Source organism: Actinomadura barringtoniae (assembly GCF_017573505.1).
Classification (GTDB): domain Bacteria; phylum Actinomycetota; class Actinomycetes; order Streptosporangiales; family Streptosporangiaceae; genus Spirillospora; species Spirillospora barringtoniae.
Genome location: NZ_JAGEOJ010000015.1, coordinates 56,414 through 113,345, shown reverse-complemented (window position 1 = coordinate 113,345; position 56,932 = coordinate 56,414). Strand labels below are relative to the sequence as shown.

Annotated in this window: 53 protein-coding genes (2 of these 53 cut by a window edge); 33 read left to right on the top strand and 20 right to left on the bottom strand. The window is 71.5% G+C overall.

Features of this window, described 5'->3' with window-relative positions; all coding sequences use genetic code 11:
- Together J4573_RS33685 and J4573_RS33680 are read left to right on the top strand one after the other, a co-directional pair.
- Positions 1-989 carry the 3' portion of an adenosine deaminase gene (locus tag J4573_RS33685; protein ID WP_208259978.1) on the top strand. It extends 82 nt beyond the left edge of the window, so the window shows 989 of its 1,071 coding nt (coding positions 83-1,071); the start codon falls outside the window, past its left edge; the stop codon is at positions 987-989.
- 30 nt (positions 990-1,019) lie between these two features.
- Positions 1,020-1,679: a PH domain-containing protein gene (locus J4573_RS33680; protein ID WP_208259977.1), complete on the top strand. Its 660-nt coding sequence runs from the start codon at positions 1,020-1,022 to the stop codon at positions 1,677-1,679.
- A gap of 81 nt (positions 1,680-1,760) precedes the next feature.
- Here J4573_RS33680 and J4573_RS33675 read toward each other — a convergent pair whose 3' ends face one another.
- From J4573_RS33675 to J4573_RS33665, 3 genes are read right to left on the bottom strand one after another with little or no spacing between them, the layout of a single operon-like run.
- Positions 1,761-3,446, bottom strand: coding sequence for a phospho-sugar mutase (locus J4573_RS33675; protein ID WP_208259976.1), 1,686 nt, complete (start codon positions 3,444-3,446; stop codon positions 1,761-1,763).
- Positions 3,443-4,243, bottom strand: coding sequence for a purine-nucleoside phosphorylase (locus tag J4573_RS33670; protein WP_208259975.1), 801 nt, complete (start codon positions 4,241-4,243; stop codon positions 3,443-3,445). Before J4573_RS33670 ends, J4573_RS33675 begins: the two co-directional genes overlap by 4 nt.
- A gap of 22 nt (positions 4,244-4,265) precedes the next feature.
- Complete coding sequence (locus tag J4573_RS33665; protein ID WP_208259974.1) at positions 4,266-4,718, bottom strand: gamma-glutamylcyclotransferase family protein; 453 nt, start codon at positions 4,716-4,718, stop codon at positions 4,266-4,268.
- Between the two features lie 60 nt (positions 4,719-4,778).
- Here J4573_RS33665 and J4573_RS33660 point away from each other — a divergent pair, with 60 nt between their 5' ends.
- Positions 4,779-6,167 (top strand): NAD(P)H-quinone dehydrogenase, encoded by a 1,389-nt coding sequence (locus tag J4573_RS33660; RefSeq protein ID WP_307797103.1) that lies wholly within the window; start codon positions 4,779-4,781, stop codon positions 6,165-6,167.
- Positions 6,168-6,224: 57 nt separating this feature from the next.
- Here the strand turns inward: J4573_RS33660 and J4573_RS33655 are convergent, their stop codons facing one another.
- From J4573_RS33655 to J4573_RS33645, 3 genes are all read right to left on the bottom strand, one after another.
- The gene (locus tag J4573_RS33655) at positions 6,225-6,554 is read right to left on the bottom strand and encodes a DUF5313 family protein (RefSeq protein WP_208259973.1); all 330 of its coding nucleotides are present in this window, start codon (positions 6,552-6,554) and stop codon (positions 6,225-6,227) included.
- A 96-nt stretch (positions 6,555-6,650) separates the two neighbouring features.
- A complete protein-coding gene (locus J4573_RS33650; RefSeq protein WP_243773985.1) occupies positions 6,651-7,979 on the bottom strand; it encodes a hypothetical protein in 1,329 nt (442 codons plus the stop codon).
- A gap of 155 nt (positions 7,980-8,134) precedes the next feature.
- Positions 8,135-9,907, bottom strand: coding sequence for an acetyl/propionyl/methylcrotonyl-CoA carboxylase subunit alpha (locus J4573_RS33645; protein WP_208259972.1), 1,773 nt, complete (start codon positions 9,905-9,907; stop codon positions 8,135-8,137).
- A 229-nt stretch (positions 9,908-10,136) separates the two neighbouring features.
- Here J4573_RS33645 and J4573_RS33640 point away from each other — a divergent pair, with 229 nt between their 5' ends.
- Positions 10,137-11,117: an SPFH domain-containing protein gene (locus tag J4573_RS33640; protein ID WP_208259971.1), complete on the top strand. Its 981-nt coding sequence runs from the start codon at positions 10,137-10,139 to the stop codon at positions 11,115-11,117.
- A gap of 12 nt (positions 11,118-11,129) precedes the next feature.
- The gene (locus J4573_RS33635) at positions 11,130-11,441 is read left to right on the top strand and encodes a hypothetical protein (protein WP_208259970.1); all 312 of its coding nucleotides are present in this window, start codon (positions 11,130-11,132) and stop codon (positions 11,439-11,441) included.
- Positions 11,442-11,518: 77 nt separating this feature from the next.
- Here the strand turns inward: J4573_RS33635 and J4573_RS33630 are convergent, their stop codons facing one another.
- Positions 11,519-12,193: a response regulator gene (locus tag J4573_RS33630; RefSeq protein WP_208259969.1), complete on the bottom strand. Its 675-nt coding sequence runs from the start codon at positions 12,191-12,193 to the stop codon at positions 11,519-11,521.
- Entirely contained in the window at positions 12,190-13,395 is a 1,206-nt protein-coding gene (locus tag J4573_RS55565; protein ID WP_208259968.1) for a sensor histidine kinase, read from the bottom strand. Before J4573_RS55565 ends, J4573_RS33630 begins: the two co-directional genes overlap by 4 nt.
- A gap of 147 nt (positions 13,396-13,542) precedes the next feature.
- Between J4573_RS55565 and J4573_RS33620 the strand changes: the two genes are divergently transcribed.
- On the top strand, positions 13,543-14,487 hold the full coding sequence (locus J4573_RS33620; protein WP_208259967.1) for an ATP-binding cassette domain-containing protein: 945 nt from the start codon (positions 13,543-13,545) through the stop codon (positions 14,485-14,487).
- Complete coding sequence (locus J4573_RS33615; protein ID WP_208259966.1) at positions 14,484-15,302, top strand: ABC-2 transporter permease; 819 nt, start codon at positions 14,484-14,486, stop codon at positions 15,300-15,302. Before J4573_RS33620 ends, J4573_RS33615 begins: the two co-directional genes overlap by 4 nt.
- A gap of 110 nt (positions 15,303-15,412) precedes the next feature.
- Here J4573_RS33615 and J4573_RS33610 read toward each other — a convergent pair whose 3' ends face one another.
- Positions 15,413-15,664: a type B 50S ribosomal protein L31 gene (locus tag J4573_RS33610; protein ID WP_208259965.1), complete on the bottom strand. Its 252-nt coding sequence runs from the start codon at positions 15,662-15,664 to the stop codon at positions 15,413-15,415.
- 113 nt (positions 15,665-15,777) lie between these two features.
- Between J4573_RS33610 and J4573_RS33605 the strand changes: the two genes are divergently transcribed.
- From J4573_RS33605 to J4573_RS33585, 5 genes are all read left to right on the top strand, one after another.
- Positions 15,778-16,329 carry a hypothetical protein gene (locus tag J4573_RS33605; RefSeq protein WP_307797137.1) on the top strand — a complete coding sequence of 184 codons (552 nt, stop codon included), beginning with the start codon at positions 15,778-15,780 and terminating at the stop codon, positions 16,327-16,329.
- A gap of 261 nt (positions 16,330-16,590) precedes the next feature.
- Positions 16,591-16,863, top strand: coding sequence for a WXG100 family type VII secretion target (locus tag J4573_RS33600; RefSeq protein WP_208259963.1), 273 nt, complete (start codon positions 16,591-16,593; stop codon positions 16,861-16,863).
- A gap of 133 nt (positions 16,864-16,996) precedes the next feature.
- Positions 16,997-17,812, top strand: coding sequence for an MOSC domain-containing protein (locus tag J4573_RS56335; protein ID WP_208259962.1), 816 nt, complete (start codon positions 16,997-16,999; stop codon positions 17,810-17,812).
- Positions 17,813-17,848: 36 nt separating this feature from the next.
- Entirely contained in the window at positions 17,849-18,655 is an 807-nt protein-coding gene (locus tag J4573_RS33590) for a MerR family transcriptional regulator (protein WP_208259961.1), read from the top strand.
- Positions 18,652-19,938, top strand: coding sequence for an amidase family protein (locus tag J4573_RS33585; protein ID WP_208259960.1), 1,287 nt, complete (start codon positions 18,652-18,654; stop codon positions 19,936-19,938). The genes J4573_RS33590 and J4573_RS33585 overlap by 4 nt, the downstream gene beginning before the upstream one ends.
- Here J4573_RS33585 and J4573_RS33580 read toward each other — a convergent pair whose 3' ends face one another.
- Both J4573_RS33580 and J4573_RS33575 read right to left on the bottom strand, forming a co-directional pair.
- Positions 19,939-24,507 carry a type VII secretion EssC family protein gene (locus J4573_RS33580; protein WP_208259959.1) on the bottom strand — a complete coding sequence of 1,523 codons (4,569 nt, stop codon included), beginning with the start codon at positions 24,505-24,507 and terminating at the stop codon, positions 19,939-19,941.
- A 114-nt stretch (positions 24,508-24,621) separates the two neighbouring features.
- Positions 24,622-25,539 (bottom strand): NAD-dependent epimerase/dehydratase family protein, encoded by a 918-nt coding sequence (locus J4573_RS33575; protein WP_208259958.1) that lies wholly within the window; start codon positions 25,537-25,539, stop codon positions 24,622-24,624.
- Positions 25,540-25,667: 128 nt separating this feature from the next.
- Between J4573_RS33575 and J4573_RS33570 the strand changes: the two genes are divergently transcribed.
- The 10 genes from J4573_RS33570 to J4573_RS33525 all read left to right on the top strand — a co-directional run bounded on the left by J4573_RS33570 (position 25,668) and on the right by J4573_RS33525 (position 33,089).
- Entirely contained in the window at positions 25,668-26,369 is a 702-nt protein-coding gene (locus J4573_RS33570) for a TetR/AcrR family transcriptional regulator (RefSeq protein ID WP_208259957.1), read from the top strand.
- 252 nt (positions 26,370-26,621) lie between these two features.
- Positions 26,622-27,506, top strand: a complete 885-nt coding sequence (locus tag J4573_RS33565) for a hypothetical protein (RefSeq protein WP_208259956.1) — start codon at positions 26,622-26,624, stop codon at positions 27,504-27,506.
- Positions 27,507-27,508: 2 nt separating this feature from the next.
- On the top strand, positions 27,509-28,375 hold the full coding sequence (locus J4573_RS33560) for a hypothetical protein (RefSeq protein WP_208259955.1): 867 nt from the start codon (positions 27,509-27,511) through the stop codon (positions 28,373-28,375).
- Positions 28,376-29,677 carry a TadA family conjugal transfer-associated ATPase gene (locus tag J4573_RS33555; RefSeq protein ID WP_208259954.1) on the top strand — a complete coding sequence of 434 codons (1,302 nt, stop codon included), beginning with the start codon at positions 28,376-28,378 and terminating at the stop codon, positions 29,675-29,677.
- Entirely contained in the window at positions 29,674-30,666 is a 993-nt protein-coding gene (locus J4573_RS33550) for a type II secretion system F family protein (RefSeq protein WP_307797101.1), read from the top strand. The genes J4573_RS33555 and J4573_RS33550 overlap by 4 nt, the downstream gene beginning before the upstream one ends.
- Entirely contained in the window at positions 30,663-31,577 is a 915-nt protein-coding gene (locus J4573_RS33545; protein WP_208259953.1) for a type II secretion system F family protein, read from the top strand. Before J4573_RS33550 ends, J4573_RS33545 begins: the two co-directional genes overlap by 4 nt.
- A 36-nt stretch (positions 31,578-31,613) precedes the next feature.
- Positions 31,614-31,826 carry a Flp family type IVb pilin gene (locus tag J4573_RS33540; protein WP_208259952.1) on the top strand — a complete coding sequence of 71 codons (213 nt, stop codon included), beginning with the start codon at positions 31,614-31,616 and terminating at the stop codon, positions 31,824-31,826.
- A 29-nt stretch (positions 31,827-31,855) separates the two neighbouring features.
- Entirely contained in the window at positions 31,856-32,239 is a 384-nt protein-coding gene (locus J4573_RS33535) for a TadE/TadG family type IV pilus assembly protein (RefSeq protein ID WP_243773984.1), read from the top strand.
- 29 nt (positions 32,240-32,268) lie between these two features.
- Entirely contained in the window at positions 32,269-32,667 is a 399-nt protein-coding gene (locus J4573_RS33530; protein WP_208259950.1) for a TadE/TadG family type IV pilus assembly protein, read from the top strand.
- Positions 32,664-33,089, top strand: a complete 426-nt coding sequence (locus tag J4573_RS33525; protein WP_243773983.1) for a TadE/TadG family type IV pilus assembly protein — start codon at positions 32,664-32,666, stop codon at positions 33,087-33,089. The genes J4573_RS33530 and J4573_RS33525 overlap by 4 nt, the downstream gene beginning before the upstream one ends.
- Before the next feature lie 14 nt (positions 33,090-33,103).
- On the opposite strand, the gene J4573_RS33520 is transcribed toward J4573_RS33525, so the two are convergent.
- Positions 33,104-33,748, bottom strand: a complete 645-nt coding sequence (locus J4573_RS33520) for a hypothetical protein (protein WP_208259949.1) — start codon at positions 33,746-33,748, stop codon at positions 33,104-33,106.
- Positions 33,749-34,230: 482 nt separating this feature from the next.
- Between J4573_RS33520 and J4573_RS33515 the strand changes: the two genes are divergently transcribed.
- The 4 genes from J4573_RS33515 to J4573_RS33500 all read left to right on the top strand — a co-directional run bounded on the left by J4573_RS33515 (position 34,231) and on the right by J4573_RS33500 (position 39,657).
- Positions 34,231-37,098 (top strand): AfsR/SARP family transcriptional regulator, encoded by a 2,868-nt coding sequence (locus J4573_RS33515; RefSeq protein WP_307797099.1) that lies wholly within the window; start codon positions 34,231-34,233, stop codon positions 37,096-37,098.
- A 64-nt stretch (positions 37,099-37,162) separates the two neighbouring features.
- Positions 37,163-37,648, top strand: a complete 486-nt coding sequence (locus tag J4573_RS33510) for an RrF2 family transcriptional regulator (RefSeq protein ID WP_208259947.1) — start codon at positions 37,163-37,165, stop codon at positions 37,646-37,648.
- Between the two features lie 90 nt (positions 37,649-37,738).
- Positions 37,739-38,194 (top strand): carboxymuconolactone decarboxylase family protein, encoded by a 456-nt coding sequence (locus tag J4573_RS33505; RefSeq protein ID WP_243773982.1) that lies wholly within the window; start codon positions 37,739-37,741, stop codon positions 38,192-38,194.
- 8 nt (positions 38,195-38,202) lie between these two features.
- Complete coding sequence (locus tag J4573_RS33500; protein ID WP_208259946.1) at positions 38,203-39,657, top strand: MFS transporter; 1,455 nt, start codon at positions 38,203-38,205, stop codon at positions 39,655-39,657.
- A gap of 61 nt (positions 39,658-39,718) precedes the next feature.
- Here J4573_RS33500 and J4573_RS33495 read toward each other — a convergent pair whose 3' ends face one another.
- The 5 genes from J4573_RS33495 to J4573_RS33475 all read right to left on the bottom strand — a co-directional run bounded on the left by J4573_RS33495 (position 39,719) and on the right by J4573_RS33475 (position 44,924).
- Positions 39,719-40,426 carry a DUF899 domain-containing protein gene (locus J4573_RS33495; RefSeq protein ID WP_307797097.1) on the bottom strand — a complete coding sequence of 236 codons (708 nt, stop codon included), beginning with the start codon at positions 40,424-40,426 and terminating at the stop codon, positions 39,719-39,721.
- A gap of 58 nt (positions 40,427-40,484) precedes the next feature.
- Positions 40,485-41,708, bottom strand: coding sequence for a YncE family protein (locus tag J4573_RS33490; protein ID WP_372442946.1), 1,224 nt, complete (start codon positions 41,706-41,708; stop codon positions 40,485-40,487).
- 116 nt (positions 41,709-41,824) lie between these two features.
- A complete protein-coding gene (locus J4573_RS33485; RefSeq protein WP_208259944.1) occupies positions 41,825-42,874 on the bottom strand; it encodes an NYN domain-containing protein in 1,050 nt (349 codons plus the stop codon).
- Positions 42,875-43,050: 176 nt separating this feature from the next.
- Positions 43,051-43,335: an acyl-CoA carboxylase subunit epsilon gene (locus J4573_RS33480; RefSeq protein ID WP_208259943.1), complete on the bottom strand. Its 285-nt coding sequence runs from the start codon at positions 43,333-43,335 to the stop codon at positions 43,051-43,053.
- Complete coding sequence (locus J4573_RS33475; protein ID WP_208259942.1) at positions 43,332-44,924, bottom strand: acyl-CoA carboxylase subunit beta; 1,593 nt, start codon at positions 44,922-44,924, stop codon at positions 43,332-43,334. The genes J4573_RS33480 and J4573_RS33475 overlap by 4 nt, the downstream gene beginning before the upstream one ends.
- A 133-nt stretch (positions 44,925-45,057) precedes the next feature.
- Between J4573_RS33475 and J4573_RS33470 the strand changes: the two genes are divergently transcribed.
- Positions 45,058-47,646, top strand: coding sequence for a phosphoenolpyruvate carboxylase (locus J4573_RS33470; protein ID WP_208260189.1), 2,589 nt, complete (start codon positions 45,058-45,060; stop codon positions 47,644-47,646).
- Positions 47,647-47,648: 2 nt separating this feature from the next.
- Complete coding sequence (locus tag J4573_RS33465) at positions 47,649-48,116, top strand: GNAT family N-acetyltransferase (protein ID WP_243773981.1); 468 nt, start codon at positions 47,649-47,651, stop codon at positions 48,114-48,116.
- Here J4573_RS33465 and J4573_RS33460 read toward each other — a convergent pair.
- Positions 48,113-48,895 carry an enoyl-CoA hydratase/isomerase family protein gene (locus tag J4573_RS33460; RefSeq protein ID WP_307797094.1) on the bottom strand — a complete coding sequence of 261 codons (783 nt, stop codon included), beginning with the start codon at positions 48,893-48,895 and terminating at the stop codon, positions 48,113-48,115. The two genes, J4573_RS33465 and J4573_RS33460, sit on opposite strands and share 4 nt — an antisense overlap.
- A 73-nt stretch (positions 48,896-48,968) precedes the next feature.
- Here J4573_RS33460 and J4573_RS33455 point away from each other — a divergent pair, with 73 nt between their 5' ends.
- Both J4573_RS33455 and J4573_RS33450 read left to right on the top strand, forming a co-directional pair.
- Positions 48,969-49,814, top strand: a complete 846-nt coding sequence (locus J4573_RS33455; protein WP_208259941.1) for a biotin--[acetyl-CoA-carboxylase] ligase — start codon at positions 48,969-48,971, stop codon at positions 49,812-49,814.
- Positions 49,815-49,974: 160 nt separating this feature from the next.
- On the top strand, positions 49,975-50,967 hold the full coding sequence (locus tag J4573_RS33450) for an adenylate/guanylate cyclase domain-containing protein (protein ID WP_208259940.1): 993 nt from the start codon (positions 49,975-49,977) through the stop codon (positions 50,965-50,967).
- Between the two features lie 46 nt (positions 50,968-51,013).
- Here the strand turns inward: J4573_RS33450 and bfr are convergent, their stop codons facing one another.
- Together bfr and J4573_RS33440 are read right to left on the bottom strand one after the other, a co-directional pair.
- On the bottom strand, positions 51,014-51,523 hold the full coding sequence (bfr, locus tag J4573_RS33445; protein WP_208259939.1) for a bacterioferritin: 510 nt from the start codon (positions 51,521-51,523) through the stop codon (positions 51,014-51,016).
- A gap of 141 nt (positions 51,524-51,664) precedes the next feature.
- Entirely contained in the window at positions 51,665-52,042 is a 378-nt protein-coding gene (locus tag J4573_RS33440; RefSeq protein WP_208259938.1) for a (2Fe-2S)-binding protein, read from the bottom strand.
- A gap of 153 nt (positions 52,043-52,195) precedes the next feature.
- Here J4573_RS33440 and glgX point away from each other — a divergent pair, with 153 nt between their 5' ends.
- The 3 genes in view from glgX to treZ are tightly spaced (at most 13 nt apart) and all read left to right on the top strand, a layout consistent with a single transcriptional unit that may run on beyond the window.
- Entirely contained in the window at positions 52,196-54,319 is a 2,124-nt protein-coding gene (glgX, locus tag J4573_RS33435) for a glycogen debranching protein GlgX (protein ID WP_208259937.1), read from the top strand.
- A gap of 13 nt (positions 54,320-54,332) precedes the next feature.
- Positions 54,333-56,585 (top strand): malto-oligosyltrehalose synthase, encoded by a 2,253-nt coding sequence (treY, locus tag J4573_RS33430; RefSeq protein ID WP_208259936.1) that lies wholly within the window; start codon positions 54,333-54,335, stop codon positions 56,583-56,585.
- 5 nt (positions 56,586-56,590) lie between these two features.
- Positions 56,591-56,932 carry the 5' portion of a malto-oligosyltrehalose trehalohydrolase gene (treZ, locus tag J4573_RS33425; RefSeq protein WP_208259935.1) on the top strand. It continues 1,458 nt past the right edge of the window, so 342 of the gene's 1,800 nt are visible here — the first part of the coding sequence; the start codon lies at positions 56,591-56,593; its stop codon lies off the right edge, out of view.

Sequence of the window (56,932 nt, the reverse complement as noted above, 5' to 3'; positions counted from 1 at the left end):
CCGCGACCATCGTCGACCTCGCCCGCGAGGGCGGCTACACCGAGCTCCCGAGCACCGACGCGGACGAGCTCGGTGCCTGGTTCGCGGAGGCGTCCAACTCCGGCTCGCTCGAACGCTACCTGGAGACGTTCTCCCACACCGTCGGCGTGATGCAGTCGGCCGACGCGCTCACCCGCGTCGCCTACGAGTGCGCCGAGGACCTGGCCAAGGACGGCGTGGTGTACGCCGAGGTCCGCTACGCGCCCGAGCTGCACACCCAGACCGGGATGCCGCTGGAGCAGGTCGTCGAGGCCGTTCTGGCGGGCTTCGCGGCGGGCGGCCGCGACCACGGCATCCGCGTCGGCACGCTGGTCACGGCGATGCGCCACCAGGCCCGCAGCATGGAGATCGCCGAGCTCGCCGTCCGCTACCGCGACCAGGGCGTCGTGGGCTTCGACATCGCGGGAGCCGAGGCGGGCTACCCGCCCACCCGCCACCTGGACGCGTTCGAATACCTGCAGCGCGAGAACGCCCACTTCACCATCCACGCGGGCGAGGGCTTCGGGCTCCCGTCGATCTGGCAGGCGATCCAGTGGTGCGGCGCCGACCGGCTCGGCCACGGCGTCCGCATCATCGACGACATCACCGGCGCCGACGCGCCCGAGCCCGAACTCGGCCGCCTGGCCGCGTACGTGCGCGACAAGCGGATCCCGCTGGAGATGTGCCCGACGTCCAACATCCAGACCGGCGCGGCCAAGTCGATCGCCGAGCACCCGATCGGCCTGCTGCGCCGCCTGAGCTTCCGCGTCACCGTCAACACCGACAACCGCCTGATGAGCGGCACGACCCTCTCCGAGGAGTTCGCCAAGCTCGTGGACGCGTTCGGCTACGACTGGTCGGACCTGCGCTGGTTCACGGTGAACGCGATGAAGTCGGCCTTCATCGGCTTCGACGAACGCCTCGAATTCATCAACAAGGTGATCAAACCCGGCTATGGCGACCTGGTCTGACCTCGGCCCCGGCACTGGCATGATCGGGTCATGCTGAAGTTCCGTTCCACCGCCGCGCGGGTGGGGGCCTGGACGTGGATGGTGTTCGCCGCGCTCAACCTCGTCGACATCGTCGTGCGCGGGCGCGACACCACCGCGCTGGTGATGGCCGCGCTCCTGATCTTCGGCTGCGGCCTGGCGTTCGTGCTGGGGCTGCGCCCGATCATCCTCGGCGACGACTCCGGCGTGACCCTGCGCAACCCGCTGCGGGACGTGCGGGTGCCCTGGGCCGCCGTGCGCAAGATCGAGGACAAGGACGCGATCGTCGTGCGCTACCGCGGGACGGACGGCGCCGAACGTGCCTCGCGCGCCTGGGTGCTGCAGACCTCGCCCCGCGCACGGGCCAAGGCCGAGGCCCGCGCTCGCGCCGACGCCAAGAAGGTCCCCGGCTCCGCCGCCGACCACCTGGCGGGCCGTACCCCCACGCAGTACGCGGCCCAGCAGCTCACCGAGATGGGCGACCGCCAGCGCCCCACCAAGGGCAAGCCCGGCAACCCCGCCGCGGCCGCCGAGAAGGACGCCCAGAAGACCGCCGAAGCCCAGCTGGGCAAGACCTCCGGCACCGTCGCCTGGTCCCCGGCCGCAGTCCTGGCCCTGGGCATCCCCGGCGCCTTCCTCCTGGCCACCGTCATCATCGCCCTGACGGCCTGACTGCGCCGATCTTGCTCTGAGCGCCCCTTCCGCGGTGGGTGAGGGGCGCTCAGAGCAAGATCGGCGTATTGGTGGGGCCGATTAGGGGAGGGCGAGGGTGACGGCGATGTCGGCGCGGAGAGCGTCGAGGTCCGCCTCGGCCTGATCGCGGATGGAGGACAGGTCACCGGTGGCGGCCGGGAGGACGACCTGGAGGTAGCACTTGAGCTTGGGCTCGGTGCCCGACGGGCGGACGACGACACGGGCCGAGCCGCCTGAGGGGCCCGCGGCCAGCGTGAAGCGGAGGCCGTCGGTGGGCGGCAGGCCGTCGGCGCCGTCGGCCAGGTCGTCGAGGCGTTCGACGGCCCGGCCGCCCAGGTGGGTGGGGGGTGCGGCGCGGAGGCGGGCCATCGCGTCGGTGATCAGCGACAGGTCGTCGACGCGGTAGGACAGCTGGGACGTGGTGTGCAGGCCGTAGGCGCGGGCCTGGTCGTCGAGGAGGTCCTGAACGGTTCGGCCGTCGCGCTTGGCCTCGGCGGCGAGGGCGGCGACCGTGAGGGCCGCGCCGATGCCGTCCTTGTCGCGGACCACCAGGCCGTCGTCGCCGCCGACGCTATAGCCGATCGCCTCCTCGTAGCCGAAGACCTGGCGGTCGCCGGGCCTGCCGGCCTTCATGATCCACTTGAAGCCGGTCAGGGACTCGGCGAAGCGGACGCCGTGGGCGCGGGCGATCTCGCCGAGGAGGGACGAGGAGACGATCGTGGTGACCACGAGGCGGTCAGGGCCCTTGGTGTGGCGCAGGACGTGCTCGGCGAGGAGGGCGCCCACCTCGTCGCCGGTGAGCATCCGCCAGCCGCCCGGGGCGGGGATGGCCACGGCGCAGCGGTCGGCGTCCGGGTCGTTGGCGATCACGATGTCGACGCCGGACGAGGCCGCCAGGGCGAGCGCGAGGTCCATCGCGCCGGGCTCTTCGGGGTTGGGGAACGAGACCGTCGGGAAGTCCGGGTCGGGGTCTTCCTGCTCGGGTACGGGGATCGGGGCGGGGAAGCCGTTCCACTCGAAGGCGCGCAGCAGGACGTCGCGGCCGACGCCGTGCAGGGGCGTGTAGGCGATCGAGATGTCGCGGGCCGTGCCGAGCGGCAGGTGGGAGAGGGCGCGCAGGTAGTCCTGGACGATCTCGTCGCCGAGGGTCTCCCACGAGTCGCCGAGCGGGAGCTCGTTCACGGGGCCCACGGCGTCGATGGCCGTGGAGATCTCCGTGTCGAGCGGCGGGACGATCTGGGCTCCGTCGTCCCAGTAGACCTTGTAGCCGTTGTCGCGGGGCGGGTTGTGGCTCGCGGTGACCATGACCCCGGCGGAGGCGCCGAGCTGGCCCACGGCGTACGCGAGGACGGGCGTGGGGAGGGGGCCGGGCATCAGCCAGGCGCGCAGACCGGCGCCGGTGACCACGGCGGCGGTGTCGCGGGCGAACCGCGCCGAGCCGTAGCGGGCGTCGTAGCCGATCACCACGCCGCCGCCCGAGGGCAGGCGGGCGGCCAGGCCGGCGGCGGCCCGCATGACCGTGACCCGGTTCATGCGGTTGGGGCCCGCGCCCAGTTCGCCGCGCAGGCCCGCCGTGCCGAACTCCAGCTTGGCGCTGAACCGGTCGGCGAGCGCCTCGGAGTCGCCTGAGTCGAGGACCGCCTGCAGTTCGGCCCGCGTCTCGGGATCCGGGTCCTGCGCCAGCCAGGCGCGCGCGGCATCCTGGAGCGCGGCGTCCTGAGGCGCGGCGTCCTGGAGGCCGCTCATAGCTTCGAGATGACCGTGTGGAGGAGAGTGCCCATGCGGGTGGCGGCGGCGCGGCCCGCGGCCAGGACCTCCTCGTGGTCCAGCGGCGCGTCCGACAGGCCCGCGGCGATGTTGGTGACCAGGGAGATCCCGAGGACCTCACAACCCGCCTCGCGGGCCGCGATCGTCTCCAGGACGGTCGACATCCCGATCATGTCGGCGCCCATGGTGCGCAGCATGCGGATCTCGGCCGGGGTCTCGTACGTCGGGCCCCTGAACGCGGCGTAGACGCCCTCGGCCAGCGTCGGGTCGATCTCGTGCGCCAGGCGGCGCAGGCGGGCCGAGTAGGCCTCGGTGAGGTCGAGGAACGTGGCGCCGGTGAGCGGGTTCCCGCCGGTCAGGTTGAGGTGGTCGGAGATCAGCACCGGGTCGCCGACCCGCTGGTGCTCGGGCCGCAGCCCGCCGGCGGCGTTGGTGAGCACGACCGTGCGGACGCCCGCCGCCGCGGCGGTACGGATGCCATGGACGACCGGGTCGACGCCGAGGCCCTCGTACAGGTGCGTACGGCCGAGGAACACCAGCGCACGGCGGCCGCCGACCTCCACGACCCGGATCCGGCCCGCGTGGCCCTCGACGGCGGGCGGGGCGAACCCCGGCAGGTCGGTCACGGGCAGCTCGGCGATCGGGTGGCCCAGCGCGTCGGCGGCCGGGACCCAGCCGGAGCCCATCACCAGGGCGACGTCGAAGGACTCGAAGGACGTGCGGGCGCGCAGCCGCGCCGCGGCCTCCTGGGCCAGCACAAAAGCATCATTGCTCACCTGGCCGACACTACAGGCGCGATCAGTCGCCCAGGGACTTGCAGGGGCGGCTGCGCAGGTCCTTGACGTAGTCGTCGGGGGCCCCGGCGGCCTCGGCCGCGTCGGCCAGAATGCCCAGGTAGCGGGCCGAGGGCAGCCCGCCCTCGTAGTCGTCCAGGACGTACAGCCAGCAGAGCGCGTCGCCGTCCAGCGTCTGCACCCGGACGCGGATCTTGCGGTAGACGCCCAGCGCGGCGCCCTCCCAGCCGTCCAGCTGCTTCTCGTCGAAGTCGGGGACGTCGTACAGAACGACGAAGACCTGCTCGCCGGACTCCTCGACCACGGTCGCCAGAGCGCCGTCCCAGCCGACGTCCTGGCCGCCGAAGGTGAGCCGCCACCCCGACAGCCAGCCGGTGCCGCGCAGGGGCGAGTGCGGGGCCCGCGAGCTCATCTGCTCGGGGTCCATGTTGGAGGCGTACGCCGCGTACAGTGCCACGATGGTCCAGGGTACGGCACCCCGTTCGGGTCACTCCCTCGAGTAGGAAACAATGGAAGTGTGACTACCCGCATCGTGATCATCGGAGGAGGCCCCGGCGGCTACGAGGCCGCTCTCGTCGCGGCGCAGCTCGGCGCCGACGTGACCGTGGTGGAACGCGACGGCCCCGGCGGGGCGTGCGTGCTGACCGACTGCGTGCCCTCCAAGACCTTGATCGCCACCTCCACCCGGATGGCGGTCCTGTCGGAGTCGGCCGCGCTGGGGGTCCGCTTCAGCGGCGGCCCGGACGGCATCGTCGGCGGTCTCGAGGCCGACATGCCCACCGTGAACAAGCGCGTGAAGGACCTGGCGCGAGCGCAGTCCTTCGACGTCGCCGAACGGCTGGCCTACGAGGAAGTCAAGATCGTCCGGGGTGAGGCGCGGCTGGTCGAGCCGCACGTCGTCGCGGTGGGCTCCCGGCAGCTGCGGGCCGACATCATCCTGATCGCGACCGGCGCCACCCCGCGCGTGCTCCCCGGCGCCGAGCCGGACGGCGAGCGCATCCTCAACTGGCGCCAGCTGTACGACCTGGAAGAGCTCCCCGAGCACCTGATCGTGGTCGGGTCAGGTGTGACCGGCGTGGAGCTCGCCGGCGCCTACCTGTCCCTCGGTGCCAAGGTCACCCTGGTCTCCTCGCGCGACCGCATCCTGCCGACCGAGGACGCCGACGCCGCCGCCGTGCTGCAGGACGTGTTCATGCGCCGCGGGATGAACGTCATGTCCCGGTCCAGGGCGGGCGCCGTGGAGCGGTCCGGCGAGGGCGTGATCGTCACGCTGGAGGACGGCACCAAGGTCGAGGGCTCGCACTGCCTGATGACCGTCGGCATGGTCCCCAACACCCGCGGGATCGGCCTGGAGAAGGCCGGCGTCAAGCTGAACTCGAACGGCTTCGTCGAGGTCGACAAGGTCTCCCGCAGCAGCGTCCCGCACATCTACGCGGCGGGCGACTGCACCGGCATCCTGATGCTGGCCTCGGTCGCCGGGATGCAGGGCCGGATCGCCATGTGGCACGCCCTGGGCGAGGCCGTCCAGCCGCTCAAGCTGGGCTGGGTCTCCTCCAACATCTTCACCGACCCCGAGGTCGCCTCGGTCGGCGTCTCCCAGAAGATGGTCGACGCGGGCGAGGTCAACGCCCGTACGGTCATGCTCCCCCTGTTCAGCAACGCGCGGGCCAAGATGCAGGGCTTCGAGGACGGCTTCGTGAAGCTGTTCTGCCGCCCCTCGACCGGCATCGTCCTCGGCGGCGTGGTCGTCGCCCCCCGCGCCAGCGAGCTGATCCTCGGCCTGTCGATCGCCGTTCAGCAGCACCTCACGGTCGACCAGGTGGCGCACACCTTCGCCGTCTACCCCTCCTTGTCCGGCAGCATCACCGAAGCCGCCCGCCGCCTCATGACCGAGCACGCGTACTGAAGGCTTCAGCGGCCTCGGGCCCCTCGCGTGGTGGCTGAAGCAGTCCGGAGCCGCGGGCTAGGCGCCGGGGCGGCGGTTGGGGATGGGCAGGCCGTGGCGGCGCAGGCGTGAGCGGCGCAGGTCGTCGGAGCTGATCGCCACGGTGAACGTGCTGGTCAGCAGGGCCAGCAGCGCCACCATCACACGCAGCCACCACTCTCCGGGCAGCAGCATCAGCGCCGCGCAGACCGGGATCATGATCAGCAGGTGCCGGGCCAGGAGCCGCACCCGCCAGCCGGCGTCGGTGAGATCGTGCCGGACCCAGTCGCGGTTCTCGGCGGGCAGCCGGAACCCCAGCGCGTAGCGGGCACGCCGCCACAGTCCAGGGTCACCAGCCAGGCGGGTCATGGTGGCAAGGAGATACCCACAAAACGACCACCGCACAACGAGCGAACCCCGGTGGAAACGTTTCCACCGGGGTTCGCAGGTCAGGGGCCGGGCGGGTTAGAAGTCGCCCCCGCCGCCGAAGTCTCCGCCGCCGCCGAAGTCGCCGGAGCCGAAGTCCCAGCCGCCGCCGACATCGCCGCCGTCGCCGCCGAAACCGCCGCCCATGCCACCGTCACCGTCACCGAAGCCGCCGCCGTAGCCGCCGCCCCAGCCGCCGCCCATCATCGAGCCGAGCGCGGTGCCGATCAGGACGCCGCTGAGCAGGTCGACGCCGCCGTAACCGGCGTAGTAGCCGCCCGCGTAGGGCGCGTAGGCGGGCCCGGCGTCCCAGTAGGGGCGCCGCCCGTCGCCGTACGGGACCATCCGCACGTCGGGCTGGCCGCCGTTCAGGATCGCGTGGGCGTCGGCGGCGCAGGCCGGGACGGAACGCGGCTGGCCGCCGGGCGGTGCCCACATGACGTCCTGGACGGACGGGCCGTGGTTGGGGTTGAAGAAGCAGGGCGCGCGCTTCTCTGGCACGGGCTCACCGGCGAGGCGGGCGCGGGTGGCCGTCATGTAGTAGCGGCCGTCCTCCAGCGCCGTGGTGACCGCCCGCATGTCCTCGGGCCTCGCCGCGCGCTCGGTCGCGGACTTGGCCGTGTCGTAGGAGTTCATGGCCCGCTCGTAGTCGGAACGGGTCTCGGGATCCAGGCCCTGGTCCATGACGTTCAGGTCCAGCTTGGCGATGTCCTCGCCGAGCAGCGTCACGTCCTCCTCGACGCCCCGCTTCAGCTCGGCCATCTCGCGGGCCTGCTTCTCGCGGCGCCGCTTGCGGACGACCAGGAACGCGCCCAGCGCGCCGGCGATCAGCAGGATCACGACGCCGAGGACGACGAATCCGCCGATCATGCCGCTCTTGGCCTTGTCGTCGGCCTTCTTCTCGGCCAGCGACCCGAACTGGGTGAGCCGCGAGGTGACGTCGCCCCCCGAGGTCTGGGCGATGAGCTTGTTGAGGTCCTTGCTGGACAGGTCCTTGGAGATGCCGACCATCTCCTTGCCCTGGGAGTCGATCGCCACGTAGGTCTTGCCCTTGTCGACCCGGTTGGCGACGGACTTCAGCATGCCGCCCAGCTCGCGCTGGGAGTGGCCGGGGTTCACGACCACCGCGCGCACGTCGGCGTCGCCGGCGAACGAGTTGCTGATCTTGCTCTGGTCGGCCGCCGACAGCGAAGCGCCGGAGTCGGTCGTCACGTACACCCGGGAGTTCATCAGACCCTGGGCGATCTGCGAGACGTTGTCGGCCTGGGCGGGCGCGGCGAACCCGAAAAGCAGCAGCAGAACGGCGGCGAGGGCCGCAGGGACGGCGAAACGGCGCGTCCAGGGCCTCGTCGACAGCTTGGAACTCATGATGACTAGTCTGCCTCCTCACCTTTATTGACGTGCGCACGGCCCGCGGCGTTCCGTGCCCGAAAACGCCCGAGGCCCCCGCCGGAAGGTGGCGGGGGCCTCGGAACGCTGCTTTCGGCCGTATGCAGGGGCTTCGGAACGGGCCGTAGGGGCGGTCAGGAGTCCTTGATCTCGCAGATGACGGCGCCGCTGGAGACGGTCTGGCCGACCTCGGCCCCCAGGCCGGTGATCGTCCCGGCCTTGTGGGCGGTGAGGGGCTGCTCCATCTTCATGGCCTCCAGGACCACGATGGTGTCGCCGGCCGCGACGGTGGCGCCGTCGGTAGCGACGATCTTGACGATGGTGCCCTGCATGGGGCTGACCAGGGAGTCGCCGGAGGCCTGGGCGGCGCCGCCCTTCTTGCCGGCGCGCCGCTTGGCCGGGGCGCCCTTGCCCGCCGCGGCGGGGGCGGCCGAGGCGCCGAGCCCGGCGGGCAGCACGACCTCGATGCGCTTGCCGCCGACCTCGACGGTCACCCGCTCGCGTTCGCCCGCCTCGTCCTCGCCGTCGGCGGGGACGGCCTCGTGCGGCGGGATCTGGTTGTCGAACTCGGTCTCGATCCACCGCGTGTGCACGGTGAACGGGGCGCTGTCGTCGGCCGGGACGAACGCCTCGTCCTCCAGCACGGCCCGGTGGAAGGGCAGCACGGTCGGCATGCCCTCGATCCGGAACTCGGCCAGCGCCCGCCGGGACCGTTCGACGGCCTGGCGGCGGGTGGCGCCGGTGACGATCAGCTTGGCGATCAGCGAGTCGAACGCCTGCGGAACGGTGTCGCCCTCGACGTAACCGGCGTCCAGCCGGACGCCCGGACCGGACGGCGGCTCCCACTTGGTGAGCGTGCCGACGGCCGGGAGGAAGCCGCGGCCTGCGTCCTCGGCGTTGAAGCGGAACTCGATGGAGTGGCCGCGCAGCTCGGGGTCGCCGTAGCCGAGCTCCTCGCCGTCGGCGACGCGGAACATCTCGCGGACCAGGTCGATCCCGGCGACCTCCTCGGTGACCGGGTGCTCGACCTGCAGGCGGGTGTTGACCTCCAGGAACGAGATCGTGCCGTCCTGCCCGACCAGGAACTCACACGTCCCGGCGCCGACGTAGCCGGCCTCGCGCAGGATGGCCTTGGAGGAGGTGTACAGCAGTTCCATCTGCGCGTCGCTCAGGTACGGCGCGGGAGCTTCCTCCACCAGCTTCTGGTGGCGGCGCTGCAGGGAGCAGTCGCGGGTGGACACGACCACGACGTTGCCGTGCTGGTCGGCCAGGCACTGGGTCTCCACGTGCCGCGGCTTGTCCAGGTAGCGCTCGACGAAGCACTCGCCGCGCCCGAACGCGCCGATGGCCTCGCGTACCGCCGACTCGTACAGCTCGGGGACCTCCTCGATGGTGCGGGCGACCTTCAGGCCGCGCCCGCCACCGCCGTACGCGGCCTTGATCGCGATCGGCAGGCCGTGTTCCTGCGCGAACGCGACGACCTCGTCCGCGCCCGACACCGGGTCCTTGGTGCCCGCGACCAGCGGGGCGCCGACCTTGTCGGCGATGTGCCGGGCCTGCACCTTGTCGCCCAGCGCGGTGATCGCGGCCGGCGGCGGCCCGATCCACGTCAGGCCCGCGGCGATCACCGCGGCCGCGAAGTCGGCGTTCTCGGCCAGGAACCCGTAGCCCGGGTGCACGGCGTCGGCGCCCGCCTCGGCGGCCACCTTCAGCAGCTTGTCGATGTCCAGGTAGGACTCGGCCGCCGTGGAGCCGCCCAGCGCGTGGGCCTCGTCGGCGACCCGCACGTGCAGGGCGTCCAGATCCGGCTCGGCGTACACCGCGACACTGCTGAGCCCGGCGTCGCGGCAGGCGCGGGCAATACGTACCGCGATCTCACCGCGGTTGGCGATCAGGACCTTGCGCACGTTGGGTCTCCTCCCTCAACCTCGCACGCAGTCTAGATAGCCCGGTCTTGAGCGTTTACGTAAGCCCCTCCTTATCGAGTATCGACCCAAGTGACAAAGGGCTTCCTGAGGTCTCGGATCGGGCTCGATCCCGGCGGATCCAAGCGGGCCCCGGCGCCGTCAGATGTGGTGATCCCTCGACGGATCACCGGATGCGGCGCCCGGCACGGGCGCGAGAGGAGTGCCCGCGATGGAGCTGATGCAGAGGCGGACCGCGATCATCGTCGCGGTGGCGCTGGTCCTGATCGGCGGCCCACTGCTGATAGGTCTGCTCGGCGGTTTCGAGCGTACGGCGGGCGGCGAGATCGCCGTGGTCCGCAACGGCGGCTTCTTCGACAACAACAGGATCCGCCAGGTGCTGGACCCGGGCTCGGGCCGTACCTGGATCGGCATGTACTCGACCGCGCACAAGTACCCGGCCCAGCAGCGCTTCTACACGATCACCTCGCAGGGCGACGGGGACCGCAGCGGCGTGGACGTGGTCACCGTGCCGAGCGCCGACGGCGTCAACATGGGCATCGAGGGAACGCTCTACTTCACCCTCAACCTGGACCACGCCTCGATCAAGGCGTTCGACGACAAGTACGGCACCCGCAAGTTCCGCGGCGCCGACGGCGGCTCGCGCAACGCCTGGGACGGCGACAAGGGCTGGTCGGCGTTCCTCGACCAGGTCGTCCGGCCGGTGATAGACAACGACCTGCGCACCCAGGTCAACAGCTTCCGCTGCGCCGAGCTGGTCTCCTCCTGCGCCCTGGTGCAGAACACCTCCGCGCCGCAGCCCGGCAAGCCCCAGGGCGGCGTCCAGGCGCAGAGCAACAACGGCAACATCGCCAAGGTCCAGAACGCGATCAACACCAGCCTGGCGACCGACCTGGAGCAGACGCTCGGCGGCAAGTTCGTCACCGGCATCCACTTCAACCTGGTCCGGGTGACGCTGCCGGAGAAGGTGCAGGACGCCGTCGACCGCGCCCAGGCCGCGTTCGCCCAGGTCAGTGAGGCCCAGGCGCGGGTCGCGACCGCCAAGGCCGAGGCGGCCGCCAACAAGGCCCGCCAGGACGGCTACAACAAGTGCCCGACCTGCGCCAGGATCGAGGAGCTGAAGGCGCTGCCGCAGGGCATCACGGTCTACGCGCCCGGCAACGGCAACGGGCCGCTGCTGCCGCAGAAGTGATCGGAGACGACCGTGCGACTGGTGATCATCCTCGTCGCGATCGCCCTGCTGGCCGTGGTCGTGATCCTGATCGCGTACGGCGTCCGGGGCGGTAAGACCCGTTCGGCGGCCCCGGCCCGCTGGGAGACCCACACCGAGTCGGCAGGCGGCACCACCGCCGTCCTCGTCCGCCAGGTCACCCGGATGCCCGACGGCGAGCTGCTGGCCGAGCTGGGCCGCCAGATCGTCGCCGAGATCCCCGACGCCGACCCCGACTGGGAGGCGCGCTACCACGAGGCCATGGCCACGGCCCGCTCCCGGATAGCCGCCCTGGAAGCCCAGTAGGGCCGGGCCCATCACAGCCGGGCGATCGAGCCGAGCAGCCCAGCCGAGCGGCCCAGCCGGGCGGCCCAGCCGATCAGTCACGAAGAAGCCCGCGACCGGCCGGATGAGACGAGTCCTCGCTCGTAGGCGAGGATGACCAGCTGGACACGGTCGCGGGCGCCGAGCTTGGCCAGCAGGCTGGCGACGTGGGTCTTGGCGGTGCCGGGGCTGATGTGCAAGTCCGCGGCCAGCTCGGCGTTGGACAGACCGCGTCCGACCAGGGTGAGGACCTCGCGTTCCCGGCCGGTGATCCCGTCGAGACCGGCGGCGGGTGGGGCCGGTTCCGGGCGCGCGGCGAACTCGGCGATCAGGCGGCGGGTGACGCCGGGCGCGATGAGCGCGTCGCCGGCCGCCACCACCCGGACGGCGGCGATCATGTCGTCGAGGGGCATGTCCTTGACCAGGAAGCCGCCGGCCCCGGCGCGGAGCGAGGCGTAGACGTTGGCGTCCTCGTCGTAGGTGGTGAGCATGATCACGCGAGCCGCCGGCCGCTCGGTGGTGATCATCTGGGTGGCCTCGATGCCGTCCATCCCGGGCATGCGGATGTCCATGACGGCGACGTCCGGGCGGAGTTCCCTCGCCAACCGGACCGCCTGCGCTCCGGTCCCCGCCTCGCCGACGACCTCGATGCCGGACGCGGCGTCCAGCGCCATGCGCAACCCGGCGCGGACGAGCTCCTGGTCGTCGGCGAGCAGAACGCGGATCCGGGTCATCGGCGCCGTCCATCCCGGGCGGACAGCGGCAGCCGCGCGCGGACCCGGAAGCCGCCTCCGGGGCCCGGCCCCGCGTTGAAGTGCCCGTCCAGCAACGCGACCCGTTCGCGCATCCCGGAGATGCCGTAGCCGCACCCGCCGATCTCCCCGGTCCCGTCGTCGACGATCTCCAGGCGCAGCTCGTCCGGCTCCCGGTCGATCGTCACCTGGCAGCGGCGGGCGCGGGCATGGCGGATCACGTTGGTGAGCGATTCCTGGACGATGCGGAACGCCGCGTGGTCGACCGTCGGCGGCAGCGCCCGGTCCTGCGTGGGGCGCCGGACCTCCACCGTGACGCCGGCCGCCTCGGTGGCCGCGACGAGCCGGTCCAGCTCGGCCAGCCCGGCGAGAGGATCGGGCACGGCGGGCGCCGCCGGTGCCGGATCGGTCTCGCGCAGAACGCCGAGCATGTGCCGCAGCCCGTACAGGGTCTGCCTGCTGGTCGCCTCGATGGCGGTCAGTGCCTCCTGCGCCCGGTCGGGCGCGTCATGCAGTACGCGGCCGCCCGCTCCTGCCTGGATCGCGATGACGCCGATGCTGTGGGCGACCATGTCGTGCAACTCGCGGGCGATCCGCAGACGTTCGGCGGTGACGGCCTGCGCGGCGGCATGTGCGCGCGAGGCCTCGCCGTGCTCACGGCGCTGCCGGAGCGCCGTCCCGGACAGCCAGGCCGCCACCACGCTCAACGCCAGCAGCACCGACAGGCCGATGAAACCCGGCACGAGCAGACGGCTCCACCCGCCATCGCGGACCAGCCCGCCCTGCCATGCCGCCTGCTGGACCAGCAACGTCCCGGCGGCGCCGGCGAGACCCGCCCTGGGCGTCCGAACGGCCGTCAGGAACACCACCACCAGGTCGGCGGCCACGAACAACGGCCAGACCTGCTCCATCTCCAGCCGCAGCGCCGCGACGATCGCCACTTCGGCCAGCAGCGCCGTCAGGACCGGCCACGGCCTGCGCCACGTCCACCCGACCGGCATGGCCATCACCGCGGCCACCCCCAGCAGTCCGGGGATGGGCGCGTTCTCCCACCGGGAGGGCACGTCGCCGCTGGTGATCGCGGCGCACAGCACCAGAGCCAGCCCGGTGACCGCGCATGCGGGGAGCGCAGGTCGCAGAACGCGCGGAAGGCGGGGGGACGGAGGGGACGCGAGGGGATCCACGGGCGGATCGTAAGAGCCGTGCCGCCGCGAAAGCGTCAGCCTCGGGTCGTATGCCCGTGGGCCTATGCCTCCCGGCAGATCTCCGGTGGCCGATTCCCGCCGCCGGGCCGATGCCGCCGGGGCCCGCCGGTCGGCAGCGTGAACGGTGTGATCGAAGTCAACGGATTGACCAAGCGCTATGGGGACGTCCTGGCGGTCAGCGATCTGACCTTCACCGTGCCGCCCGGGCAGGTCACGGGATTCCTCGGCCCCAACGGCGCAGGGAAGAGCACCACCTTGCGGATGATCCTGGGGCTGACCCGGCCCACCGCCGGAACCACGACCGTCGACGGCCGCCCGTTCACTCAACGGCAGGCAGGACTGCACCACGTCGGTGCCCTGCTGGACGCGGGCGACGTGCATCCCGGCCGCAGCGCCGCCGCGCACCTGGCGGCGCTGGCCCGCGGCAACGGGCTGCCCCGGCGCCGGGTACGGGAGGTACTGGACGAAGTGGGGCTGGCGGCAGTCGCGCGGCGCCGCGTCGGCGGATTCTCTCTGGGCATGCGGCAGCGGCTCGGCATCGCGACGGCCCTGCTGGGCGATCCGCCGGTGCTGCTGTTCGACGAGCCGGTCAACGGGCTGGACCCCGAAGGCGTGCGCTGGGTGCGCCGGCTGTTCCGTCGGCTGGCCGCCGAGGGCCGCACGGTCCTGGTCTCCAGTCACCTGATGAGCGAGATGCAGAACACCGCCGACCGGCTCGTGGTCGTGGGCCGGGGCGAGCTGATCGCCGAGGAGACCGTCGCCGAGTTCGCGGCCCGCGGCGGCCGTACCCGCGTCATGGTCGGTTCGCCCCAGCCCGACCGGCTCGCGGCCGTGCTGACCGACGCGGGCGCGGCCGTGGCGGCCGTGGGCGACGGGGGATCCGCCGTGCTCGCCGTCACCGGGTTGACCGCCGCCCGGATCGGCGAGCTGGCCCACCACCAACGGATCGTTCTGCACGAGCTGACGGCGCGCACCGCGTCGCTGGAGGAGGCGTTCATGGAGCTCACCGCGGGCAGTGCCGACTACCGCGCCGGCTACCGCGCCGGCTACCGCGCCGAGGAGGGCCGATGATCACTCCTGCGGCGGCCGATCCCCGCGTCCGGTTCGGTGACCTGCTCGCCGCCGAATGGATCAAGCTGTGGTCGCTGCGCTCCACCCGCTGGGTGCTCGGGGCCGGCCTGCTCCTGGTGATGGCGATCGCGGTGCAGAAGAGTACGGAGGCCTACCAGGAATGGCCGGTCTACCGTCCTCTCGAACGAGCCCACTTCGACCCGATGACCACGGCGTTCAGCGGGCTCACCGCCATCATCGTGATGATCGGGTCAGGCGTCCTCGGCGCGTTGGTGATCGTCGGCGAGTACTCCACCGGGCTCATCCGCACGACCATGACGGCCGTCCCGTCCCGGCATCGCGTCATCGCGGCCAAGGCGGCCGTCCTGGCCACCGTCATGCTGGTCGTCGGGGCCGCCCTGTCGCTGGGCACGTTCGCCGTCGGCCAGATGATCCTGTCCGGGCGGGGGATCGCGCTCACGCCCGGCGATCCGGGCGTGGCGCACGTTCTGGTGGCGAACGGATCGCTGGCGCCGGTGTCCGCGCTGACCGGGATGGGGCTGGGGGCGTTGCTACGCCATTCCGCCGGGACCGTCGCGGCCGTCTGCGCCGTGCTCGTCATCGCCCCGATGGCCTTCCGGCCGACCGTTCACCAATGGGCCAACGACCTCTACGCGTGGTTCCCCTTCTACGACTGGCTGCACTGCCTGTCGTTGCGGCATCCCCGCGCCGCCTCGGCGCTCCCCACGTTCACCGGCTCTTGGATCGCCTTCGCATTGTGGCCGCTGATCGCGTTCGGCCTCGCCGTGGTCGCGGTGCGGAGGCGGGATCTGTGAGGTGGGCGGGCAAAGAGAAGCCCGCGTGCGCCGAGGTTGACGGAACGCAAGGTTCTCTCGGCGCACGCGGGAGTCTGGTACCCGGCGGCTTTGCCCGGCAGGGCTCTGGATCAGGCGGTCTTGCGGGCGTAGCGGCGGTTGAACTTCTCGACCGCTCCGGTGCTGTCCATCACGCGGCTCTTGCCGGTGTAGAACGGGTGGCTCGCCGACGAGACGTCGACGTCCACGACCGGATAGGTGTTGCCGTCCGTCCACTCCACCGTCTGGTCGCTCTCGACCGTGGAACGGGTCAGGAAGGCGAAGTCCGAGCCGCGGTCCCGGAACACGACGGGCTGGTAGCCGGGGTGAATGTTCTTCTTCATCGTTCCTCCCGTAGGTCGCTCAGCCGTGTCAACAGGGTGACAACGGTTTTCATTCCCCGACTTGGACGGTGTATCTTCCGATTGATCCCTGAGGGTCCTGAGGAGGGCGCTTGGTGCGCGTGGTCCGTTCTCTCGGTCTGGTCGCGGCGCTGGCCGTCTGCGGTGCGGCGCTGCAGGCGTCGGACGTGCCCAGCCACCATCCGGTGATGGACAGCGAGACGACGCAGCAGCTCACCGTGGCCGCCAGTTCGCTCGTTCAGCAGCGTTCCGCGGCGTTGGTCCAGAAGGAACGGCATGATCGTTCGTCGCCCCGGGAGGTGCTGGGGGTGCGGTTCTCGCCGAAGCTGGTGCAGGCGCAGGACCGGGCCGTTCACGAGCTGGAGAACCGCAACCGGGCGCCGGTCGAGGGCGGGCCGGCGCTGCTCGGCGCGCACACGCGGCTCGAGTCCGGGCGTGCGGTCCGAAAGGGCGACCGGATCACGCTGGAGGCCATCGAGCGCACCGAGGTCGAGTACGAGAACGGCCGTCTCAGCCAGTCGGTGCGGCGCCGTTTCGAGTTCACCACCCGCGACGAGCAGATCACGCTCGTCGGTGAACGCGTCGTGGATCCGTCCGCGCATCCGCTGAACGATGCCGATCCCGGCTCGGACGTTCCTTCTCACTGAATTCTGGGAATCACCAATTGTTGCGCGGAAAGTGATCGATCCCGCTCGGGTATTGACGGACAGTTATTCAATCCGTAAGTCGACTGCGGAGCGTGAGCATTCGCCGCTCCCGGCGCCCGTCTGCCTGGCCACTGTCGGCCAGCGGGCGGTGGTGAGAATGGGGTGGAATCGATGCCACGCTTCCGTTGTGCGGCTGGATTCCTGTGAACGGTGGGGCGTAGGCTGGCCATTCTTCTTCCGTGCGGCGAAAGGGTCGATGCAATGAGCGGTGACAAGCGCGGCGCCAGCATCGGGGCGCTGGAAGATCTGTCCCGGATGTTCAGTAAGCACTCCAAGAACCTCGACGCCCTGATCAAGGACCTGAACGGACGCACCGTCTCCAGCACGGAGGTCTGGTGGGGACCGGGCGCCGACCGCTTCCGCAGCGCCTGGACCGAGGCCAAGACCGCCTTCGACAAGATGGCGCTCGCGCTGGAGCAGGGCAGCCAGGACATCAAGCGTTCCCAGCAGAACATCGAGTCCGCCACGCGCTGAGGCGAACGCTCCCAAGGACCGCGGGTCCCGGCCCATCCCCCCGAGGCCGGGACCCGCACTTTTTTACGCATGTGTGTCAGATACCGGGCTTTTCTCTGGTGCCGCATGCTGAGGCGGCCGTAGTTTCCGCTGTGTGAGAGCTGTGGTGCGGGGGCTGAACGTTCATCCGATCAAGAGCGCGGGCGGCATCGCCGTGCCGTCGGCCGAGATCACGGCGGTGGGGCTGCGCGGGGACCGCGAGTTCCTGGTGATCCGGCCGGACGGCCGCCATCTGTCGCAGCGCGAGGTGCCCGGGCTCGCACGGCTGCGGCCCATCGTCGAGGACGGCAAGCTGCGGGTCGAGGTCGAGGCGCCGGGTGACTCGGCTGCGCTGGCGTACGAGCCGTTCGACGGCCCGGCCAGGCGGGTGAACGTGCACGGGACCGACTGCGAGGGCGTGGACCAGGGCGACGACGTCGCCGAGTGGTTCAGCACGGTCCTCGGGCTGCCGTGCCGCCTGGTCCGCTTCACCGGAACGCGCAGGACGCCGCGCGGCGACACCCTGACCTACGACGACGGCGACCCGATCTCGGTGCTGTCGGTCGAGTCGCTCGCCGACCTGAACGAGCGCCTGACCACCAGACTGGAGATGCGGCGCTTCCGGCCCAACATCGTGCTGGAGGGCCTCGGCCCGTACGGCGAGGACCGGGTCTCGCGGCTCCGCATCGGCGCGGCGGTCGAGATCGAGGTGATCAGGCCGTCCGGCCGGTGCGTGATCATCAACACCGACCAGGACACCGGCGAGCGACGCCCCGAGCCGCTCCGCGCCCTCGGCGGGTACCGCGTCCAGATCCACGGCGGGCAGCGCGCGATCATGTTCGGCCGCCTCGGCGCGGCGCGCTCGTTCGGCCGCATCGCCGTGGGAGACGTAGTGGACGCGGTGGAGCGGATCGACGATGACACCGCTTGACCCTGACACCGTGTGAGGCCGTAGACCGGGGGCGTCATGTTCAGCATCGGAGAGTTCGCCAGGCACGGCCGGGTCTCGGTGCGCATGCTGCGGCACTACGACTCGATCGGGCTGCTGCGGCCGGCGCACGTCGATCCGGCCTCCGGGTACCGGTCGTACGAGGCGCGGCAGCTGTCGGACCTCAACCGGATCGTCGCGCTCAAGGACCTCGGCTTCACCCTCGACCAGGTGCGGCGGGTCGACAAGATCGACCTCGATGAGCTGCAGGGAATGCTGCGGCTGCGCCGGGCCGAGCTGCGGGCGCGGATCGAGGACGACACGGCGCGGCTGGCCCAGGTCGGGGCGAGGCTCCAGAGCATCGAGGAGGAGGGCGCCATGCCGTCCGACGACATCGTGATCAAGCGGCTTCCGGCGGTACGGGTCGCCGAGCTGACCGCGGTCGCGGAGAGCTTCGAACCCCGGTCGATCACCCCGGTGATCGGGCCGCTGTACGAGGAGCTGTGCGCGCGGCTCGACCGGGCGGGCGTCGCGATCGCGGGCGAGGGGATCGCCTACTACGAGGACGCACCGGACGGGGGTGTGGTCGTGCACGCCGCCCTGCCGGTGAACGTGGAGGCCGGCGGCCACGACTTCGAGGTCGTCGATCTGCCGGAGGTCGAACGGGCGGCGACGATCGTTCACAAGGGTCCGATGGACGGCGTGATGCCGTCCGTTCAGCGGCTCGCGCGGTGGATCGACGACAGCGGGTTCCGGTCGGCCGGCTACAACCGCGAGCTCTACATCGAGTACGGGACCGGCGATCCGTCCACGTGGACGACCGAGCTGCAGGAGCCCCTGCGATGAGCGGGCTCTTCAGCGCCACCGAGGCCGCGCGGCGGGTGGCGCGCGGCGACGTCGGCTCGAAGGAGCTGACCGAACGCGTTCTGGAGCGCATCGAGGCCGCCAACCCCGACGTGAACGCGATCGTCGAGGTGCGGCCCGGAGCGCGCGCGGACGCCGCGGCGGCCGACGAGGCGGTGGCGCGCGGCGAGACGCTCGGGCCGTTGCACGGCGTGCCGATCACGGTCAAGGAGGCGATCCACGTCGCCGGGCTGCGTTCCACCTGGGGCGATCCGGCCGCGCGCGACTTCGTGGCACCCGCCGACGCGACGGTCGTACGGCGGCTCAGGGAGGCCGGGGCGATCATCGTCGGCACCAGCAACGTCGCGTTCATGCTCGCGGACTTCGGCCGTACGGCCAACGAGCTCTACGGCGCGACCGCCAACCCGCGCGATCCCGGGCTGACGCCCGGCGGCTCCAGCGGCGGCGCGGCGGCCGCGCTCGCGGCGGAGATGACGTTCCTGGACTACGGCTCGGACCTCACGGGCTCGATCCGCATCCCCGCCGCCTTCTGCGGGGTGTACGGGCTCAAACCGACCAGCGGGATCGTTCCGCTGACCGGCTTCGCGCCGCCCGGCCCGCCACCGCCGCCGAGCGAGATGACCTACCTGTCGGCGCTCGGCCCGCTGGCCCGCTCCGCCGCCGACCTCCGTACGGCGCTGAAGGTCACCGCGGGACCCGAGGGCGCGGCGGCCAAGGCGCTCGGCTGGTCGCTCCCGCCCTCGCGGCACGCACGCCTGAACGAGTTCCGGGTGGGCTTCACGCTCGACGGCCCAGTCTCCGACGAGATCGCGGACCGCCTGGCCGCCACGGTCGAGGCGCTCGGTCGCGCGGGCGCGACGCTGGTCGAGGGCTGGCCGGACGGCGTGGATCCGGGTGCGGACGCCGAGTCGTTCGGCTTCCACGTGGGGTTGTTCTTCGCGTTCATGGAGCCGGGCTCGCAGTACGCGACGCTCGCGCAGGTCATCGAGCACGAGAGCCGCCGTCAGGCCGCCCGCGCCGCCTGGGGCCGCTACTTCGAGGACGTCGACGTCTTCCTGTGCCCGGCGACCACCACGCTGCCGTTCCCGATCGACGAAGAGCCCGACCCGAGCCTGCCGTTCTGGGCCTCCCACGCCTCGTACGCCGGACTGCCCGCGGTCACGGCGCCCCTGACCGGCGATGGGCCGCCGATCGGCGCGCAGATCATCGGGCCGCGGTACGAGGACGACACCGCGATCAGCTTCGCCGAGCTCCTGCCGACCTGATCACTCGCCGCGGTCGCCCCCGACCGGCGGCGGCAGCGCGACCTGGATCTGCGTGGTGGCGCCGAGCGCGATGAACAGACCGCGCCCGGTGGGCCCGCCGAGCGGCGCGTTCCGCGGCAGCCGCAGGCCGAACATCTCGCCGTCGTCGGGGGAGTCGATCGCCAGCAGCAGCCCGGAACGCGACCGGCGCGTGTCGTTCAGGAAACCGCGGTAGCCGCGCCCGAGGTCCTCGGTCGTGCCGCCGATCACGACCGCGTGCTCGGCGTCGCGCGCGGTCCGCAGCACGCCGCGCAGCGCGTCGTCGAGCTCGGTCTCGTCCAGCAGTTCGGCGTCGTCGACCACGACCACGTAGCGGTGCTCGTCGCCGATCGCCGCCGCCAGGTCCTCCTCCTCGGAGTCGGCCGACAGCAGCCCGAGCACGCCGGGACGCCCCGCGAGCAGCCGCAGCGGCGACCGGCGAGGCGTGATCAGCACGACCGGGACCAGCCCGCCGCCGACCGCCGGGTCCAGTAGTGACTGCACGATCGTGCGCAGCGCGGTGGACCGGCCCGAACGCGGGGGACCGGCGATGACGAAGCCGGGCCCCTCGTTCTGCAGGTCGATGCCGACCGGCGCGAGCGTGTCGCCACCGACGCCGACCAGGGCCCACAGCGCCGACGGCGCCATGTGGTCGGGTTCGAGTGACATCGCCTCGCGGTAGGTCACCCGTACGGGCAGCTCGTCGACGTGCAGGGGCCGCTGCTTGCGCGGCAGGCGGCCGTAGCGGGTGACGCAGACGCGGGCGATCTCCTGCAGCGCGGTGACCTGGGCGGTGCCGGACGGGTCGTCGCCGAGCAGCCCGATCTGCGACTCGCGCGGCGGCTGCCCTGGGGACAGCTGCTCCAGCGCGCGGCCGGGCGGCATCTCGGCGGGCACCTGCTTCTCCTGCAGGCCCGCGTAGCCGTAGTCGTTCGGGTCGGACATCCGCAGCACCAGACGCCGGTCGAACACCGTCGAGACCTGGCCGCTCAGGCCGGTCCGGTCGCCGGTGAAGACGGCGCGCAGCCCGACCGCCGCGCCCTCGCGCAGCAGCCGCAGCACGGCGTCCACCAGGCGGCCGTAGTCATAGTGCTCGAACGCGCCGACGAACCCCTCCCAGCGGTCGAGCATCAGCACCATCCACGGCAGCCGGTCGGGCGCGGCGACGGCGGCGCGCTGCTCGCTCAGCGACGCGAACCCCGCCTCGGCGAGCAGTTGCTGGCGGCGGGCGACCTCGGCGGCGAGCGCGGTGAGCAGGCGTTCGACCCGGTCGAGCCGCTCGCGGCCGACGACCGCGCCGCAGTGCGGCAGCGACACCAGCGGCAGCAGCGCGTTGGCGCCGCAGTCGATCGCGTAGAGGTGCGCGTCGTACGGCGAGCAGGCGCCCGCCAGCGACCCGGCGATCGTCCGCAGCGCCGTCGAACGCCCGGACTGCGCGGCGCCCGCGAGGTAGAGGTGGCCGCCGCCGGCGAGGTCGAGGGTGAGCGGCTCGCGCGACTGGATCGCGGGCAGGTCGGTGATGCCGAACGAGATCGGCGGCACGCCCACGACCGACCCTCCGGCGGCCGTACGCGGCGACAGGCGGACCTTCTGCGGCAGCGGCGTCAGCCAGGGCGACGGCTGGCGGTCGATCCCGGCGCGGCGCGCCGCCTCCTCGATCGCCAGCACCAGCACCGACAGGTCGGTGATCATCGCCGGGTCGGCGTCGTCGAGCGCCTCGCGCGGCGCGGGCAGCGGGCGGCCGAGACCCTGCCACGGAACGGGCAGCACGGTGGCCGGGGCGACCGTCGCCGGGCCGGTGCCCGGGCGGCGGCCGCCGATGCGCGCGGACTGCACGGCGTGCAGCGACGACGAGCCGGAACGCACGTAGCAGCGGCCCGGAGTCGACTTGGAGATCTGCGCGGCCCCGGCGTCGTCGATCACGTCGGTGGACTCGTCGGGGTCGGTGACGCGCAGCGCGATCCGCAGGTTGGTGTTGGCGCGGATGTCGCCGGTCACGACGCCCGCCGGGCGCTGCGTCGCGAGGATCAGGTGAACGCCGAGAGACCGGCCCCGGCGGCCGATGTCGACCAGGCCGGTGACGAAGTCGGGCAGCTCGGTGACCATCGCGGCGAACTCGTCGATGACCAGGACCAAGCGCGGCATCGCGATGAGGTCGGTGCGCTGGAAGGAATGCCCTTGCTCCGGATGGGCCTTCATGGTGCGCAGGTCGTTGTAGTCCTCGATGTCCTTGGCGCCCGCCTCCAGCAGGATCTCCTCGCGGCGGCGAAGCTCGGCCGCCAGCGACTCCAGGGCGCGTTCGGTGGCGTGGCCGTCGAGGTCGGTGACCATGCCGACGGTGTGCGGCAGCCGGGCGCAGTCCTTGAACGCGGCGCCGCCCTTGTAGTCGATGAGGACGAACGTCATCTCGTCCGGGCGGTTGGCCACGGCGAGGGAGGCGATGAGGGTCTGCAGCAGTTCGGACTTGCCCGCGCCCGTCGTTCCCGCGATGAGGCCGTGCGGGCCGTCGGTGCGCAGGTCCACCGCGTACGTGCCCTCAGCGCTGATGCCGATGGGAACGCGGGTCGCACGGCCGCCGGTGCGCGTCCAGAACTGCTGAATCTGGTCGGGCGTGGGATCGGGCATCGCGAGCAGGTCCAGAAGCCGTGCCTCGGACGGAATCGCCTCGTCGGCATCCTCACGCGACACGTCCCGTACGGGGGCAAGGGCGCGGGCGACCCGGTCGGTCCAGGCAGTGGAGACCTGGTCGGCCAGAACGGGGCCGAGCTGGTCGAGGCCTTGGCCGTTCAGGCGAAGTGCCTCGGGGCGATGCGGATCCCATGCGGCGACGGCGGTGCACTCCTCGGGCAGGAGGCGTTCCTCGTCGTCGATGCAGATCGCGTGCAGGCCGTACTCCGGACCGCGCTGGAGCAGCATCGGCATGCCCGGCACGCGGCGCAGCGCCCGCGCCCCGTCCAGCACGATGAGGATGTTGTACGGGACGGCGTCGGCAGGCCGTTCCTGCCCGAAGAAACTGGAGGTGGCCTGGGAGGTGCGGCGGCGTTCGGTGACGCGGATCGCCAGCTCGGTGATGCGGTGCGCGACCGACTCGGGGTCGGTGCCGACCAGCGCCATGCACTCCTCGCCCTCGCGCGGGGCGGCGTGCGGCAGCCAGCGGACCCAGTTCCACTCGCGCTCGGCCTGCTGGTCGGCGCAGAGCACGACGATCGCCAGGTCGCGCGGGCTGTGCAGCGCGGCGGCCTGCGCGACCAGCCAGCGGGCCAGCGCGCGCGAGGCGGGACGCGACTCGGCGGAGGCGCCGGTCAGCCCGATCACGCCCAGGTCGGCGAGCGGCAGCGCGACCGGGACCAGACGGGCGGCCGGTACGGAGACATCGCCTGCCTCGGGGCCCGCGTACTCGGCTCCGGCGAGCTCGATACGGGCGGGCAGGTCGGCGACGCCGAGGCGCAGGTGCAGGACGTCGGGGTCGCCGAGGCGGCGTTCCCACAGGCGGCGGCGCGGGCCGGTCGCGGTGAGCAGGACCTCGGCCGGGTCGGGGTGCAGCGCGCGCCGTTCCTCCTGGTCATCGCGGCGCAAACGGTCGACGTCGCCGCCGAACTCGGCCGCCTTCTGCTGGTACTCCTTGAGCGACTTCTTGTACGACTTGCGGCCGTGCATGCGGTCGCCGATCCACTCGCCGAGCGTCATCACCGGCCAGGCGAGCGCGAACAGCGCCCACCACCACTGGCCCAGCGCGAACGCCATCACCAGGCCGAACGCCGAGAACAGCAGCGCGCCGAAGAGCCGGAGCCGTTCCTTCGGATTGCGTTCGGGCCGGCGTGGCACCTCGATGCGGCGGGCGCGGTGCGGCGGGATGAGCCGGGGCGGCCGGTTGAACGCCAGGCCACCCTCGGGCAACGGTTCCAAGTGGGTGTCGGGGACCGAGCTCGTCGCGAGCGTCAGGATGCTGGCGCCGACGGCGAGCATGCCGCCCTCGGGCCAGACCGACTTGCCGGCCAGCGGCTGACCGTCCAGGACGATCCCGCGGGACAGGGTCTGGGACGACGCCTCGACGTGGACGCCGCCAGGCTCGACGGTGATACGGAGGGAACGGGCCGGGACGGCGGGGTCATCGAGTGCGATGTCCACGTCCTCGCCGGTGGTGCCCGAGCCGAGAGTGGCGGTGCCGAGGCCGAGCCGGTGCACGGACCCGGCGGCCGGTCCGCCGACCACCCGGACCTCGATCAGCCCGGTCGGTTCGGCCTGGACGGTGGCGGCGGCGGTGCGCTGCTCGACGGCGACGACCGCCCCGTCGCGCAGCTCCCGTACGGCCGGGGCCTGCGGGTCGAGCATCCGCCCGTCCAGCCACAGGCTCCGGTGCCCCGCGGCCTTGGGCTGCGGCTGCTTGGCGAAGCGGGGCGTCAGCGGCGCGTTCTTCGGAGCCCCGTTCGGATCCCCGTTCAGCGACGCGAAGATCGACTGGGCCACGCTGTCGACGGTCACGTCGGGCTCGGCGTCCAGCACGACGTCCCGGGGCCCCTGGCCGGTCAGCGCCGTGAACGAGATTCGCATGCAGAGCCCCTCCATCGTGCGCCGATCGGCTTCGTCGGGTGCCGATCGGCGTTGCCGCAGGGTCAGCTTAATTACTCGTCTCCTTCAGGGACCCGGTCACGACACGGCCGGCTGTCACGCGGCCGCGAGGACCGCCTTGAGAGCGTCCTCCATCGAGGTCGGCGCCATCCCGAAGGTGGTCTGGAACGCCGAGGAGTCCAGGATGTAGGGCTTGTCGAACTGGTAGCGGGTCTCGCGCATCTCGCGCACCATCGGCACGGCGGCGCCGACGGCATTGAAGATCGGGCGGGGCACCTCGGTGATGCGCGGCCTGCGGGCGCCGGCCAGCTCGCACAGCCGTTCGCCGAACTCCCTGGTGGTGAACGGGTCGGCGCTCGGGATGTGCCAGGCGCGGCCGAGGGCGCGCTCGTCGGTGCCCGCGATGGCCAGGGCGCGCGCGACGTCGGGCAGGTAGGTCCAGCTGTGCGTGATGTCGGGGTTGCTGAAGTACCAGACGCGCTTGCCCGCGAGCAGCGGCCGGACGAAGCGGGTGGTGCCGATGTAGGCCTGGTCGGTGCTGCCGGGGCCGTAGTAGTCGGAGCCGCGGACCTCGGTGACGCGGGCCCGGCCGGCCTCGTGCGCGGCGAGCATGTCGTGCCACATCTTGGCCCGGACCTTGCCCTTGGTGCCGGTCGCGGCCATGGGGGTGTCCTCGGTCATCGGCCCGTCGAAGGGGCCGTAGCCGTACAGGCAGCCGAGCGTCACCAGCGCGGCGCCGGTCTCCTCGGCGGTGCCGAGCAGCGCGTCCGCGACCGGCGGCCACACCGTGGCCCACTCGTGGTAGCGCGGGTTCATGCAGTTGTAGAGCGTGTCGGCGCCCTGGGTGACCTCGATCAGCGTGGCGCGGTCGGCGGCGTTCGCGGCGACCTTGCGGACGCCGTCGGGGCCCGAGCCCGACCGGGTGACGACGGTGACGTCGTGGCCCTTGCCGACGAGGAGGCCCGCGAGGTGGCTGCCGACCTGGCCCGCTCCGACGATCACGTGCTTGCCCATGGTTCCTTCTCCCTCAAACTGTGTGCATTGCTCGCTTACGAGAGCAATGCTCTCTCTTGAGACTATCGTTCGTCAAGAGCGGTGCTCACTTTTTTGTGCGGCGCTCTCTCTCCTGCTAGCCTCGGACCATGAGCGCAGGACGTACGGCACGCGAACGGGTAAGGGCGGAGCTGATCCGCGAGATGACCGAGATCGCCCGCAAGCAGCTGGCGACCGAGGGCGCGACGGGCCTGTCCCTGCGCGCGGTCGCGCGCGAGATGGGGATGGTCTCGTCGGCGATCTACCGCTACTTCCCGAGCCGCGACGACCTGCTGACCGCGCTGATCATCGACGGCTACAACGCGGTCGGCGAGGCCGTGGAACGTGCGGTCGAGGCGTGTCCGGCCGGTGACCATCTGGGTCGCTGGCTCGCGGTCTGCCGGGCCGTACGGGAGTGGGCGCTGGCCCATCCGCACGAGTACGCGCTGATCTACGGCTCGCCGGTGCCCGGCTACCAGGCGCCCGAGGAGACCGTTCCCGCCGCGCTGCGCGACACGATCGTGCTCGCGCGCGTGGTCAGCGACGCCGAGGCCGCGGGCGCGCTCGAGCCGGTCGAGGACTTGCCGCCGCTCCCGTCCTCGCTCGTCGCCGACGTGGACCGCGCCCGCGTCGCCGTCGCGATGACGGCGTCCGACGACGTCGCCGCCCGCGCGCTCGTCGCCTGGGCCGGCCTGTACGGAACGGTCAGCTTCGAACTGTTCGGCCAGTTCGAGAACGTGATCGGGAACCGGGACGACTATTTCGACTTCGGCATGCGTTCACTCGGCCGGCTCATCGGCTTCAAGTCGTGACCCTTTACCGATTAACGGCCTGACCGTTTGGTGAGGAGTCAGTGACGCGTGTGACAGGAGGTAAGAACTGATGTGACCGGCGAAAGTGCTGGTCACCGGACCCGCAGGGTTACGGGAATGCTTCACCTCCCCGAATCCATTGACGCGGAGTCGCGACCCCCGCAAGCATGGATCGCCCGATGATGCGGCGACCCGCGGGACGCGGGAGACCGTGTCGACCTCAACGGGCAGGCATGGGTCCGGAAGGAGCGCGTGGCCAGAGCGATGAAGTCCAACCAGTCGGCCGTCGCGGGCGGCGTCTCCACCACCGGCGGCGGCAACGCCGGACTGGGACGCTCCGGGCTCGGCTCCGCGGGCGGCCAGCGGCTGCCGACCGCCCCGCGCGAACGCAAGCCCGCGCTCGCCGCACTCGCCGTGCTGCTCATCCTCGGCGGCGCGCTGACCAGCGCGTACCTGGTGATGGCCAGCGGGCAGCGGGTCTCGGCGATCCGCGTCGTCCAGCCCGTCGCGGCCGGGCAGCAGATCCCGCCGAACGCCCTGCAGGAAGTGCAGATCGGCGACACCGGCATCGAGTACATCCGGTGGTCGGCGCGCGGCGACGTCACCCGTACCTACGCGGCCGTGCCGCTCGTGCCCGGCGCGCTGCTCACGAACGCGATGGTCAGCCGCGCCAACGACGCCTCCAAGGGACGCGTCGTCATCGGCCTGGCGCTGAAGCCCGGCCAGTACCCCGCCAAGGGCCTCACCACCGGCAAGCACGTCGGCCTCTACGCCGTCGGCGGCACGGGCACCACCAACTCGGGCGGGCCGCGCCCCGGCACCGTCCTGTCGGCCGACGCGATCGTGATCGGCGTCAGCGGCGGCGGCAACAGCGACCGGCTGCGCGGTGACCAGACCTCCGTCGACGTCGCCGTTCTGCCCGCCGAGGCACCGCAGCTCACCCAGGCCGCCTCCGCGGGCGGCGTAGCGCTCGCCCTCGTACCGGAGGGAACGCGCCTTACCGGCGCCCCGCAGGCACCCGAGAAGCAGTCCGGATCGCCCGAGCCGGGCAACGGCACCGGCAACCAGAACGGCACCGGCACCGGCAACAACAACCCAGGCCCAGGCGCGGGCACGCCGAACACGGGCGGTAATTGACCGTGGCACTCATCGCTCTCGCGGCCGACAAGGGAGCGCCCGGCGTCACCACGGCGGCCGTCGCGCTCGGCGCGGTCTGGCCCCGCCCGGTCCTGGTCGCCGAATGCGACCAGGCAGGCGGCGACCTGGTCTACCGGCTGCCCGCCGCTGCCCCCGGCGACCAGGGCGGCAGCGGCGGCATGCTCAATCCGTCCCGCGGACTGCTCAGCCTCGCCGCCACCGCCCGCCGCGGCCTGCGCCCCGACCAGATCGCCGAGCACTGCCAGCGCCTGGTCGGCGGCCTGGACGTGCTCGTCGGCATCACCGGCGCCGAACAGGCCCAGGGCATGACCTGGCTGTGGAGCCCGCTCGGCCGCGCGTTCGCCGGGCTCTCCCCGGTCGACGTCCTCGCCGACTGCGGCCGCCTCGGCGCGGGCAGCCCGCTGAACGACCTGCTGCGCGAGGCCGACATGGTCGTGCTGTTCACCCGCGCCACCCTCGAACAGGTCGCCCACCTGCGCGAACGTGTCGCCGCCCTGACCGACGACCTGCGCGGCGGCCCGCCCATCGGCGTCATCGTGCTCGCCGACCCCCGCGACTTCCGCGCCTCCATCGCCGAGGTCGACCGCATCGTCGCCGCCGGCGCGCAGCAACGCCGTTCCGCCGTCGAAACCGGACCGCCCCCGCCGCCCGTACAGGTACTCGGAGGCCTCGCCCTCGACCCCAAGGGCGCCGAACTGCTCGGCGGCAGCTGGGGCGGCAGGCTCGACCGCTCGCTGCTCATCCGTTCCGCCCGCGAGGTCGCCGGCGAACTGGTCTCCCGGCTCTCCGCCCGCGCCCCCCGCGCCGGCGAGGAGCAGCCGCGCGTTCCGGCGAAGGAGGGGATCTAGGTGGACCACGGCCTCGTCAAGCGCCTCCGGCAGGAGGTCGGCGACCGCCTCGCCCAGCAGCGCCGCCTGGACGGCGCGAGCGGCCTCCCCCCGATGTCGGGGGAGGACGAACGGCAGTTCGCCCGCGCGCTGATCGGCCAGGTCCTGGAGGAGTTCGCCCGCGTCGAGCTCACCGCGGGCCGCCGCCCGCCGAACGCCGAGGAGGAAGAGGCCCTCGCCGCCGGCGTCCACGCCGCGCTCTTCGGCGTCGGCCGCCTCCAGCCCCTCCTCGAAGACCCCGAGATCGAGAACATCGACGTCAACGGCTGCGACCGCGTCTTCATCGGCTACGCCGACGGCCGCGAGGTCATGGGCGAGCCCGTCGCCGAGTCCGACGAGGAACTGGTCGAGCTCATCCAGATCCTCGCCGCCTACAGCGGCCTGTCGTCCCGCCCGTTCGACACCGCCAACCCCCAGCTCGACCTGCGCCTGCCCGACGGCTCGCGCCTCTCGGCGGTCATGGACGTCACCGTCCGCCCCGCCCTGTCGATCCGCCGCGCCCGCCTCGGCAAGGTCTTCCTCACCGACCTGGTCGGCAACGGAACCTTCACCCCCGAGCTGGGCACCTTCTTCAAGGCCGCCGTCCTGGCCCGCAAGAACATCATGATCGCCGGCGCCACCAACGCCGGAAAGACCACGCTCCTCCGCGCCGTCGCCAACGAGATCCAGACCCACGAACGCCTCATCACCGTGGAACGTGCCCTCGAACTCGGCCTTGACGCGTTCCCCGAACTGCATCCCAACTGCGTCGCGTTCGAGCAGCGCCTCCCCAACTCCGAGGGCCAGGGCGCGATCACCATGGCCGAGCTCGTCCGCCGCTCCCTGCGCATGAACCCCTCCCGCGTCATCGTCGGCGAGGTCCTCGGCGACGAGATCGTCACCATGCTGAACGCGATGACCCAGGGCAACGACGGCTCCCTCTCGACCATCCACGCCAACTCCTCGGCCGAGGTCTTCAACCGCATCGCCACCTACGCGATCCAGTCCGAGGAACGCCTCCCCGTCGAGGCCACCCACATGCTCATCGCCGGCGCCATCGACTTCGTCGTCTTCATCGAGAAGCGCAACGACTACGCCTCCGGCGGCCGCCTCCGCCGCTACGTCGCCAGCGTCCGCGAGGTCAACGGCAGCGACGGCCGCGTCCTGTCCTCCGAGGTCTTCGCCCTGGGGCCGGACGGCTACGCCATTCCCAGCGCCCCCATCGCCTGCGCCGACGAACTCGCCGAGTTCGGCTACGACACCTCCCTGGGAGGCGTCTGGTGAGCTACGCCCCCGACGTCCTCCTCGCCATCCTCACCGGCGCCGCCGTAGGCGGCGGCATCCTCCTCCTGGTCATGGCCCTGCGAGGCATGCCCGTCCGCCCCGGCCCCACCCGAGGCCGCAGCCGCGAAGACATCATCAAAACCCTCTCCACCCGTACGGCCGTAGCCGTGATAGTCGGCCTGCTCGTCCTGGTGGTCACCCAATGGGTCGTAGCCGCGATCGGCACCGGTGTCCTCGTCCTGGTCTGGAACGGGCTCGCGGGCGGCGCCGCCGAAGAACGCAAGGCCATGGCCCGGCTCGAGGCGCTCGCGGCGTGGACGGAGTCCCTGCGCGACACCATCGCCGGTGCGGTCGGCCTGGAGCAGGCCATCCCCGCGTCGATGCGGGCGGCCGCCCCGGCCCTCCAGCAGCCGCTGCGGACGCTCATCGACCGCATGCACACGCGCGTGCCGTTGCCCGAGGCGCTGCGTCGGTTCGCCGACGACCTCGACGACCCGTCCGCCGACCTGGTGGTCGCCGCCCTGATGCTCAACGCGAAGCTGCGCGGCCCCGGTTTGCGCGACATGCTCGGCGCGCTGTCCACCTCCGCCCGCGCCGAACTGGACATGCGCCGCCGTGTCGAGGCCGACCGCCGCGCGACGCGACGGAGCGTGCGCATCGTGATCGGCGTCTCGGTGGGTACGGCGCTGCTGCTCGCCATCTTCAACCACTCGTACGTCGAGCCGTACGACGACGTCCTCGGCCAGCTCGTCCTCTGCCTGGTGATCGCGCTGTTCGCGGCCGGGTTCATGTGGCTGAAGAGGCTCTCCCGCCATGAGCTCCCGGACCGCTTCCTGAGCGGCTCCAGGGGACCGGGCGTTCCCGGCGAGGTGCCGCGGACGGTCGCCGGATGGCAGGAGGACGGCAAGGGCTCCAAGAATTCCAAGACAGGTCCCTCGACGCTGCGCGGCCGCCACACCATGGACGCGGGAGGCGGTGGTACGCCATGACCGGCGCGATGCTGGCCGGCGCGCTCGTCGGCCTCGGCCTCTACGCACTCGCCCGAGCCGTGTTCCCGCCCAGGCCCGGCCTGGCCGCCAGGCTGGCGAGCTTCGACGCCGCACGGCGCCGCGACGAGGACGCGCGCAACCGCAGGACCTCGCCCGCGCTCGAACGGGTCGGGGGGATCCGCGCCAAGGTCGGCCGTGAGCTCGTGAAGTTCTGCGAGACCCGCGGATGGCAGCTGCGGTCGATCCGCGCCGATCTCGCGATCACCGATCGTTCCCTTGAGGCGTTCCTCGCCACCAAGTTCCTGCTGCCCGCCGCGGCGGTGATCTGCATCCCGATCGTGGTCGCCTACTTCGCGCTGCTCGGCGTCGGCGACTCGCTCCAGGTCCCCGCGTGGATCTGCCTGATCTTCGCCGCCCTCTTCTTTTTCTTCCCCGACATGCAGCTCCGCCAGGAGGCCGCGGCGCGGCGCCAGGACTTCAGGCACGTGGTCGGGGCGTTCCTCGACCTGGTGTCGATGAACCTCGCCGGCGGCCGGGGCGTTCCCGAGGCCCTGATGACCGCCGCGAACATCGGTGAGGGCTGGGCGATGCTCCGGATCCGCGACGCGCTCGCCAACGCGCGCATCACCGGGCAGACCCCGTGGCAGGCGCTGGGCGGGCTGGGCGACGACCTGGACATCGGCGAGCTGCGCGACCTGTCCGGCGCCCTGGCACTGGTCGCCGACGACGGCGCCCAGGTGCGCAAGTCGTTGTCGGCCCGAGCCGCCTCGATGCGCAGCAGAGAGCTCTCGGAGCTTGAGGGCAAGGCCGGAGAACGCTCCCAATCGATGCTGGTCGCGCAGCTCTTCCTCTGCGCGGGCTTCCTGGTCTTCCTGGCCTATCCCGCAATGATCCGGGTGATGGTCTCATGACCACGACGACTCCCGACCCCCCGAGATGGAGACAGGATGAACCCGCTCAACGACCCGGTCATCACCTATCTGAGGGCGGTGCTCGGCGTCCGGCTGGACCGCCTGCGGAACGAGGACGACCGCGGTCGCGGTGCGTCCGCGATCGAATGGGCGATCATCACGGCCATCCTCGCCGGGATCGCCATCGCCGTCGGCGCGATCATTCTGAAGAAGATCAAGGACAAGGCCAACAGCATCAACACCGGCTGAGCGAGACCCGTGATCGCGGCGCCTCCGCGATGGAACTGGCCATCCTGACCCCGGTGCTCATCCTCGTGCTCCTGGCCGTGGTCCAGTTCGCGATGGTCTACCACGCACGGCACGTCGCCCTCGCGGCCGCACAGTCGGGCGCGCGCGTCGCCCGCACCCAGGTCCAGGGCGACTGGCAGGGCGCTGCGGTGGACAAGGCCAGCGGCGACATCGACAAGATCGGGTCCGACCTCCTCGAAGGGCGGCAGGTGAAGCCGCTCGACAACGGAGACCAGCGCGGCATCGAGGTGACCGGCACCGCCGTCCGGGTGATCCCCTTCATGACCTTCCACGTGACCCAGCGTTCCGAGGGGCCGATCGAGTGCTTCCGCCCGGACGAAGGGACGGGAACGGCCTGCCAGGGGGCGCAGTGAAACCGAGGCTGCAGGACGACCGTGGCTCGATGTCACTGGAGCTGGTCCTGGTCACTCCCCTGTGCGTGGCGTTCCTGCTGTTCCTCGCCGGAGCCGGGCGCATGGTCGACGCCCAGAGCCAGATCGACGGCGCGGCCCGTGACGCCGTACGTGCCGCCTCCGTGGCTCGAAGCGAGGGCGGCGCGGTGGACCTGGCGCAGAGCGCCGCGACCAGCAGCTTCGGCAGCCACACCTGGTGTTCGGGCGGGCCCCAGGTGAACACCGACACCAGCGACTGGGGACCGGGCGGCAAGGTCGCCGTCACGGTCACCTGCGATGTCGACCTGGGCGACCTCACGTTCATCGGCCTGCCCGGCACCAAGACGCTCAAGGGCAGAGCGCTGGCTCCCATCGACACCTACACCTACCGGGGCGGGGACGCGGGATGAGGCTCCGCAGGGACGACCGCGGGACGATCTCGATGTACGTCGTCCTCTTCACCCCCGTGGTCTTCCTGCTCGCGGGCCTGCTCGTCGACGGCGGCCTGGCGATCCACGCGCGCCAGCGCGCCGCCGACATGGCCGAACAGGGCGCCCGGGCCGGCGCCAACCAGATCGACGAGGCGCAACTGCGCGCGACCGGCAAGCCCGTGATCGACCCGGGCAGGGCCGTTCAAGCCGGGGAAGACCTCCTCGACAACTATGGGGACGACCTCACCCAGCGCGGCTGCCAGGCCACCGCCGAGGAGGTGGACTGCGACGTCACTCTCACCGTGAAGCCGCAGATCCTCGGCGTGATCCCGGGATTCGGCTCGTTCACGCTGCGTTCGTCCGCCTCAGCCCACCCCATCACCGCCGACGGCCAGCAGTAGTTGCCCGGCAGGCGCTACTTCACCACCTTGAACGTCTTCTTCGGCTGCTTGAGGGACTTGTCGAAGAAGGCGCCCATGATGCCGGTGTCCGCACGCTTGTTCTCCGTGAAGTAGAAGAGGAGGTCGGACCCCGAGAGCGTGCCCTGGACGAGCCGGTAGCCGCGGAACTGCCCGGCCACCTTGCCCGCGTACGCGCGGTTCGTGAAGAAGTACTGGCCGATGAGGGTGCCCTTGGCGACGGGGTACTTCCCGGTGCGGCGGACGGTCTTCGCCTGCGCCGCGGTCACCCACCGCCACACCTTCACGTTCTTGGGCGTGGGGTGAAAGCGTCCGGGACTAAAGGAGAAACCCGTTCCGTGCGCATACCGATGGTCGCCCTGATCGTGCTCGACCCAGACCAGGCCGTTCGGGCAAGAGCCGATGTTCACGCTTCCGTACACGTTCTTCACCGGATACCAAGTGGGGCTCGGCGCGTGGCCCGGAACCTTGGTCCACGTCCACGCCGAGCTCTTGGGGTTGGTGACCGGGCTCATACAGCGCTGGTTCCAGCGGTAGCGCGCCCGGCTGGGCTTGCTGATGTCGAGCGCTGCGAACGTCGTCATCAGCGGCAGTTTCGCGTTCTTGGGCAGGAAATAGTGCGGGTCCTTGTCGGTGGTCACCCAACCGGGAGGCACAGTCCTCTTGAGATGCCCTCTGCCCGGAAGCACGACGGTCTGATGCACGGCACCAAGCCACATCGCGAGTGCCTCACAGCACCCCGCCCTTTCTGGTGAAGCAGTGGCGGCGTGGGCAGGGGTCGCCGTCATGAGCGGGGTGGTCGCCAAGAGGAGCGCGGTCAGCGCGGCTTTGTGGACGGTCATCGGGCTTCACGGTCCTTGTGTCGGAGGGGATGCCTGCGATGCGGGGTGTCCTTGCGGCGAAACTCGACTGGGAGGTTTCCAGGTGTGGAGAACGAGTGTCAAGGCAGGGGCTTGTGGGGCACAGTTGGTGGCAACGGAGGCGCGAGATAGTTATCGCCAGGGCATTGCGCGCAGGTCATGCGTGCCTACGATGGCTAAGGCGACGTCTGTGCGAGGTCACTAGGGGCGCGATGCTGACGAGAGATCCTGGTACGGGTACCGGGCGGGGTCCGAAGCCTCCGGTGCGGGTACGAGGGCATCGCAGCTTCGGGGATGTCATCAGCGGGCTTGGGGCGATCGCGGCCCTGCTGGCGCTGGTCGTCGGGGTGCCGGTGGTGCTGCTGACGGTCTTCGGGTCGCCGGTGCCGGATCATGTGCCCGCGGCGAGCGAGCTGACCGAGAAGGTCGGGCCGAGTGCTCTCATCGGGGTGCTGGTCTTCTTTGTGTGGCTGGCCTGGTTGCAGCTCGCCCTGTGTGTGCTTGTGGAGCTGTACGCGGGGATCCGCGGGGTGGGGGTTCCGGCGCGGGTGCCGCTTGCGGGCGGGACGCAGTCGCTGGTGCATCGGCTCGTTGTGGCGGCGTTGTTGATTTTCACGGCGACCACTGCGGTGATGCCGGCGTTCAGCGGGCGGGAGCTGCATCAGCGGCCGGCGCAGACACAGGCGCAGGAGATCCGGCCGGTGCCGGTGGCGGCGGTCGAGAAGATCAGTGAACCGGCGGCGCAGCCCGTTCAGAAGGCCGAGACGACGAAGATCTACCGCGTTCAGCCTCCGGAGGGGCGGCACCACGAGAGCCTGTGGGAGATCGCCGACAAGTGCCTGGGGGAGGGGCGTAGGTACAAGGAGATCTACAACCTCAACAAGGGGCACGTGCAGCCGGACGGCAGCAAGTTGAGCATCGCCAGTCTGATCCGGCCCGGGTGGATCCTGGAGATGCCGTCGGACGCCAAGCACTCCCAGGTGATTCCTGCTGGGGAGCTGGAGAACTACTTCCGTACGGGGCATGCGGGGCATCACGCCAAGCCCGCTCCTGAGAAGCCCGCCCCGCCCGAGCAGGAAGCTCCTACGCCGCCCAAGCATGCCGCCCCGCCTCAGCATGAGGCGCCCGCTCCGCCCAAGCATGAGGCGCCCTCGACTGCCGCGCCGGTTCCGGTTCCTCAGGGGAGCGGGTCCAAGGCGCCTTCGGGTGAGTTGAACGGTGGCAAGGAGACCGGTGGGGTCTCGGTTCCGGGGCAGCGCCAGGAGTCGTCGTTCGAGCTGACCTGGCCGGAGGGGCTGGCGGGCGCTTCGCTGCTGGCCGCCGGGCTGCTGGTCGCGCTGGGGCGGCGGCGTCGGGCGCAGTTGTGGCATCGGACGTTCGGGCAGATGGTCGTACGGCCGCGGGGCGAGGCGGCGCAGGCCGAGCGGGCCCTGCGGATGGGGGCCGACGGGGCGGCGGTCGAGCTGCTCGACCTGGGGCTGCGGCAGCTGTCGCGGTCGATGGGCGAGGGGCGTGCCCTGCCGACGGTGTACGGAGTGCACCTGGGCAAGGAGAGCCTGGACCTGTGGATCGCACCGGCGGACCGGAACCCGCCCGAGCCGTGGCAGGCCTACGACGACGGCCAGGTGTGGCGGCTGCGCGGGGATGCGCTGCCCGGGCTGAGGGCCGCGGAGCTCGGTGAGGTGCTCGCGCCTTATCCGGGGCTTGTTTCGATCGGGACCAATGAGAACGGGCGCATTCTCGTCGACCTTGAGGCCGCGCACGGGCTGATCGCCTTGCAGGGGCCCGAGCAGACGCGGCGCGAGGTGCTGGCGGCGCTGGCCTTGGAGCTGGCGACCAACCGCTGGTCCGACCACATGCGCATCACGCTGGTGGGCTTCGGCGCGGAGCTGGGCGAGGGCCTGGGCGACATCGCGCCGGACCGGGTGCGGACCGTGTCGTCGCTGGACGAGGCGCTTCCCGAGCTGGAAGCGCGCAGTGAGGAAGTACGGCAGGCGCTGGCGGCCTCGGGTGTGGACTCGGTATTGACGGGGCGCTCGCGCGGTGTCTTCGGTGAGGCCTGGATGCCGCACTACCTGATCATGGCCGACCAGCCGACCGAGCGGGAGGCGGACCGGCTGGTCGCGCTGGCCCGTACGGGCACGCGGATGGCGGCGGGCTACCTCGTTCCGGGCGAGGTGCAGGGCGCCACCTGGACGTGGGACGTGGACGAGGGCGGGCGGCTGCACGCGGGCGTGCTCGGCTTCCAGGTCGACGCGCAGCTGATCCCCGAGGAGCACTACCGCGGGGTCTTCGAGCTCTTCCGTACGGCCGACCGGCTCGAGTCCGTTCCGATGGCGGAGCAGCCGGCGGGCGCGACCGAGCCGCCCCGGCAGTCGTCGGTGGACATCCGGCTGCTCGGCCCGATCGAGGTCGAGGCGCCGGGGCCGATGGACGAGAGCCGCCGCGCGCTGTGCACCGAGGTGCTGCTCTATCTGGCGACGCATCCGGGCGGCGTGCACCCGACCGTGCTGAGCGGCGCGATCTGGCCGCGCGGCGTCGCGGCGGGCGTACGGGACGCGTGCATCGCGCGGGTGTCGGACTGGCTCGGACGCGACGTCCGGGGCCGCCCGAACCTCTACTACGACGACCGCGGGCGGATCAGGCTCGGCTCGGAGGTCAAGGTCGACTGGGCGGTGTTCCGGTGGCTGGTGTGGCGGTCGGCCGCCGAGCCCGCATCGGAGACCGCGTACATGTCGTACGCCCTGGACCTGGTGCGCGGGCCCGCGCTGGCGGACCGGCCGCGCGGACGGTACGGCTGGCTGGCCTCCGAGGACCTGGAGTACGAGGCGACCGCGCGGGTCGTGGACGTCGCGCACCGGCTGGTCGTGCTGCGCCTGGAGGAGGGCGACGCGCGGGGCGCGATCGGCGCGGCGCGTGCGGGGCTGCGGCTGGCGCCCGAGGACGAGGGGCTGTGGCGCGACCTGCTGCGGGCCACGCACGCGGGCGGCGACGAGGCCCAGGTCAAGGTGGTCGTGGACGAGCTGCGCGGCCGGATGGGCCGCGACCCGTACTTCGACCAGCTCCAGCCCGAGACCGAGGCGCTGGTCGAGGAGCTCATGCCGGAGTGGCAGCGGGTGTCGGCCCGCTAGGTGTCAGGTGTGGTGAACGTGGCGGAGGTTGCGCGGCTATTTCTGGATGTGTAATGTCCAGGTTATGCGGATGAACGAGGGCGTCGAGTGGGCGCTCCACAGTTGCGTCAACCTCACCTGGATGGACTCGGGCGAGGCCGTGACGGCGGCGCGGCTGGCGGCGTTCTACGAGCTGCCGACCGCCTACCTGAACAAGCAGCTGCAGGCGCTCGCCCGCGCGGGGATCCTGACCTCGACCTCGGGTCCGCGCGGCGGGTTCCGGCTCGCCCGCGCGCCCAAGGACATCAGTGTGCTGGACGTGGTGACCGCCATCGAGGGTCCCGAGGAGGCGTTCCGCTGCGAGGGCATCCTCAGCAAGGGGCCGAACGGGCGGGAGGACGTCGACTACCGCAAGCACTGCGTCATCTCGCAGTCGATGCGCAAGGCCGATCTCGCCTGGCGCAAGGAGCTGGCGGGCCAGACCATCGCCGAGATCGCCGAGACCGTCGAGAAGCGCTTCCCCGGCACCCCCGGCGGCGTCCGCAACCGGTTCGCCAACCTGCGGACCTGAGCTCCGAGCCCGAGCTACGACCAAGCCCGTCGCCCGGCGGGCCTCTCTTCGCTCCTAATTCTAGCTATCAAATATCCAGAACATCGAGAAATGAGAACCACCATGCAGCCCCGGATGAACGTCATCAAGCCCGCCGCCGACGGCTACAAGGCCCTGCTGGCCCTGGAGACCTACATCAACGGCAGCCCGGTCCCGCACGGCCTGCTGGATCTGCTGCGGCTGCGCGTCAGCCAGATCAACGGCTGCGCCTACTGCGTGAACATGCACGCCAGGGACGCCAAGAAGCTGGGCGAGACCGACGAGCGCCTCTGGTCGGTCGCCGCCTGGCGCGAGTCGCCCCTCTTCACCGACGAGGAACGGGCCGCCCTGGCGCTCGCGGAGGCCGCGACCCGCATCTCCGACAATCCCGATGGCGTGCCCGACGACATCTGGGACACCGCGGCCGACCACTACGACGAGGAGTCCCTCGCCGCGCTGGTCATGGTGATCGCCGCCATCAACGCCTGGAACCGCATCAACGTCACCGTCCGCAACCCGGCCGTCTGAGGTCCGCCATGTCCACCATCGTGAATCGGCGCCGCTCGGCACTGCTGCTGGCGCTGCTGGCGTTCGCCCAGCTCATCGAGGCGATCGACTACAACATCGTGTACGTCGCGCTGCCGGAGATCGGCGACGCGCTGGGCTTCTCGCCGCAGAGCCTGCAGTGGGTGGTCAGCGCGTACGCCGTGGCGTTCGGCGGGTTCCTGCTGCTCGGCGGGCGGGCCTGCGACCTGTTCGGGCCGCGCCGGATGTTCGTCCTCGGCCTGTCGCTGTACGCGGTGGCGTCGCTGGCGGGCGGGCTCGCGGCCGACCCCGGCACGCTCATCGCCGCCCGCGCGGTGCAGGGCGTCGGCGGCGCGTTCCTCTTCCCCGCCACCCTCACCCTCGTCAGCACGAGCTTCGCCGCGGGCCGCGAGCGCAACCGCGCGTACGCCATCTGGGGAACGGCGGGCGGCAGCGGCATGATCCTCGGCTCGCTGCTCGGCGGCGTCCTCACCGACGCGTTCGACTGGTCGGCGGTCTTCTACGTGAACGTCCCGCTCGCCGTCGCCGCGGCAATCCTGGCGTTCCCGCTGATCGCCCCCGACACGGCCCGTGCCGCCAACGCGGTCCGCCGCCACTTCGACCTCGCGGGTGCGCTGACCGCGACCGTCGGCACCACCCTCATCGTCTTCGCCCTGGTCCAAGGCCCGGACAGCGGATGGGCGTCGGCCGTCGTCCTCGGGAGCGCGGCCGCGGGCATCCTTCTCCTCGCCGCGTTCGTCGCGATCGAGAAGCGCGGCGCCGACCCGCTGCTGCCGTTGCGCCTGCTGCGCAGCCGTGACCTGACCACGGGCGCGGCGATCACGTTCCTGTTCATGGGCAGCTTCGGCACGCTGCAGTACTTCCTGACCGTCTACTTCCAGGGCGTGCACGGCTACAGCCCGTTCCGCACCGGCATCGCGTTCCTCGTCCCGATGATCGCGATCGCCGTCGGGTCCCAGTCGGGCGGACGCCTCGCCACCCGGTACGGCATGCGCTTCACGATCTCGGCCGCGCTCGCCGTCGGCGTCGTCGGCACCGTGATCCTCGGCCTGACCATGACCACCACGGCCTCGTACGCCGCGCTGATCCCGGGCCTGGCCGTCATGGGGCTCGGCCAGGGCGCGACCTACACCCTGATGTTCGGCGCGGCCGCCGCAGGAGCGGGCCAAGACGAGCAGGGCGTCGCGTCCGGCCTGGCCTCCACCACCCAGCAGGTCGGCGGCGCGGTCGGCCTGGCCGTCCTGGTCGCGATCGCCAACTCCGGTACGGAGGGCCTCACGGGCGACGCTCTCCGCGCCGCCACCACCGACGGCCTGCGCACCGCCACGCTGATCGCCGCCGCCGGAATCGCCCTCACCGCGCTAGTAGCCCTCAACCTCAAGCGCGCCCCCAAGCAACAAACCCCGTCCGCCCCGACCCGCGAAGCGACAACACCCGCCGTCTAGAGAGCGAAACCCGGCGCTGGTGAACCCCCAGTTCACCAGCGCCGGATTCATGCTGTCGCTCTCACGTCTCGTGCCCTGCGGTCGGGCCGTAGAGGCGGGCTACGTCCGGGGAGTCGAGCCACTTGGAGTAGGTCGGGGACTTCGGCCAGCCCTCGGGTGAGTCCTGCCACTCCTCCTGGCGGCCCCACGGCAGGACGTCGACCAGCGCGAAGGTGTAGCTGAGCTGCTCGGTGCCGCGGCCGCTGGTGTGCCAGGTGCGGTAGACCTTGTCGCCGTCACGGAGGAAGACGTTCACCGCGAAGCCCCCGCCGGGCGGCGCGTCCACGTCGGCGCCGAACGGGCTCTCCGACGAGGAGTACCAGTCCATCGTGTTGCCGACCTTCTCCTTGTAGGCCAGCGCCTGGTCGATGGGGCCGTTGGTGACGATGACGAAGCGGGCGTCGTAGTTGTCGAGGGCGCCCAGCCGGACGTACTGCGAGGTCAGGCTCGTACAGCCGCCGCACTGCCACTCCTCGTCGTCGAACCACATGTGGTTGTAGACGATGAGCTGGGAGCGTCCTTCGAAGACGTCGACCAGCCGGATCGGGCCGCCGGGGCCGTTCAACGTGTAGTCGGGGAGCTCGACCATGGGCAGTCTGCGGCGCTGCGCGGCGATGGCGTCGAGTTCGCGGGTGGCGGCCTTCTCCCGTGCGCGCAGCTCGTCGAGCGCGGCCTGCCAGGTCTTCTGATCGACGATTGGGGGCAGGGCGCCGGCCTTGTGATCGGTCACGATTCCTCCCGGGCTCGGATGTCTCTGCTCAGATATAGACCAGGGGGAGTCGCGAAAGTCATCTGTAGAGGCCGGGACCGCCTAGGGAGTGGCGGCCGGGCTGCGGGTAGACGCACACGGCGTGGGGGTGGCCGCCGACCTTGACCTTGTGCAGGACTTTTCCGTTCCGGGTGGCCAGTTGGTAGAGCCAACCGGATCCGGTGTCCGACAGCCAGAGGGCGGTGCCGTCGGCGTTCAGGCCGCCCACGGCCAGGGGGCCGGGCGCCGACAGCGGCCAGCGGGCCGTCACCTGGCGGGCGGCGAGGTCGATCACCGCGATCGAGCCCTCGCCCACGGCCAGGAGGCGGCGGGAGTCGCGGGTGAGGACGAGGCCGTGCGCGCCGGCCCCGGTCGGGATGAAGCCGCCGCGCTGGAGGTCGTACGCGTCGACCAGCCAGACGCCGCCCCGGGCGGTGTCGGCGACGTAGAACGTCCGGCCGTCCGGGGAGAGGCGCAGGTCGCCGGGCTTGGACCCGGCGGGCAGGCGGAGGGTGCCGGTGACCGTACGGACGGCCGGATCGACGCGGACCAGCCAGCCGGTCGAGGGGCAGCTCGCGACCAGGGCCTTGCCGTCGGCGGTGAAGTCGGCGTGGGCGGCGCCGTGGCAGGGCAGCTCGATCGAGCCGATCATGCGCATCGTGCGCGGGTCGCGGGCGTCGATGCGGCCCAGGCCGGGCGCCATGACGAGCGCGCTCGTACCGTCGGGAGTGTAGTAGAGCGCGCCGGGGTCGGTGAGGGCCACGCCGCGCCCGCGGGTGACGGCGTGCGGGCTGACCGGAGCGGCCGCCTGGAGGCTCGGGTCGGCCGCCCACAGCGTCCGGAAGTCCCACGACGGAACGATCCATTGCGGGGCCTTGCCGACCTTGAGGCGGCCGAGACGGCGCATCGTGCGCTGGTCGATGACGTCGACGATCCCGGCCTTGCCCTGGATGTTCGGAACGTACAGGCGCGCCGGAAGGCCACGGGCGGCGGGCGCCAGCATGCCCGGACCGGCGGCCGAGTAGACGTCGACCGGCGGATGCGTGGCGCTCGGCGACGGCACGGCCGGTGAGTCGCCCGCCGGAGCCAGTGGCGTCGGCGACGGCGTCCGCACGTACGGGGCGGCGCCGCCGAGGCCCACGACCGGGGCGTCCGGCGAGCCGTGGCCCGTTCGGTAGAACGGCGCCGGCGACCGGCAGGCCGACAGCGCGATGACGGCCGCCAGCAGCGCGGCGGCCCGTTGTGGTGTGCGATGTCCCCCCATCACGCGCCGGACTGTACCGGCACCGACACGTTTCGTGTCGGACTAATCACAAAACGCGTTTGAAGAACGCGGTGCGTGATGGGGCGGAAACGGTCAGTCGGACTTCCCGGCGCCGGTCAGTCGGACTTGCCGATGCCGATGCCGAACTCGCGGTAGACGCGTTCCCAGAAGCCGTCGCGCAGCCAGGTCCGCGCCTCCTGATAGGGGCGCAGCGATCCGCCGAGCTCCTTCTCCGCCTCGATCAGCAGTTCCTTGTCGATGACGGGCGGCAGGATCGGGCCGGGCAGCAGGTCGCGGATGTTGTCGCGGCCCCGCTCGAAGATCCACTTCTGGGCGACGTGCTCGCCGATCTCCAGCATGTGGTCGCGGTCGGGCCCGAGCTTGCCGTCGGCGACGGCGGGCATCGAGGCCGGTGACGGGCCATGGCCCACGGTCGTGTGCACGGTGTTCTTCACCGCGACGGGCGACGGCTTGACGGCCGGGGCACGCCCGGCGAAGACCTGCGAAGGGGACGGCACCGACGGGGCGCGCGTGCCCGCGTGCACGGCGGCGGCATCGCGGACGGCAGCGGCGGCGGCAGCGGCGGTCGGAACGGGCAGCACCTTGGCTTTAGTGAAGTACGGGCGAAGAAAATCGGCGGGCAGGACCTCGACGGTGTCGGACTCCCAGACCAGCCACTCGGCCTGGTTGGAGCCGTGGGTCGGTTCCACGCCCCACAGATGGACGCGCACCCCGTACCGCTGCGCGGCCTCCACGGCGGGCAGCATGTCCTCGTCGCCCGCCAGCAGCACCGCGTCGGTGATCGCACGGTGCCGGGCCAGCGCCTCCAGGTCCGCGCGCAACTGGGCGTCCACGCCCTTCTGCTGGCCCTGCGCGTTCAGGTTGCCCAGGCGCAGCTTCACCAGCGGAAGGTTGGCGATCACTCGTTGGTCCACCGTCGGCTGCCGTTTCGGCGCCGCGTCGAACCAGTAGACCCGTAGCAGCTCACCTAGCAACTGGTCGTCGGCATGGGTCGTCAACGCTTTGATCAGTTTCTCCGCCGCGACCCTATATTCACGCCGGGAGCTGCACTCGAGCAGCAGCGCACCGGAGGCCGCGTAGAGGTACCCCGCATCGACGAAGATTGCAAAGCGGGCGGGCTGAGGAACGAACTCCGAGGTGGCCATGGCCTTTCACCTTATTCGTGCAGAGGCCTTTCGAGGGCGCGAACCACGGTTACATCTGCCTCGGGGATTACCGCTCACGGATCCCTCGCACCGGGTTCGCGTTCCTCATTGCCATCTAGACGCTACCTCGGAAACGCCCTCGGTCACGGCGCGGCGACCGTGCGGCGGCGGTGCGGCTACCTAGGGAGGCCGCTGGCCCGCCACGCACCCGGACCGCGCGGCCGTACGCCCTCCACCACCGGCCCGCGCAGCGAACGCGACCGGTCCGACCAGCGCGAGACCTTGCGGCCCGCGCCCTCGGCCGCCTGTCGTGCGGCGGCCGCCGCCTGCGCGCGTGCGGTGAGCACCGCCACCAGCGCGGCGACCTCCTCGGCGGTCGGCTCACCCCGCACGATCTGCAGGAACGGCCTTCCGGCCGCGCTCTCGGCGGCGCTCTCCTCGTTGCCCTCGGTGGCGCTCACAGCGGGATGTTCCCGTGCTTCTTGGGCGGCAGGTTCTTGCGCTTCTCGCGCAGCGACCGCAGCGCCTTGATGACCTGGCCGCGCGTCTCCGACGGCTTGATCACCGCGTCCACATAGCCGCGCTCGGCGGCGATGTAGGGGTTGGCCAGGGTGTCCTCGTACTCGGTGATCAGCTCGGCGCGGCGGGCGTCGGGCGCGTCGGCGGCGGCCAGCTCGCGCCGGTAGAGGATGTTGACCGCGCCCTGCGCGCCCATGACCGCGATCTGGGCGGTCGGCCAGGCCAGGTTGACGTCGGCGCCGAGGTGCTTGGAGCCCATGACGTCGTAGGCGCCGCCGTACGCCTTACGCGTGATCACGGTGACCAGCGGGACGGTCGCCTCGGCATAGGCGTACAGCAGCTTGGCGCCGCGGCGGATGATTCCGTTCCATTCTTGATCGGTCCCCGGAAGGAATCCTGGAACGTCCACAAATGTCAGAACAGGAATGTTGAAAGCGTCGCAGGTGCGAACGAATCGCGCCGCCTTCTCGGACGCATCGATGTCCAGCGTGCCCGCGAACTGCATCGGCTGGTTGGCGACAACGCCGACCGAGTGGCCCTCCACCCGGCCGAAGCCGACGATGATGTTGGGCGCGAACAGCTCCTGCACCTCGAGGAACTCGCCGTCGTCCAGCACGCCCTCGATCGCGGTGTGCATGTCGTACGGCTGGTTCGGCGAGTCGGGGATGAGCGTGTCCAGCTCCTCCACCACCTCGTCCGGGTCGGCGGCGGCCTCGAAGGCGGGCGCGTCGCCGAGGTTGTTGGACGGCAGGTAGGACAGCAGCGCCTTGACGTAGTCGATCGCGTCGTCCTCATCGGAACCCTGGTAGTGGGCCACGCCCGACTTGGAGTTGTGCGAGTGCGCGCCGCCCAGCTCCTCCATGGTCACCTCTTCGCCGGTGACCGTCTTGATGACGTCCGGCCCGGTGATGAACATGTGCGAGGTCTGGTCGACCATGACGATGAAGTCGGTGATCGCGGGGGAGTACACCGCGCCGCCCGCGCACGGGCCCATGACCAGGGAGATCTGCGGGATCACACCGGAGGCGTGCACGTTCCGCTTGAAGATCTCGGCGTAGAGGCCGAGGGCGACCACACCCTCCTGGATCCGCGCGCCGCCGGAGTCGTTGATGCCGATCACCGGGCAGCCGGTCTTCACCGCGTGGTCCATGACCTTGCAGATCTTCTCGCCGAAGACCTCGCCGAGCGAGCCGCCCGAGACCGTGAAGTCCTGGCTGAAGACCGCGACCGGCCGGCCGTCGACGGTGCCGTACCCGGTCACCACGCCGTCGCCGTACGGGCGGTTCTTCTCCATGCCGAAGTTGGTCGAGCGGTGCCGGGCCAGCTCGTCGAACTCGACGAACGAGCCGGGGTCCAGCAGCGCGTCGATCCGCTCCCGGGCGGTCATCTTGCCCTTGGCGTGCTGCTTCTCCACCGCGCGTGCGGATCCGGCGTGCACCGCCTCGTACCGGCGCCGCTCCAGGTCCGCGATCTTGCCCGCGGTCGTATGGATGTCGAAGTCGACAGGAGGTTCGGGTGCTTCCATCGCCATGCCGGTCAGGGTAACCGCACACTGATTCCGGGCCGCTCGCCGGGTCCCGCCGACCGCGCCTTCGAGTCGCTTTTCGCGGCTCACTACGCTGGGCGTCGTGGTTGAGAACACGCGCAATGCCCTCAGGCAGGACATGCCCGAACCGCTCCGCAACGACGTCCGGCTGCTCGGCGCCATGCTGGGCGACGGCCTGGTCGAGTTCGGCGGCCAGGAGCTGCTGGACGACGTCGAGCGGCTCCGCCATGCCGTGATCGCGGCCCGCCGCGAGGAGATCGGCATCGAGGACGTGGCCGCGCTGGTCGACGGCTGGTCCCTGGAACGGGCCGAGCAGGTCGCCCGGGCCTTCACCGTGTACTTCCACCTCACGAACCTGGCCGAGGAGCACCACCGCATCCGCACGCTGCGCGAGCGCGACAACGGCGAGTCGGTGCCGAGCTCGGTCGCGGCGGCCGTGGAGGAGGTCCGCGCCGCCGGGGGTGACCGGCTCGCGGAGGCCATCGACGGCCTGGAGTTCCGGCCGGTCTTCACCGCGCACCCCACCGAGGCCCGCCGCCGCGCGGTCGTCACCGCTATCCAGCGGATCAGCGACCTGCTGACGCGCCTGAACGCCGAGCCGGGCGTGAGCGAGCGCGAGGAGCTGGAACGGCGGCTCCGCGAGGAGATCGACCTGCTCTGGCGCACCGCCCTGCGCCGCCACGCCCAGATGGACCCGCTGGACGAGGTCCGCACCGCGATGGCGGCGTTCGACGAGACGATCTTCCGGGTCGTCCCGCAGATCTACCGTTCCCTCGACGCCGCCCTCGATCCTGAGGGAACGGGCGTCAAGCCGCCGCAGGTCCGCCCGTACCTGCGCTTCGGCAGCTGGATCGGCGGCGACCGGGACGGCAACCCGTACGTGACCGCGAAGGTCACCCGCGAAGCCGTCATGATCCAGGCCGACCACGTGCTGCTCGGCCTGGAGAACGCCTGCACCCGGATCGGCCGCGAGCTGACCGTGCACGAGTCGACCACGCCCGCCTCGACGGCCCTGGCGGGCGCCCTCGCCGCCGCACGGACCGGGCAGCCCGAGCTGATCGGCGGGATCTCCAAGCGCTCGCCGGAGGAGCCGCACCGCCAGTTCCTGCTGTACGCGGCGGACCGGATCGCCGCGACCCGCCGCCGCGACGCCGACCTGGCCTACGGCTCGCCGGACGAGCTGCTCGCCGACCTGCGCCTCGTTCAGGAGTCCCTGGTCGAGGCGGGCGCCGACCGCCAGGCCTACGGGCGGCTCCAGGACCTGATCTGGCAGGTCGAGACGTTCGGCTTCCACCTGGCCGAGCTGGAGATCCGCCAGCACAGCGAGCTGCACGAGAAGGCACTCGCCGAGATCCGCGCCGGCGGCGAGCGCAGCGAGATGACCGACGAGATCCTCGAGACGCTCCGTGTGGTCTCCTGGATCCAGAAGCGGTTCGGCGTGCGGGCCTGCTCCCGCTACGTCGTCTCGTTCACCCGTTCCGCCGAGGACATGGCCAACGTGCACGAGCTGGGCGCCTCCCTCGGGGAGAACGCGCCCGTCCTGGACGTGATCCCGCTCTTCGAGACCGGCGAGGACCTGGAGCGCGCCCCGGCCGTCCTGGAGGGCATGCTGGCGATCCCGGCCGTTCAGAAGCGGCTGTCGCAGACCGGGCGGCGCATGGAGGTCATGCTCGGCTACTCCGACTCGGCCAAGCAGCTCGGCCCGGCCAGCGCGACCCTGCGGCTGTACGACACGCAGGAGGCCCTCACCGAGTGGGCGGCCCGCAACGACATCAAGCTGACCATGTTCCACGGCCGGGGCGGCTCGCTCGGCCGCGGCGGCGGCCCGGCCAACCGCGCGATCCTGGCCCAGGCGCCCGGGTCGGTCGCGGGCCGGTTCAAGGTCACCGAGCAGGGCGAGGTCATCTTCGCCCGCTACGGCCACCCGCAGATCGCCCGCCGCCACGTGGAACAGGTGACCAACGCCGTCCTGCTGGCCTCCACGCCGGCCGTCGAGGAGCGCGCCCGCGCCGCCGCCGCGCGCTTCCGGCCGCTGGCCGACAAGATCAGCGACGCCGCCCGCGCCGCGTTCCGGTCGCTGATCGAGACCGAGGGCTTCGCGGAGTGGTTCGCCCGGGTCAGCCCGCTGGAGGAGATCGCCGAGCTGCGCATCGGCTCGCGCCCGTCCCGCCGCAAGGCCGCCCGCGGCCTGGAGGACCTGCGCGCGATCCCGTGGGTGTTCGCCTGGACGCAGACCCGCGTCAACCTCCCCGGCTGGTACGGCCTGGGCAGCGGCCTCGCGGCCGTCTCCGGCGACGGCGGCGACCTGACCGAGCTCAAGGAGGCCTACGAGGCCTGGCCGCTGTTCTCGGCGCTGCTCGACAACGCCGAGATGAGCCTGGCCAAGTCCGACCGCGCCATCGCCGAGCGCTACCTGGCCCTGGGCGGACGCCCTGAGCTGGCCGACACCGTCCTGGCGGAGTACGACCGGACCCGTTCCCTCGTCCTCGCGGTCACCGGCCACGAGCGCCTTCTGGAGAACCGCAAGGTCCTCTCCCGCGCCGTGGAGCTCCGGAACCCCTACGTGGACGCCCTTTCGCACCTCCAGCTGCGCGCCCTGACCGCCCTGCGCTCCGGCCAGGTCGCCGACGACGAACGCGCCCACCTGGAGGAACTGCTCCTCCTGTCCGTCAACGGAGTCGCCGCAGGCCTCCAGAACACGGGGTGACCATGGAAGCGGAGATCAGGCTCGCGGGCCCGGCCGACCTGGCCGCCGTCGAGGAGATCGTCGGGGCCGCGTACACCCCGTGGATCGAGATCATCGGGATGCGGCCGATGCCGCTGGAGGGCGACTACGCGGCGCTGATCGAGGCCGGGCACGTCTTCGTCGCAGGCCCGGCGCCCGCCCGCGCCCTGATCGTGCTGATCCCCGAGGACGAGCGCCTGCTGGTCGACAACGTCGCCGTACGGCCCGAACTGCACGGCCAGGGCGTCGGGCGGCGGCTCCTGGCGTTCGCCGAGGACCGGGCGCGTGCCCTCGGCAAGCCGGGCACGCGCCTGATCACCAACGAGCGGATGACCACCAACATCGCCCTCTACGAGCGCCTCGGCTACCGCGAGACCGGCCGCGAACTGATCAACGGCCGGTCCGTCGTCCACATGGCCAAGGACTTGGAGACCCCGGGCGGCAACGGCTAGCTGGGCCAGTTGGGCTTGCGCTTCTCGTTGAACGCGGCGATGCCCTCGCTGCGGTCGGCGGAGAAGGCGACCGTGCGCCAGGCGTTCTCCTCCAGGTCCATGGCCGACGGCAGGTCCTTGCCCGCGCCGAGCCGCATCGCGCGCTTGGCGGCCCGTACGGCGGTCGGGGAGTTCCCGGTGATCATGCCGGCCAGGGTGAGGGCGGCCTCGCGGGCCGTTCCCTCGGGCACCACCCGGTCGATCAGGCCGAGCTCCAGCGCCTCGTCGGCCTTCACGCGGCGGCCGGTCAGCACCAGATCGGCGGCGCGGCCGGGGCCCAGGCGGCGCAGCGCCAGCTGGGTGCCGCCGCCACCGGGCACCAGGCCCACGCTCACCTCGGGCAGGCCCAGCACCGCGGTGCCGTCGGCGATGATCATGTCGCAGGACAGCGCGAACTCGCAGCCGCCGCCGAGCGCGAAGCCGTGCACCGCCGCGATCACCGGCTGCGGCAGGTCCAGCACGCCGCCGAACGCCGCCCGGAACACCGGGCGCTGGGCCAGGATCTCCGCGTCGCTCATGGCGTTGCGCTCCTTGAGGTCGGCGCCCACGCAGAAGGCCCGTTCGCCCGCCGCGCTCAGCACCACCGCCCGTACGGAGGCATCGGTCGCCACCTCGGCGCAGGCGGCCGCCATGCGCCGCGCCATGGCCGTGGAGAGCGCGTTCAGCGCCTCCGGCCGGTCCAGCACGATCTCCGCGATGTGCTCGTTGTCGTCGTCCCTGCGCAGCGTCACTCCATCCACACCCCGCACCCTAGACCCGCCGATCTCGGTCCTGGATCTCCGGAGGGCCGTCTCGTGAGGTTGGATGGGACGGATGAGCGACTCCGCATACGGTGATCTCGAAAGGCCGCCCCTGCACGAGGCGGCGCTCCGGCGTTCGTTGGTCCGCGAGGGCGGGCTCTGGCGGGACGTACGGGTGGTCGCGGAGACCGGGTCCACCAACGCCGACCTGGCCGAGGAGGCCCGGAACGGCGCGCCCGAGGGCGTCGTGCTGACGACCGAGGCGCAGACCGCCGGACGCGGGCGCCTCGGCCGGCAGTGGACGGCTCCGGCTCGTTCCGGGCTGATGTTCTCGATGCTGCTGCGGCCCACCGTGCCGGTCGCCGAGCTCGGCTGGGTGCCGCTGCTGACGGGCGTCGCGGTCGCCAAGGCCGTACGGCGGATGACCAGCCGCGTGGAGGCGGGCGACTTCGGCGACGCGCGCGGCGACGTGGCCGTGGACGTGCGGCTGAAGTGGCCGAACGACCTGCTCGTCGGCGAGCGGAAGCTGGCCGGGATCCTCGCCGAACGGGTGGACGACGCCGTGATCGTCGGCGTGGGCCTCAACGTGAGCCTCAAGGAGTCCGAGCTGCCGGTGCCGACGGCGACCTCGCTGGCGCTCGAGGGCGCCCCGCAGAGCGACCGCGCGCCGCTGCTGCGCGCGATCCTGCGCGACTTCGAGGACTGGTACCTGGAGTGGACCGCCCTGAAGGGTGATCCCGAGACCAGCGGCCTGCGTACCGCCTACAAGGACCTGTGCGCCACGCTCGGCCGTACCGTGCGGGTGGACATGCCGGGCGACGAGACCGTCAATGGCACGGCTTCGGACATCGACCGGGCGGGCCGCCTGGTGGTCGGTGACCGGGCGGTCAGTGCGGGCGACGTGGTGCACGTCCGCTGAGATGTGGCGCCTGAGATGTGGCGCACGCCCGCTGAGATGTGGCGCACGCCCGCCTGACGCGGCGGTTCACATTTGATGAACGGCACGCGGGTATTTCGGCACCGATCGCCCACCGGGTGCCGCGTCTGCCACGATATGTCGCGGGGGAGGAGGTAGATCGATGGCCGACCTGCCGGACCCGAAGGAGATCGAGGAGCTGCTGCTCGGCGGCGAGCTCCGCTACACGCGCGTGGACGCCGTGCGGCTCTCCGGGGTCACCAGGGAGTTCTCAGGGCGCCTCTGGAGGGCGTTCGGCTACCCCACGATGCCCGACGAGGCGGTCGCCTACACCGAGGGCGACGTCGCGGCGCTCTGCCGCATCCGGCGCCTCATGGACGACGGCGTGCTCGACGAGGACGGCGTGATCCGGCTCGTCCGCGCGTTCGGGCAGACGATGACCAGGCTCGCCGAGTGGCAGGTCAACCTGCTCAGCAGCATGCTGACCCGCGACCAGCGCGAGTCCCCGACGGCCGAGGCCGTCCAGCAGATCGTGGGGATCGCCGAGAAGCACATCGACGACTTCGAGCCCCTGGTCGTGCACGCCTGGCGGCGCCAGCTGGCCGCCGCCGGGACCCGCGCCGTGGCGGCCGCGGCGGCCCAGAACGGCGCCACGCCCGCCCGCCAGCAGACCACCGTGGGCTTCGCGGACATGGTCTCGTTCACCCAGATGAGCCGGGAGCTGGAGGAGCTGGAGCTCGCCCGGGTCGTCGAGCGGTTCGAGGAGACCGCCGCCGACATCGTCGCCGCGAGCGGCGGCCGGCTGGTCAAGACCCTCGGCGACGAGGTGCTGTTCTGCGCCGACTCCCCGGTGCTCGGCGGCGAGATCGCCCTCACCATCGCCGAGGCGATCAAGGACGAGACCGAGGTGCCCGACGTCCGCGTCGGCGTCGCCTACGGCCCGGTCCTGCCGCTGATGGGCGACGTCTTCGGCACCACGGTCAACCTCGCCGCCCGCCTGACCTCGCTGGCCCGGCCCGGCTCGGTCGTGATCGACGCCGACCTGGCGGCCGAGCTGGAGGACGTCAACGGCTTCGAGATCACCCGCATCGTGCGGCGCCCGGTCCGCGGCCTGGGGATCATCCAGCCGTTCGTGCTGAGGCGTTCACAGGCCTGACCCCCTCGCCGGCGGCGAGGGGGCCAGGGCCGTGCGTACGAAGGTGTTACACGCCTCCGGCGGCGTCGGAGATGCCGTCGTCCTCGGGCGAGATCGTCAGGCGCTGCAGGTAGTTGTGCTCGCCCAGCGACTGGTAGAGGCTCAGCTCGGTCTCGAGGTAGTCGATGTGCTTCTCCTCGTCGGCGAGGATGTCCTCGAAGATCCGGGCGGAGGTGACGTCGCCGCGCGAGCGCATGAGGTCGATGCCCGGGCGGAGCCGGTTGACGGCCTCGTGCTCGACCTCGAGGTCGGCCTTCAGCTGCTCGACGACCGTCTGCCCGATCCGCAGGGTGCCGATCTTCTGATAGTTCGGCAGGCCTTCCAGGAACAGGATGCGGTCGGTCAGCCGCTCCGCGTGCTGCATCTCTTCGATCGACTCGCTCCGGGTGTGCCGGGCCAGCCGGGTGAAGCCCCAGTTGTCCTGCATCTTCGCGTGCAGGAAGTACTGGTTGATCGCGGTGAGCTCCGCGGTGAGCTGCTCGTTCAGCAGCGCGATGATGTCCTTGTCGCCTTCCATATCGGCCCATGCTTCCACGGCGAGGCCCCATGGGACAGCACAAACCCCGCCTGGGGGCGTGTCCTTTAGAAGCCGCGGACGAGCATGCCGGTGTGAGATGAGTCTCACGAGGCGTAAGAGAGACCTGACCCCTGGGGAGGCTCAGGCGGCCGTGGTGGCCCGGTCCTGGGCGGCGGGCTGAGCGGCGGCGAGCGGCAGTCCGGCGGCCTCGGCGACGGCGACAGGTAGTCCGGCGGCCTCGGCGACGGCGAGGGGGAGTTCGGCGGCCTCGGTGACCGTGACGGGCTCGGAGGCCGGGTCGACGATCTCCAGCGGCAGCGGGCCGCCGGTCAGGGCGTCCACCAGCTCGCTGGCGGTGCGGTACTCGCTGACCATCGCGGACAGGCGCTTGGTGCAGGAGCCGCAGCCGGGCTTCATCCCGCAGGCCGACTTCACTTCGCGAGTGGTCCTGCAGCCGCCTTCTGCCATACATCCACGCACGTCATCTTCGGTGACGGCGTTGCAGACGCAGACGTACATGGACGGGGGACCTCTCTCTTAGGACGGCCTTATTGAGGTTAGGCTCCCCTAACCGTAGCCGAGGGATGTCCGTTCTGGCCAGTGGCGTCCCGGTCGGTGTGAGTCACCCCTCACGGGGAAGCACCCTGGCGACGACGGCAGAAGGGCGGGAATGTGGCGAATGTCTGGCCAGGAGACGCCTATCCGCTAGGGGCTCATTTCGATGGCGCGGGCACCAATTTCGCGATCTTCTCCGAGGCGGCCGAACGGGTGGAGCTGTGCCTGTTCGACGGCCCCGGAGGGCCCGGTGAGACCCGGATCACACTCCCGGAGGTGGAGGGCTTCGTCTGGCACGGCTACCTGCCGGGGATCATGCCCGGCCAGCTGTACGGCTACCGGGTCCACGGCCCATACGACCCCGGGGCCGGGTACCGCTGCAACCCCAGCAACCTGCTCCTGGACCCGTACGCGCAGGCCATCGACGGGCAGATGGACTGGGACCAGGCCACGTTCGGCTACAACTTCGGCGACCCCTCGTCCTACAACGACCAGGACTCCGCGCCCCACACGATGCGCTCGGTCGTCGTCAGCCCGTACTTCGACTGGGGGGACGACCGGCCGCCGCGCACGCCCTACCACCAGACGCTGATCTACGAGGCGCACGTCAAGGGCCTCACCTACCGCCATCCCGAGATCCCGGCCGAGATGCGCGGCACGTACGCGGCGCTGGGGCATCCGGCGGTGATCGACCACCTCAAGCAGTTGGGGGTCACCGCACTGGAGCTCATGCCGGTCCACCAGTTCGTCCAGGACGACGCTCTGCTCAAGCGGCACCTGCGCAACTACTGGGGTTACAACACGATCGGCTTCTTCGCCCCGCACAACGAGTACTCCTCGTCCGGGCAGCGCGGCCAGCAGGTGCTGGAGTTCAAGGCGATGGTGAAGGCCCTGCACGAAGCGAACATCGAGGTCATCCTCGACGTGGTCTACAACCACACCGCCGAGGGCAACCACCTGGGCCCGACGCTGTCGTTCCGCGGCATCGACAACCTCTCGTACTACCGGCTGACCGACGACGACCCGCAGTACTACATGGACACGACCGGCACCGGCAACAGCCTGCTGATGCGCAGCCCGCACGTGCTGCAGATGATCATGGACTCGCTGCGGTACTGGGTGACCGAGATGCACGTGGACGGGTTCCGCTTCGACCTGGCGGCCACCCTGGCCCGGCAGTTCCACGAGGTGGACCGGCTGTCGGCGTTCTTCGACCTGGTCCAGCAGGACCCGGTGGTCTCGCAGGTCAAGCTGATCGCCGAGCCCTGGGACGTCGGCGAGGGCGGCTACCAGGTCGGCAACTTCCCGCCGCTGTGGACCGAGTGGAACGGCAAGTACCGCGACACCGTCCGCGACTTCTGGCGGGGGCATCCGGACACGCTGCCCGAGTTCGCCTCCCGGCTGGCCGGCTCCAGCGACCTGTACGCCGACGACGGCCGCCGCCCCTACGCCTCGATCAACTTCGTGACCTGCCACGACGGCTTCACGCTGACCGACCTGGTCTCCTACAACGTCAAGCACAACGACGCCAACGGCGAGGCCAACCGGGACGGCACCGACGACAACCGGTCCTGGAACTGCGGCTACGAGGGCCCGGTCGAGGACCTGGACGTGCTGGCGCTGCGCGAACGGCAAAAGCGCAACATGCTGGCCACGCTGCTGGTCTCCCAGGGCGTGCCGATGATCTCCCATGGCGACGAGCTCGGCCGGACGCAGCTCGGCAACAACAACGCCTACTGCCAGGACAGCGAGCTGGCCTGGGTCGACTGGGACACGTTGCGCGACCACTTCCCGCTGCTGGACTTCATCCAGCGGCTGGCCAAGCTGCGCGCCGAGCATCCGGTCTTCCGCCGCAGGCGCTTCTTCCGGGGATCGGACGCCGACATCAAGGGCAAGGAGCTGCCGGACCTGGTGTGGTTCACGCCGGGCGGCCGTGAGATGGCCGACGAGGACTGGTCGGCCGGGTTCGCCAAGTCGTTCCAGATGTTCCTGAACGGCGACGAGATCAGCGAGCCGGACCGGCGCGGCGAGCAGGTCCGCGACGACTCGTTCATCGTGTTCGTGAACGCCCACAGCGAGGACCTGAAGTTCAAGATGCCGCCGGGCCGGTACGGCGGGATGTGGGTGCGGGTGCTGGACACGGCCGACCCGATGCTGGCCGACGAGGGCGTCGTCGCGATCAAGAGCGGCGAGTCGGTCCAGGTCGAGAACCGTTCCGTGCAGGTGCTGCGCCGTGTCTGACCTCAGGAGCGTCGTGTCCGATCTCTCGAACGCCACGCCCACGGGGACCTATCGGCTGCAGCTGGGCCGGGACGGCTTCGGGTTCGCCGAGGCGGGCGAGCTGGCCCCCTACCTGGCGTCGCTGGGCGTCTCGCACGTCTACCTGCCGCCGATCCTCCAGGCGGCGCCCGGCTCGACGCACGGCTACGACGTCACCGACCACTCGCGGATCTCCGCCGAGCTCGGCGGCGAGGACGGCTTCCGCGCGATGGTGGCGAGCTTCCACGCCGTGGGCCTGCGGGTGCTGCTCGACATCGTTCCGAACCACATGGCGGTCCCGTCGCCGACCTCGCTCAGCCCCGCGGTGGACTCGGTGGTGCGGGAGGGGCCGGCCTCGCCGTACGCGAGGTGGTTCGACGTCGACTGGGCCGCCGGGGACGGCAAGCTCGTGCTGCCGGGCGAGGGCACCCCCAACTACCGGCGCTTCTTCGACATCTCCGGGCTCATCGGCCTCCGCCAGGAGGACCGCACCGTCTTCGAGCAGACCCACGAGCTGGTGCTGCGGCTGGTCTCCGAGGGCCTGGTGAACGGGCTGCGCATCGACCATCCCGACGGGCTGGCCGACCCGCGCGGCTACCTGGACGAGCTGGCCATGGGGTCGGGCGGGGTCTGGACCGTCGTCGAGAAGATCACCACGGGGGCCGAGACGCTGCCGGTGGACTGGCACTGCGCGGGCACCACCGGCTACGACTCGCTCGGCATGGTCGGCGGCCTGTTCGTCGACCCCGAGGGCGAGAAGCCGCTGACCGAGACCTACCTGTCGTTCACGGGCGGGGTCGTGGACTTCGCCGGCGTCGAGTACGCGGCCCGCCGCTACGTCCTCGATCAGGGGCTGCGGCCGGAGCTCGAACGGCTCCAGGACGTGCTGGCGCGGGCGATGCCCGACCGCCGCCCGGAACGGCTGGAGAACGCGCTGACCGAGCTGCTCGCGGCCATGCCCGTCTACCGGACGTACGTCGTGCCCGGCGAGGACGCGCCGCCCGAGGCCGTCGCCGTCCTGGAGGACGCGGCGCGGTGGGCGCGCAGCCGCCTCCCGGCCGAGACGCACGACGACCTGGACGCCGTCGTCGCGCTGGCGCTCGGGCGAGGCGATCCGCCGAGCCCGGAGTTCGTCGTCCGCTTCCAGCAGACCAGCGCGCCCGTCGCGGCGCGCGGCGTCGAGGACACCGCGTTCTACCGCTGGTCGCGGCTGATCTCGCTGAACGAGGTGGGCGGCGACCCCGGGCATCTGGCGGTGAGCCCGGACCGGTTCCACGCTCACTGCGTACGGCTGGCCCGCGACTGGCCGGGGACGATGACGACGCTGTCCACGCACGACACCAAGCGGGGCGAGGACGTGCGGGCCAGGCTGGCCGTTCTGGCGGAGATGCCGGGGCCGTGGACGCGGGCCGTGAACCGCTGGCACTACCGGGCCGCACCGCCCGGCCTGCCGGGCGCGGCGCGGCCTCCGATCGAGCCCGACCTCGAGTACATGCTGTGGCAGACGCTCGCCGGGGCCTGGCCGGTCACCGGGGAACGGCTGAGCGAGTTCCTCAGCAAGGCCATGCGGGAGGCCAAGACCAGCACGTCCTGGGCCGACTGCGACCCGGTCTACGAGGAGGCGGTGCTGGGGTACGCGCGGCGGATCCTGGCCGACGACGAGCTGATCACCGACCTGACCGGGTTCGTGTCCCTGCTGGAGCCGTACGCACGGGTCAACTCGCTCGGGCAGAAGCTCGTCCAGCTGACGATGCCGGGCGTTCCGGACGTGTATCAGGGCTGCGAGCTGACCGGCCTTTCCCTCGTGGACCCCGACAACCGGCGGCCTGTGGACTACGAGCAGCGTCGCGCTCGCCTGGCCAGGATGGACGACGGCGGCGCCCCGCAGGATCTCGACGACGAGAAGCTCCTGGTGACCGCGCGGGTGCTGCGGCTCCTGCGGGCCTGGCCCGACGTGTCGGCCGCCGCGTACCGGCCCGTCCGCGCGTCCGGGCACGCCGCCGAGCACGTCGTGGCGTTCGGGCGCGGCCCGCGGCTGGTGGCGGTCGCGACCCGGCTCCCGGTCGGGCTGGAACGCCGGGGCGGCTGGCGCGACACGCGGATGGAGGTCGGCGGCGGAGCCTGGCGCGACGTGCTGACCGGACGGCTCTGGCAGGGATCGCGGCTCCGGCTCGGGGATGTGCTGGGCTCCCTGCCGGTGGCGCTGCTTCAACTCGACAACGGTTCCGACGGCTCGTCGCGGGAGTGATCGGCATGACTCGGTTCGAGGTGTGGGCGCCGTACGCCACGACCCTGCAGGTCGCCGTCGGCCACGGTCACGGTCACGGCCACGGCGATGGCGATGAGCAAGAGCTGGTCAGGTATTCGATGCGCCGGGCAGGGCGTGGGCGCTGGGAGGCAGAGGTTCCGGCTGCCGGGCATGGGAGCGACTACGGTTTCGTGCTCGATGGCGGGGACGAGGTGCTGCCCGATCCCAGGTCCCCCTGGCAGCCGTACGGCGCGCACGGCATCAGCCGGGTCTACGAGCACGACCGCTTCGTCTGGACCGACCATCGCTGGCGCGGCAGGCCCCTCGCCGGTGGAGTGGTGTACGAG

Excerpts from the sequence above, each read along its gene's own strand:
- J4573_RS33680 (WP_208259977.1), top strand. The coding sequence starts at position 1,020 with ATGCTGAAGTTCCGTTCCACCGCCGCGCGGGTGGGGGCCTGGACGTGG.
- J4573_RS33675 (WP_208259976.1), bottom strand. The coding sequence starts at position 3,446 with ATGAGCGGCCTCCAGGACGCCGCGCCTCAGGACGCCGCGCTCCAGGAT.
- J4573_RS33655 (WP_208259973.1), bottom strand. The coding sequence starts at position 6,554 with ATGACCCGCCTGGCTGGTGACCCTGGACTGTGGCGGCGTGCCCGCTAC.
- J4573_RS33650 (WP_243773985.1), bottom strand. The coding sequence starts at position 7,979 with ATGAGTTCCAAGCTGTCGACGAGGCCCTGGACGCGCCGTTTCGCCGTC.
- J4573_RS33640 (WP_208259971.1), top strand. The coding sequence starts at position 10,137 with ATGGAGCTGATGCAGAGGCGGACCGCGATCATCGTCGCGGTGGCGCTG.
- J4573_RS33630 (WP_208259969.1), bottom strand. The coding sequence starts at position 12,193 with ATGACCCGGATCCGCGTTCTGCTCGCCGACGACCAGGAGCTCGTCCGC.
- J4573_RS33615 (WP_208259966.1), top strand. The coding sequence starts at position 14,484 with ATGATCACTCCTGCGGCGGCCGATCCCCGCGTCCGGTTCGGTGACCTG.
- J4573_RS33610 (WP_208259965.1), bottom strand. The coding sequence starts at position 15,664 with ATGAAGAAGAACATTCACCCCGGCTACCAGCCCGTCGTGTTCCGGGAC.
- J4573_RS33600 (WP_208259963.1), top strand. The coding sequence starts at position 16,591 with ATGAGCGGTGACAAGCGCGGCGCCAGCATCGGGGCGCTGGAAGATCTG.
- J4573_RS33590 (WP_208259961.1), top strand. The coding sequence starts at position 17,849 with ATGTTCAGCATCGGAGAGTTCGCCAGGCACGGCCGGGTCTCGGTGCGC.
- J4573_RS33585 (WP_208259960.1), top strand. The coding sequence starts at position 18,652 with ATGAGCGGGCTCTTCAGCGCCACCGAGGCCGCGCGGCGGGTGGCGCGC.
- J4573_RS33580 (WP_208259959.1), bottom strand. The coding sequence starts at position 24,507 with ATGCGAATCTCGTTCACGGCGCTGACCGGCCAGGGGCCCCGGGACGTC.
- J4573_RS33575 (WP_208259958.1), bottom strand. The coding sequence starts at position 25,539 with ATGGGCAAGCACGTGATCGTCGGAGCGGGCCAGGTCGGCAGCCACCTC.
- J4573_RS33570 (WP_208259957.1), top strand. The coding sequence starts at position 25,668 with ATGAGCGCAGGACGTACGGCACGCGAACGGGTAAGGGCGGAGCTGATC.
- J4573_RS33545 (WP_208259953.1), top strand. The coding sequence starts at position 30,663 with ATGACCGGCGCGATGCTGGCCGGCGCGCTCGTCGGCCTCGGCCTCTAC.
- J4573_RS33540 (WP_208259952.1), top strand. The coding sequence starts at position 31,614 with ATGAACCCGCTCAACGACCCGGTCATCACCTATCTGAGGGCGGTGCTC.
- J4573_RS33535 (WP_243773984.1), top strand. The coding sequence starts at position 31,856 with ATGGAACTGGCCATCCTGACCCCGGTGCTCATCCTCGTGCTCCTGGCC.
- J4573_RS33530 (WP_208259950.1), top strand. The coding sequence starts at position 32,269 with ATGTCACTGGAGCTGGTCCTGGTCACTCCCCTGTGCGTGGCGTTCCTG.
- J4573_RS33525 (WP_243773983.1), top strand. The coding sequence starts at position 32,664 with ATGAGGCTCCGCAGGGACGACCGCGGGACGATCTCGATGTACGTCGTC.
- J4573_RS33510 (WP_208259947.1), top strand. The coding sequence starts at position 37,163 with ATGCGGATGAACGAGGGCGTCGAGTGGGCGCTCCACAGTTGCGTCAAC.
- J4573_RS33505 (WP_243773982.1), top strand. The coding sequence starts at position 37,739 with ATGAGAACCACCATGCAGCCCCGGATGAACGTCATCAAGCCCGCCGCC.
- J4573_RS33500 (WP_208259946.1), top strand. The coding sequence starts at position 38,203 with ATGTCCACCATCGTGAATCGGCGCCGCTCGGCACTGCTGCTGGCGCTG.
- J4573_RS33490 (WP_372442946.1), bottom strand. The coding sequence starts at position 41,708 with ATGGGGGGACATCGCACACCACAACGGGCCGCCGCGCTGCTGGCGGCC.
- J4573_RS33485 (WP_208259944.1), bottom strand. The coding sequence starts at position 42,874 with ATGGCCACCTCGGAGTTCGTTCCTCAGCCCGCCCGCTTTGCAATCTTC.
- J4573_RS33475 (WP_208259942.1), bottom strand. The coding sequence starts at position 44,924 with ATGGCGATGGAAGCACCCGAACCTCCTGTCGACTTCGACATCCATACG.
- J4573_RS33470 (WP_208260189.1), top strand. The coding sequence starts at position 45,058 with ATGCCCGAACCGCTCCGCAACGACGTCCGGCTGCTCGGCGCCATGCTG.
- J4573_RS33465 (WP_243773981.1), top strand. The coding sequence starts at position 47,649 with ATGGAAGCGGAGATCAGGCTCGCGGGCCCGGCCGACCTGGCCGCCGTC.
- J4573_RS33455 (WP_208259941.1), top strand. The coding sequence starts at position 48,969 with ATGAGCGACTCCGCATACGGTGATCTCGAAAGGCCGCCCCTGCACGAG.
- J4573_RS33450 (WP_208259940.1), top strand. The coding sequence starts at position 49,975 with ATGGCCGACCTGCCGGACCCGAAGGAGATCGAGGAGCTGCTGCTCGGC.
- bfr (WP_208259939.1), bottom strand. The coding sequence starts at position 51,523 with ATGGAAGGCGACAAGGACATCATCGCGCTGCTGAACGAGCAGCTCACC.
- J4573_RS33440 (WP_208259938.1), bottom strand. The coding sequence starts at position 52,042 with ATGTACGTCTGCGTCTGCAACGCCGTCACCGAAGATGACGTGCGTGGA.